At 37.8% G+C, this 42835-nt stretch carries 35 protein-coding genes, 3 tRNA genes and 1 riboswitch; of the genes, 19 read left to right on the forward strand and 19 right to left on the reverse strand.

The window, feature by feature from the left end; all coding sequences use genetic code 11:
* Positions 1-64: 64 nt before the first annotated feature.
* The 4 genes from ACSVH9_RS14720 to ACSVH9_RS14735 all read right to left on the reverse strand — a co-directional run bounded on the left by ACSVH9_RS14720 (position 65) and on the right by ACSVH9_RS14735 (position 10462).
* Positions 65-4066: a DUF7507 domain-containing protein gene (locus tag ACSVH9_RS14720; protein WP_438064369.1), complete on the reverse strand. Its 4002-nt coding sequence runs from the start codon at positions 4064-4066 to the stop codon at positions 65-67.
* Between the two features lie 481 nt (positions 4067-4547).
* Positions 4548-8429 carry a T9SS sorting signal type C domain-containing protein gene (locus tag ACSVH9_RS14725; protein ID WP_438064370.1) on the reverse strand — a complete coding sequence of 1294 codons (3882 nt, stop codon included), beginning with the start codon at positions 8427-8429 and terminating at the stop codon, positions 4548-4550.
* Positions 8430-8882: 453 nt separating this feature from the next.
* Positions 8883-9725, reverse strand: coding sequence for a glycoside hydrolase family 25 protein (locus tag ACSVH9_RS14730; RefSeq protein WP_438064371.1), 843 nt, complete (start codon positions 9723-9725; stop codon positions 8883-8885).
* A gap of 11 nt (positions 9726-9736) precedes the next feature.
* Positions 9737-10462, reverse strand: coding sequence for a CDP-alcohol phosphatidyltransferase family protein (locus tag ACSVH9_RS14735; protein WP_438064372.1), 726 nt, complete (start codon positions 10460-10462; stop codon positions 9737-9739).
* Positions 10463-10692: 230 nt separating this feature from the next.
* Here ACSVH9_RS14735 and ACSVH9_RS14740 point away from each other — a divergent pair, with 230 nt between their 5' ends.
* From ACSVH9_RS14740 to ACSVH9_RS14750, 3 genes are all read left to right on the forward strand, one after another.
* Positions 10693-11718, forward strand: coding sequence for a PorV/PorQ family protein (locus tag ACSVH9_RS14740; protein WP_438064400.1), 1026 nt, complete (start codon positions 10693-10695; stop codon positions 11716-11718).
* 213 nt (positions 11719-11931) lie between these two features.
* A complete protein-coding gene (locus ACSVH9_RS14745) occupies positions 11932-12780 on the forward strand; it encodes a transketolase (RefSeq protein WP_438064373.1) in 849 nt (282 codons plus the stop codon).
* A gap of 120 nt (positions 12781-12900) precedes the next feature.
* Positions 12901-13854, forward strand: a complete 954-nt coding sequence (locus ACSVH9_RS14750) for a transketolase family protein (RefSeq protein ID WP_159682438.1) — start codon at positions 12901-12903, stop codon at positions 13852-13854.
* 239 nt (positions 13855-14093) lie between these two features.
* Here the strand turns inward: ACSVH9_RS14750 and ACSVH9_RS14755 are convergent, their stop codons facing one another.
* Positions 14094-15062 carry an FKBP-type peptidyl-prolyl cis-trans isomerase gene (locus ACSVH9_RS14755; protein ID WP_438064374.1) on the reverse strand — a complete coding sequence of 323 codons (969 nt, stop codon included), beginning with the start codon at positions 15060-15062 and terminating at the stop codon, positions 14094-14096.
* A gap of 78 nt (positions 15063-15140) precedes the next feature.
* Here ACSVH9_RS14755 and ACSVH9_RS14760 point away from each other — a divergent pair, with 78 nt between their 5' ends.
* Positions 15141-15536, forward strand: coding sequence for an RNA-binding S4 domain-containing protein (locus ACSVH9_RS14760; protein ID WP_438064375.1), 396 nt, complete (start codon positions 15141-15143; stop codon positions 15534-15536).
* Between the two features lie 82 nt (positions 15537-15618).
* Entirely contained in the window at positions 15619-16119 is a 501-nt protein-coding gene (locus ACSVH9_RS14765; RefSeq protein ID WP_438064376.1) for a phosphoribosyltransferase domain-containing protein, read from the forward strand.
* On the opposite strand, the gene ACSVH9_RS14770 is transcribed toward ACSVH9_RS14765, so the two are convergent.
* Positions 16111-16629, reverse strand: coding sequence for a shikimate kinase (locus ACSVH9_RS14770; protein ID WP_438064377.1), 519 nt, complete (start codon positions 16627-16629; stop codon positions 16111-16113). The genes ACSVH9_RS14765 and ACSVH9_RS14770 overlap by 9 nt on opposite strands.
* A gap of 126 nt (positions 16630-16755) precedes the next feature.
* On the opposite strand from ACSVH9_RS14770, the gene ACSVH9_RS14775 reads away from it, so the two are divergent.
* From ACSVH9_RS14775 to ACSVH9_RS14785, 3 genes are all read left to right on the forward strand, one after another.
* Positions 16756-16828: transfer RNA gene (locus tag ACSVH9_RS14775), tRNA-Lys, on the forward strand.
* A 38-nt stretch (positions 16829-16866) separates the two neighbouring features.
* Positions 16867-16939 (forward strand) — tRNA-Lys (locus ACSVH9_RS14780).
* Positions 16940-16981: 42 nt separating this feature from the next.
* Positions 16982-17064: transfer RNA gene (locus ACSVH9_RS14785), tRNA-Leu, on the forward strand.
* A gap of 62 nt (positions 17065-17126) precedes the next feature.
* Here ACSVH9_RS14785 and ACSVH9_RS14790 read toward each other — a convergent pair.
* Complete coding sequence (locus ACSVH9_RS14790) at positions 17127-17645, reverse strand: DUF421 domain-containing protein (RefSeq protein ID WP_438064378.1); 519 nt, start codon at positions 17643-17645, stop codon at positions 17127-17129.
* Between the two features lie 228 nt (positions 17646-17873).
* Here ACSVH9_RS14790 and ACSVH9_RS14795 point away from each other — a divergent pair, with 228 nt between their 5' ends.
* From ACSVH9_RS14795 to ACSVH9_RS14810, 4 genes are all read left to right on the forward strand, one after another.
* Positions 17874-18335: a (2Fe-2S)-binding protein gene (locus ACSVH9_RS14795; protein WP_438064379.1), complete on the forward strand. Its 462-nt coding sequence runs from the start codon at positions 17874-17876 to the stop codon at positions 18333-18335.
* Positions 18335-20518 carry a molybdopterin cofactor-binding domain-containing protein gene (locus ACSVH9_RS14800; protein WP_438064380.1) on the forward strand — a complete coding sequence of 728 codons (2184 nt, stop codon included), beginning with the start codon at positions 18335-18337 and terminating at the stop codon, positions 20516-20518. Before ACSVH9_RS14795 ends, ACSVH9_RS14800 begins: the two co-directional genes overlap by 1 nt.
* A 191-nt stretch (positions 20519-20709) precedes the next feature.
* Positions 20710-21471 carry a xanthine dehydrogenase accessory protein XdhC gene (gene xdhC, locus ACSVH9_RS14805; RefSeq protein WP_438064381.1) on the forward strand — a complete coding sequence of 254 codons (762 nt, stop codon included), beginning with the start codon at positions 20710-20712 and terminating at the stop codon, positions 21469-21471.
* Positions 21461-22087: a nucleotidyltransferase family protein gene (locus ACSVH9_RS14810; protein WP_438064382.1), complete on the forward strand. Its 627-nt coding sequence runs from the start codon at positions 21461-21463 to the stop codon at positions 22085-22087. The genes xdhC and ACSVH9_RS14810 overlap by 11 nt, the downstream gene beginning before the upstream one ends.
* A 38-nt stretch (positions 22088-22125) precedes the next feature.
* Here the strand turns inward: ACSVH9_RS14810 and ACSVH9_RS14815 are convergent, their stop codons facing one another.
* The 4 genes from ACSVH9_RS14815 to ACSVH9_RS14830 form a co-directional block, all read right to left on the reverse strand.
* Positions 22126-22662, reverse strand: coding sequence for a DUF4252 domain-containing protein (locus ACSVH9_RS14815; RefSeq protein ID WP_438064383.1), 537 nt, complete (start codon positions 22660-22662; stop codon positions 22126-22128).
* 244 nt (positions 22663-22906) lie between these two features.
* Complete coding sequence (locus tag ACSVH9_RS14820) at positions 22907-23434, reverse strand: DUF4252 domain-containing protein (RefSeq protein WP_159690782.1); 528 nt, start codon at positions 23432-23434, stop codon at positions 22907-22909.
* A gap of 59 nt (positions 23435-23493) precedes the next feature.
* Positions 23494-23961: a hypothetical protein gene (locus tag ACSVH9_RS14825; protein WP_438064384.1), complete on the reverse strand. Its 468-nt coding sequence runs from the start codon at positions 23959-23961 to the stop codon at positions 23494-23496.
* The gene (locus ACSVH9_RS14830; protein ID WP_159682416.1) at positions 23948-24457 is read right to left on the reverse strand and encodes an RNA polymerase sigma factor; all 510 of its coding nucleotides are present in this window, start codon (positions 24455-24457) and stop codon (positions 23948-23950) included. The genes ACSVH9_RS14825 and ACSVH9_RS14830 overlap by 14 nt, the downstream gene beginning before the upstream one ends.
* A gap of 279 nt (positions 24458-24736) precedes the next feature.
* Here ACSVH9_RS14830 and ACSVH9_RS14835 point away from each other — a divergent pair, with 279 nt between their 5' ends.
* Complete coding sequence (locus tag ACSVH9_RS14835; protein ID WP_438064385.1) at positions 24737-26212, forward strand: S41 family peptidase; 1476 nt, start codon at positions 24737-24739, stop codon at positions 26210-26212.
* Positions 26213-26308: 96 nt separating this feature from the next.
* Positions 26309-26935 carry an N-acetylmuramoyl-L-alanine amidase family protein gene (locus ACSVH9_RS14840; RefSeq protein ID WP_438064386.1) on the forward strand — a complete coding sequence of 209 codons (627 nt, stop codon included), beginning with the start codon at positions 26309-26311 and terminating at the stop codon, positions 26933-26935.
* Between the two features lie 73 nt (positions 26936-27008).
* Here ACSVH9_RS14840 and ACSVH9_RS14845 read toward each other — a convergent pair whose 3' ends face one another.
* The 6 genes from ACSVH9_RS14845 to ACSVH9_RS14870 form a co-directional block, all read right to left on the reverse strand.
* Positions 27009-28055 carry a YncE family protein gene (locus ACSVH9_RS14845; protein ID WP_438064387.1) on the reverse strand — a complete coding sequence of 349 codons (1047 nt, stop codon included), beginning with the start codon at positions 28053-28055 and terminating at the stop codon, positions 27009-27011.
* Between the two features lie 4 nt (positions 28056-28059).
* Complete coding sequence (locus tag ACSVH9_RS14850) at positions 28060-29913, reverse strand: TonB-dependent receptor plug domain-containing protein (protein WP_438064388.1); 1854 nt, start codon at positions 29911-29913, stop codon at positions 28060-28062.
* 32 nt (positions 29914-29945) lie between these two features.
* Positions 29946-30207: riboswitch (cobalamin riboswitch) on the reverse strand.
* A gap of 219 nt (positions 30208-30426) precedes the next feature.
* Entirely contained in the window at positions 30427-30969 is a 543-nt protein-coding gene (cobC, locus tag ACSVH9_RS14855; RefSeq protein ID WP_438064389.1) for an alpha-ribazole phosphatase, read from the reverse strand.
* Complete coding sequence (locus ACSVH9_RS14860) at positions 30954-31754, reverse strand: adenosylcobinamide-GDP ribazoletransferase (protein ID WP_438064390.1); 801 nt, start codon at positions 31752-31754, stop codon at positions 30954-30956. Before ACSVH9_RS14860 ends, cobC begins: the two co-directional genes overlap by 16 nt.
* A gap of 298 nt (positions 31755-32052) precedes the next feature.
* Positions 32053-33732, reverse strand: coding sequence for a nicotinate-nucleotide--dimethylbenzimidazole phosphoribosyltransferase (gene cobT, locus ACSVH9_RS14865; protein WP_438064391.1), 1680 nt, complete (start codon positions 33730-33732; stop codon positions 32053-32055).
* A gap of 110 nt (positions 33733-33842) precedes the next feature.
* Positions 33843-34358 (reverse strand): bifunctional adenosylcobinamide kinase/adenosylcobinamide-phosphate guanylyltransferase, encoded by a 516-nt coding sequence (locus ACSVH9_RS14870; RefSeq protein ID WP_438064392.1) that lies wholly within the window; start codon positions 34356-34358, stop codon positions 33843-33845.
* Positions 34359-34477: 119 nt separating this feature from the next.
* Between ACSVH9_RS14870 and ACSVH9_RS14875 the strand changes: the two genes are divergently transcribed.
* Genes ACSVH9_RS14875 through ACSVH9_RS14885 form a run of 3 tightly spaced genes read left to right on the forward strand, consistent with a single transcriptional unit; the run spans position 34478 to position 37438 of the window.
* On the forward strand, positions 34478-35620 hold the full coding sequence (locus ACSVH9_RS14875) for an ABC transporter substrate-binding protein (RefSeq protein WP_438064393.1): 1143 nt from the start codon (positions 34478-34480) through the stop codon (positions 35618-35620).
* Position 35621: 1 nt separating this feature from the next.
* Positions 35622-36653 (forward strand): FecCD family ABC transporter permease, encoded by a 1032-nt coding sequence (locus tag ACSVH9_RS14880; protein ID WP_438064394.1) that lies wholly within the window; start codon positions 35622-35624, stop codon positions 36651-36653.
* Positions 36653-37438 carry an ABC transporter ATP-binding protein gene (locus ACSVH9_RS14885; RefSeq protein WP_438064395.1) on the forward strand — a complete coding sequence of 262 codons (786 nt, stop codon included), beginning with the start codon at positions 36653-36655 and terminating at the stop codon, positions 37436-37438. The genes ACSVH9_RS14880 and ACSVH9_RS14885 overlap by 1 nt, the downstream gene beginning before the upstream one ends.
* Before the next feature lie 534 nt (positions 37439-37972).
* Here ACSVH9_RS14885 and ACSVH9_RS14890 read toward each other — a convergent pair.
* Both ACSVH9_RS14890 and ACSVH9_RS14895 read right to left on the reverse strand, forming a co-directional pair.
* Positions 37973-38437 (reverse strand): tRNA (cytidine(34)-2'-O)-methyltransferase, encoded by a 465-nt coding sequence (locus ACSVH9_RS14890; protein ID WP_438064396.1) that lies wholly within the window; start codon positions 38435-38437, stop codon positions 37973-37975.
* The gene (locus ACSVH9_RS14895) at positions 38415-39056 is read right to left on the reverse strand and encodes a pseudouridine synthase (protein ID WP_438064397.1); all 642 of its coding nucleotides are present in this window, start codon (positions 39054-39056) and stop codon (positions 38415-38417) included. Before ACSVH9_RS14895 ends, ACSVH9_RS14890 begins: the two co-directional genes overlap by 23 nt.
* Positions 39057-39282: 226 nt before the next feature.
* Between ACSVH9_RS14895 and ACSVH9_RS14900 the strand changes: the two genes are divergently transcribed.
* Positions 39283-39936, forward strand: coding sequence for a phage tail protein (locus tag ACSVH9_RS14900; protein ID WP_438064398.1), 654 nt, complete (start codon positions 39283-39285; stop codon positions 39934-39936).
* A 67-nt stretch (positions 39937-40003) separates the two neighbouring features.
* A partial coding sequence (locus ACSVH9_RS14905; protein ID WP_438064399.1) for a beta strand repeat-containing protein occupies positions 40004-42835 on the forward strand: 2832 nt, incomplete at its 3' end.

The following is a 42835-nucleotide window of genomic DNA, read 5'->3' on the forward strand; positions in this document are numbered from 1 at the left end:
TAATTTAAAAACCCTTTCTGAATCAATATATTCTGAAAGGGTTTTTAATTAAACCGCTATTTCTTTAGTAAATAATCTTCTTGTTACTAATGGCGCCGTTGGCCAAAGTAGTTTTCACTATCAAGGTTTGTTCACTCGAAGACAAATTCGAAATTGACCATTCCTGTGCATTGATTTTTGATTTATCGTATACTTTTCTACCCAACAAATCAAATATTTGTACCTGAGTTATCGCTTCTGCTGAAGAAGTAAGGGTGATTTTTTTGTTTTTCACACTTACAATAAGCGAATTATCTGCCACTTCATTATCATCGGTGCCCAAAGTTTTATTGGTGTATTTCAACACAAAACGATCGTTCTCTACTCCATTGATTGCGGTAAATGTATAGTTACCTTTGCTCAACTCGTGAAGGGTGTTGGTCTTTTTGTCCTCTAACCAAATCTCTTGACCCGCTAAAGCACCGTCTCTATTGTCAATGCTAATATCGAATGACCCCGCAATTGTACTTCGGTAACCCAAAGGCACTACATCAGTGTCTACGAATGGTAAAGCGCGTCCTTGAATGGTTAAGTTTTTTCCTTGATTGACACTGTAGAAATCTACAAACTCTTGCCCATCAAAAGTTGGTCCATCATACAAATTATCCCAATCGTTGGTTGCTCCCGTAATGTAACCCACTAGCAATTGTTTGAAAGCGCCACTGCTATTAGTCAAGTTTAGCCAAACACGGTTTTTCTCTATAGTTGCTGCTTTTTTGGTATTGGCTTGTTTAAAAAACTGTGAATTGTTACCGGCTACTCGCATCGCATTGGTAAATTGAAAATTTCCTGCTATTGAATTCTCTACAAAAAAGGATTGGCCTGCCGCAATAAATCCATCGGGAACACTAGTATTTAATCCTGGGCTTTGAGCAGGTCCGGTCAATGGTATTGGCAATGGTCCTCCTGCTGTTCCTCCTGTGATATTATAAGTCGCATAATCATTAGCCGTGTAAACATAATCCGAACCACTTGGAGCAATCGCCGTATTGTGCGTCCAGAAATACAAGGCACCGTAAATAATACTAGCATTGGCAGTTATAAAATCATCCGCACTTATAGCTGAAGGATAAGGATTTCCTATTAAGTTCAATTCGTTGGCACCTACAGCAAAAGGATAGTTGCCGTTGTTTGGAACTCCTTTAAAAGCTACTGGTTGTGAATAAGGAAAAGATACAATTTCGCCATTTGGCCATGGATTACCTTCCTTAGGAGTACGAATGATATAACCTACGCCAGGTACCATTGTACCATTATAAAATTCCCAATTATCTGTTGAACCATCAAATCTAAAATATTTATCAGCTAAGGTATTTGGAGATAATGCTACAATATTTTGACCCGTTACTGGCGATGACCAATAGGTGTAATCAAAATTCTTCATCGGTGAAGAAATACGACGGTATTCTATCGCCCCTGTATTTGTAGCATTGGTGGTTTGCACCAAGCTTGCGTTGTTTTCAAAGATTAACTGTCCGTTGGTTGTGACAGCATTCGTTATCGTTAAGGTAACTCCTGATGCCACTGTGACTACAACTCCTGTATTTATTGTTAATGAACAAGCCGTCAAGTTAGATGAGATAGTAAAAGGGCCATTTATAATTGCATTTCTGGTAGCATCTGGTGTAATACCGCCAACCCATGCTGTTCCATTCCATGTTGCACTTGAAGCGTCTAAGATGGCAACATTGGCAGAGTTTGGAGAAATACAACCACTTGCACTAGTCACTCTAAAAGTATAATTTCCAATTGGTAAACCACTTATGATTGTACTTGTTCCTGAACCTGAAGCACCCGACAATCCCATCACAGTTGGTGTTGACGAAATCATCCAATTTCCTGTAGGAGGCAAATTACTTAACACAACAGTACCACTTGTTACAGCTGCACAAGTAACATTGGAAATAGCTCCAATTGTAGGAGGATCCAGTAAATTAATCACGGTTGGAACATTATTAAACTCGTTAGTTCCTGAAATATCTGTTATCTTAAAAAAAGAAGGATCTTCTCCTTCTACTTCAGCACTATTCTCAATTTTTCCTATCGCTGCATCGGCAGCAGTAATAACATAAGTACCTGTAACCGTCGCCGATGCACCTGGCATCAAAAGTGCAATACTATTGGATGGGATACTAACGGCAGGATTTAAATCAAATACTTTTATTTTATTAATAGGAACATCTCCCGTGTTTTTGACCTCAAAAGTATAGGTTACAGTGTCGCCTATTTTACCACAATCAATAATAGAGGCGGTTTTAATAAGACTCAACTCCGAGCGCTTTAGAGAGCCTTCATTTACCCCGATAAAAGCACAATCTGAACTTCCAGAAAAGGTAATCACTAAACGATCTACCAAAGCTTCATTCGAGGCATTAATCCCAAAATCAGAGAAATCATACCCTAACATACGAATATCTCTAGTTTCATTAGGTGTAAAACTATTAGTAGTACTCCCATCTGCAGCGTTAAACAAATCCAAACGATAGGTACCCACCGCATTTATAGACGGGAAAGATATTGTTATGGGATTTCCAATAGTATTCCCATTTACATCAACAAACTTAAAAACGTCTGCAACTGAATTAGGTTGAGCGACTTGTGTGATAATAATATCTGGCTTACCATCACCTACACCTGAGATGTTAATATTTCCTGTTCCAATTTTAAATTCTGAAGTACCTGCTTTAATATTGGCAATACCGGTTCCCAAAGACAATCCTCTTTTTCCATCTGTCAATCGCTCTGCTAATTCGGCCGGTGTTGAAGTACTTCCAATTAAAGCGGGTGTTAGCACTCTATTCGTCAATGAACCATCAATAGCCGCTCCTTGTAAAAAATAGGTACTTGTAGTATATTGAATATCAAATATTTTTAAAGCTCTAAACTTGGTGTCTTCAAAAGCAACGCCATTACTAGTCAAAACTGCATTATCAACACCAGTGGCCCAAGTTTTGCCATTCCATTCGAAAGCCAATAAATTGTTCTCCGTATCGGGTTGCTTGGTTGGATCTGAAGTGGTTCCTGCTGATGTAAAAAAACCGTTATAATCCGTATAAATACGATTTACTTCTCTGATAATCAAAACCAAACCTGTTGATGATTCAAAAAAAACATCATTCTTATTAGTTGCGGTAGAGGCACTACTTCCCCACGTTTGCGCAGTAGCTATTGTACCTCCTAAATTGATGGATCGAGCTGTATGCGTGAAAGTCCCTAAATTGGCTTTTACTCCAGTTGCGATTGACAAGGCGTTGGTTATTAAAGTACTAGACAAGAATGTTTTTGTACCACTCCCGGACAATGACAAATTGGTATAAGTAGTAGCCAACACACTTTGCGCTAAACCGTTATAGTTCACAGTAGTACTTGCTCCATTTAGAACAATTGTATTTGTAGTATTTGTAGACAAGTTGAATGGATTAGCATTACTTAACAATAATACTCCCGTTTGAGCACCTGAGGCCATTGTAAACGTTGAAGTAACCCCGGAAGATTGATTTGTGGTAGTAATTTGTCCATCTATATCTACTACTCCACTTTCCAATCTAAAGCTAGCATTATTATTTAATGATGCTGCTCTTCTACTAACTAACCCTAGATTTCCTGAAATATTTAAGTTTGAAATTGTTGAGATTAATACTGTTGCAAAATTATTGGTAGGTGTCGCATTAGTTCCTACCTGTACACTTGAAGAATTTAAAGTTCCTGCACCTTGTATTGCAGTAGTCCTATTACTACTGTTGGACGAATCTACAATTAATGAAGTGATAACATTTAAAGTTGAGCCTGAATTTACCCTTAATATACCATTACCAGAAAACTCTATTGACTGACAAGTCACAGTTGGAGATGACACCGTAATCACAAAATTTGAATTTATTATAACAATATCGTTCACCCCTGGTATTCCTGTTCCACTCCAAGTGGCATCAGAGTTCCAATCTCCTGAAGCAACGGAAGTAAATGTAGCTGCATTTGAATAGGAAAAAATAAAAAAAAGAACCAAAAAAAGTAACACTTTCTTCATAAAAATAATTTATTTTTTTTAACCCCTTAAGGCTTTATAATACTGAAAAATAGAAATTAAGCCCCTATTTTTAGTGATGCAAAAATAACCAATCAGGATTAGTAAACAAGTAAAACGCTTCTTATAAATTCTTTAAAAAAAACAAAAAAAGGCAAAACGCATTCAATATCAAAAGATTATGTATTTAAGATGATTTTATGAAAATTAGGTAGTAAAGATTGTTACTTAGTAATGCTTTGAACCATACAAATTCGTATACATCACTAATAAATTTTAATGAAGTAAGTGCAAAGGAGATATAAATCCTAAAAAAACAAACCGCAAAGTTCGCAAAGGTTTTCGCAAGGGACGCGAGGTTAAAAAAGTTAACCGATTAAAACCTCTTAAAATCTTTGAAATCTGGACCTAAAGTTTAACCGCAAAGTTCGCAAAGAGTTACGCAAAGAACACAAAGTTTAAAAAGTTAAGCGATTAACATTTTCTAGAAAACAATCTTCTTGTTACTAATGGCTCCGTTCGCCAAAGTAGTTTTCACAATCAAAGTTTGTTCGCTCGAAGACAAATTCGAAATTGACCATTCTTGAGCGTTAATTTTCGATTTATCGTATATTTTTCTGCCTAACAAATCAAATACTTGCACTTGTGTTATCGTTCCTACAGAAGAAATAATCGTGATTTTTTTGTTTTTCGAACTTACAATAAGCGACTTGTCTGCCACTTGGTTATCATCAGTATCCAAAGTTTTGTTGGCATTAGTATATTTCAACACAAAACGGTCGTTCTCCACTCCATTGATGGCGGTAAAAGTATATTTACCTTTGCTCAACTCGTGTAGCGTATTCGTCTTTTTGTCCTCTAACCAAATGGCTTGATTTGTCAAAGCGCCGTCTCTGTTTTCAATGCTAATATCGAATGCTCCAGCAATTGTACTTCTGTAACCCAAAGGCACTTCGTCTGAGATTTCAAAAGGCAAAGCGCGTCCTTGAATGGTCAGGTTTTGCCCTTGGTTGATACTGTAAAAATCCACAAACTCTTGGCCGTCAAAACTTGGTCCATCAAACAAGTTATCCCAATCATTTGTTGCGCCTTCTATATAACCCACTAACAATTGTTTATAAGCGCCACCACTATTGGTCAAGTTCAGCCAAATTCGGTTTTTCTCGATAGCTTCTGTTTTTTTGATACTATTTTGTTTGAAAAACTGAGTGTTTTGCTCAATAACTCGCATACTGTTTTTAAATTGAAAACGGCTGTTTGCGGGAATCCCTAAGGCGGTTCCAACAAAAAAAGATTGACCTGATGCGATTTTGCCAGAAGGAACTTGTCCTCCAGAAAGTGCAGCTCCTTTTGCTGTTCCCGTACCACCTGTACGGTTATAGGTTGCATAATCATCGGCAGTATAAATATATTCAGAACCACTTTGTTGTATAGGCGTATTGTGCGTCCAAAAATACAAAGCCCCATCAATACTACTAGCGTTATTGGCATCGGTCATAAACAAATCAGCATCAATTGCAGATGGATACGGATTTCCAATCAAGTTGAATTGGTCACTTCCTACTGGAAAATCATATATTCCATTACTCGGAATTCCTAAAAAAACAGCTTCATACACCGAGGGCAGTGTGTTAGAATAGTGTTGAGGCCCTCGGATGATATAGCCCTTCGCAATTGTCATTACAGAAGTAGGCGATTCGTTTTTCCAAGTATCACTTGCTCCATCAAAAGAGAAAAATTTATCAGAAAGTGTTGTTGGAGACACATCAATTAATCGCTGACTTTGAACAGGACTCGACCAATAAGTATAATCTGTTTTCCGAATCGGAGTTGTCTTCCTTTTCAGTTGAATTACTCCTGAATTACTAATTTGATCGTCTATTTGATGCAAACTTGCTCCATCTTCGATAACCAAAAGTCCAGCTCCTTCATATTGGTATCGCAAGGCTAAAGTAGTTCCTGCACTCACTGTTACTTCAACACCATAAGCAATAGCACAATTACACGCGTAAGTTGTATTGGCAATAGTGTAATCCTCTTCAAAAAGCAATTCCTTTCCGGGTGTTGGTGCTCCATTAGTCCAAGCCCCCGCAACTCGTTTCGAATAATCCACACACAGCAGCAATCTAGCAATTCGATGTTTGGTCGTACCAGAAACAGAATTAAAAGTACCACCAATCACTACTTTCTCATCGGAAGTCATAGCCATAGTGAATAGTGTGCCATTCAAATTGGCCGAAAAACTTCCATCAATCGTCCCATTAGCTTGCACACGAAGCATTCGTTTAACTCCTAACCCATTATACGTTCCAGAAAATGTACCTCCAATTAGTATTTTATCATTGGGTTGCACCAAAATAGCTCTAACCGTTCCGTTACTGAATCCTGCCCCGATGACGAAACTCGTATCCAAAGTACCATCAGGATGTAGCCGAAGAATTCTTCGTCTTGCATTTCCATTAAAATTTGCAAAAGAACCGCCCACCACTATTTTACCGTCCGATTGCAATGTCAAAGTATAAACAATTGCATCAAATCCAGTACCGACCGAAAAACTGGAATCAACACTCCCATCAGCATTCAAACGAATAAGTTTTGGGGATGAAATCCCATTGAATAGTGTAAAATGCCCTCCCAAAATTACTTTCCCATCCGACTGTAAAGCCAGCGTTTCGACTATTCCGTCTTCAGCGCCTGAGCCTGTAACAAAACTAGTATCTAAAGTTCCATCAGGTAATAAACGAGCAATTTTTTCAGCAGGAATTCCATTGTAAGTCGAAAAATTCCCTACAATAAGAATCTTAGCATCCGACTGTACGGCTACTCCATACACTTGCCCATTGCAACCTAATCCTATATTGAATGTAGTATCCAAACTTCCATCGGGTAATAAACGAGCTATTCGATTGACCGCAGTTCCGTTATATGCCGTAAAATTTCCAACAATAACAATCTTCCCATCAACTTGTATTGCCGCACTACGAATGTTAGCATTGGCACCCAGACCCGAACCACTGAATGTACTATCCCTTTCGCCTGCCTCATTGAGTTTGGTAATTCTAGGAGCTATTTCACCATTAAATTGTGTAAAATTGCCAACCACAATTACACTTTTATCTGATAATGGGAGTACTTTCGAAACACTGTTATTCAGACCCACTCCCGAGGTTAGATATCCAATATCCAGTGTGCCTAATGCATCAATTTTAGCTAACTTCCCTTGATTCTGGTCATCAAAAACAGAGAAAGAACCGCCAACGTACCAAGAAGTATCCATAAAATTCTCTAAAGCATAAACGGTGGCAGAAGCAGGACCATTACCAATATCAAATGCGGCATTGATTGCCCCATCGGGATGAAAAAGTTGTACTCTATTAACATCTAAACCATTATAGGTTCCAGAAAAAGAACCGCCCAACATAAATGCGCCAGTTGAATTAATCTTAATTGTTTCCACCGCTCCTGAATTAAATCCTGTCCCAGAGGCAAAAGAAGCATCAACAGTCCCATCAGTGTTTACCCTTACAATTCGATTCGCAACATTACCGTTATAGGTTGTAAAAGAGCCTCCCAAAATAATTTTGCCATCCGCTTGAACGCCTATGGCACTGACATTGTCGTCAAAACCAACTCCTGTTATAAAACTTGCATCCAAAGTACCATCGGTATTCAATCGAGCAATTTTACCTACGCTACTACCATTGAACGAAGTAAAACCTCCACCTATAATAATTTTTCCATCGGACTGAAGTGCAATTTTTTCAATCAAACCAGAAGCGCCCGAACCTGTAACAAAGCTAGTATCAACAGCTCCGCTAGGCAAAATTTTCACTATTCTATTGGCGGTGGTTCCATTAAAATTCGTAAAACTTCCCACCAAAAAAATACTGCCATCGGATTGCAATGCCATATTATAAATGATGTTATTGCTAGCGCCTGGTGTTGCAATAAATGAAGTATCTAGACTTCCATCTGAATTCAAACGCACCAAACGTCCTACTGCTGTACCATTAAACTGAGTAAAAGAACCTGCAACTAAAATTTTACCATCAGGTTGAAGCAAAGAAGCATAAACTTTATTATTAAAGCCTGTTCCTAGAGAAAAAGACACATCCTTGGAACCATCAGGCAACAGCCGACATAAATAAGGTGTCGCCACTCCATTGAAATTTAGAAAATCACCTCCAACGATTAATTTACCATCATCTTGTACGGATAATGTTCTGACCGTGTTGTCAAAACCATCGCCCAAAAGGCCATCATCATAGGTATTAAAAGTAGGGTCAACTTTTCCTTGTTGGCTAAAAACGGAAGTACAACCAAAACTAAAAACTAAAAGTAAGAGCAGGGCATTCTTTATTTTCAAAAGCTTTTCAATTAAAATTAGACAATACACACTGTTAACGATAATTAACAGTATTTGTAGTAATAAAAATAAAAAGTGAGAACTAAATAGTCAATACCCAGATTTAGTGATATTTACATTGTTTTGAAAAAAAAAAAAAAAAAAAAAAAAAAAAAAAAAATTTAACCGCAAGGAGCGCAAAGAATTACGCAAGGGACGCAAAGTTTTAAATTATTAACTCTTTTAAAATCCGTGGTGAAAATTTAACGACAAAGAACACAAAGGTTAAAAACATATAAGTCAATAAAGTTTTTAATTCAAAGTCGAAGTGGTTTGAACCATATAAGGTAAGTAAGGACATCTAAGTTTTAGACAGCAAAGCACCTAAAAACAAACACAAAGTACAAAGAAGGCACAAAGAACACAAAATTTAAAACAATTAACCGATGAAACAGTTAAACGATTACCCCTACTTTACTCGACCGTAATAAACTGCAATTGTTGCAAATCGCCATTGTAAATATTGACATCTACGTTGCCTTCAATTCCAGGAACGGCTGCACGTTCTGTAAACTGCCAAAACAACCAATCGTCTTGAATTTCTTCTCGATAAAAATTATAATTGGCTATCCAAAAGAGGTAATCACTGAATTCTTCTTTCAAAAAATCATCGTAGTATTTTTCACCAGTATAAATAATGGGTTTTACTTTGTAATGACTTTCTATGGCTTGTAACCACCTTCTAAGCCCCTTTTTGAGGTTGGTCATCGACTGATTTTTGGGTAATTTTTCAATGTCCAATACAGGAGGTAAATCTCCCTTTTGCAATCGTACCGTTTTAATAAACAACTCCGCTTGTTCTAAAGAATTCTCATTTGGGCGGTAATAATGGTATGCACCACGAATCATTTTGTTCTTTTTTGCCCCTTCCCAATTGCGTTTGAAACGTCTGTCAACCGCATCATTACCAGCAGTGGCTCGGATAAACACAAAATGCAGGGGGTATTGATTCTCAATAGTATCGACATACGACCAACTTATTTTTCCTTGGTATTCCGATACATCAATCCCTACGGTTTTTCCCTCTTGTTTTTCGAGTACTCGCAAATTTCTGGCTTCCGAAAAAACATCGGTTTTACTTAGCTTATCTGATTTAAAACCCAAATAATACGCAAAAGCCGTACGATAATGATAGATGACACTTGTTAAAAAGAATAATCCAAAGGCTGCCCAGACATATTTCTTGAGGGTAGCTATAGCTTGGTTGTTTTTCTTATACGGTCGACGTCTGGGATAGTTTTTGGTCACTTTCCTCATATTGTAATCCCCTATTGCTTGATAAATTTATTGTTAAGAATAGAAAGAAAAATATAAAAAAGGATGACCAATGGAATGCCTAAAAATTGCAGTGTCACCAATAGTAAAAGTGAAACCGCCAGAAAGAAAAAGGTCAATTTATTATCTTTAACGGTCAACTTTTTTACTTTCAAAGAAAACAGAGGAATTTCAGCATTCAAAATGTAAGCGCTCCCGATACTAATCGCCAAAAGCACACCATAATTCGACAATAATTCGAATAGCATAAACGAATCAAAATGACGAACAACCAAAGGCAAACTCAGAATAAACAAAGCGTTGGCTGGAGTAGGCAAACCAATAAAAGAGTCGGTTTGACGGGTATCAATATTAAAATTAGCCAATCGGTAACAAGAACCTAAAGTGACCAAAAATCCCAAAAAAGCCAACGCATATTGGCCAGAAAACGGGTCACTGATTTGCAAACCAAAAGCTTCCAACATCATATAAAACATTGTCAATCCCGGAACCACACCGCTTGTCACCATATCTGCTAAAGAATCCAATTGTAAGCCCAAAGGACTAGCAACCTGAAAAATACGTGCAAAGAAACCATCAAAAAAATCAAGAAAAATTCCTAAGCAAACAAAATAAAAGGCCATTTCGAATTGTTGTTGCACCACAAAAGTGATGGCGATACAACCACAAAATAAGTTCAATAAGGTAATAATATTAGGAATATGTTTTTTGAAAGCCATCGGAATCGGTATTAAAAAATTGTACTCGCAAAAGTAAGATAATAAGTGAAAGAGAAGTACGTTTTTTATCAGAGTTTCTGCTGCATTTTTTAAAGAAAAGAGAATTCTCTTGAAAGTGAGGAGTAAGCTCCCTAAAAAATTCTATTTTTGAAAAAAATATTCACCCCAACTAGCTCTCCTTGCTTTTGAAAAAGATTCTTTCGTTTTTTTTTGTACTTGGTACTTGCTCAATATCCGCTCAAACGGTTCGAAAATACTCCAATGAATTTCTAAACATTGGTGTAGATGCCGCAGCTTTAGGGATGTCCAATACTGCAGTTTCTTTCACGGCTGATGTCAATGCGGGCTATTGGAATCCCGCTGGTTTGACGCATCTCAAAGACCATCAAGTTGCAGCTATGCACGCTAATTATTTTGCCAATATTGCGCAATACGACTATTTGGCCTATGCTTCTCCCATAGACGATAGAAGCAGCTGGGGCATCTCATTGATTCGATTTGGGGTCGATGATATATTGAATACTACCGAACTCATCGACAATCAAGGAAATATTGACTACAACCGTATTGAATTATTCTCAACTGCCGATTATGGTTTTACCTTTTCATACGCTAGAAAACTCCCAGTACCTGGTTTTCAATATGGAGTTAACGCCAAAGTAGTGCGCCGAATCATTGGAGATTTTGCTAATTCTTGGGGTTTTGGTTTTGATGTAGGGTTGCAATTCGAACGCAATAATTGGCAGTTTGGTTTACTCGTACGAGACCTTACGACCACATACAATATTTGGAATATTGACGAAGAAAAATACCAAGCCATAGCCGATGCCATTCCTGGTCAAAACCAAGAACTTCCCGAAAGCACCGAAATTACAGCACCAAAAGCACAACTTGGTATTTCTAAAAAATTCGTTTTTCACTACGACTATAGTCTTTTAGCTGCTGCCAACCTGAATATGCGCTTTACCAAAACTAATGACATCATTGCCACAGACTTCGTGAGTATTGACCCTGCTTTGGGATTCGAACTAGGCTATACGGATTTGGTTTTTCTGAGAGCAGGTGTTGGGAATTTTCAAAAAGTAACCCAATTAGACGCAAGCGAAAAAACCAATTTTCAACCTAACATCGGATTGGGATTTCAATATAAAGGCATTCAAATAGATTATGCTTTGACCAATTTAGGCAACCAAGGAGTCGCTTTGTATTCGAATATTTTTTCGGTGAAAGTGGATTTGGGGCAGTTTAGAAGGTAATGTCTTTTCCCCGAGAAAGACTCTACCAAAACTAAAACAACAGCATTACTTATTTCTGTTTGTCAAAATTCCACACCCTTTTCCCAAAGATTTTTCATACTTTATAATAACTTCAGTTGTTTTTAACCTCTAAGATTGAAATTGCTTTCGAAATCATTTGTCTTAAGGGAAAATAAAAATTACTTTTGCAGCAGTTTAACTTTTACACACAAAATGAAGCCTAACACACAACAATTAAACGATTTAACTATCCAAGTTAGAAGAGATATTCTTCGTATGGTACACGCTGTTAATTCTGGACACCCAGGTGGTTCACTCGGATGCACAGAGTTTTTGGTTACCCTTTACCAACACCTAATGGACCGCAAAGAAGGATTTGATATGGATGCCATTGGTGAAGATGTATTCTTTTTATCCAACGGTCACATTTCACCTGTATTTTATAGCGTATTAGCTAGAAGTGGTTATTTTCCAGTATCAGAGCTTGCCACCTTTAGACTATTGAACTCTCGTTTACAAGGACATCCAACTACACATGAAGGACTTCCTGGTGTTCGCATGGCCTCTGGATCGTTAGGACAAGGTTTATCTGTTGCCCTTGGAGCTGCACAAGCGAAAAAATTAAATGGAGATTCACATATCGTTTATACTTTACACGGAGACGGCGAATTGCAAGAAGGACAAAACTGGGAAGCCATTATGTACGCTTCTGCTAAAAACGTAGACAACCTTATTGCAACTGTTGACGTAAACGGAAAACAAATTGATGGTACTACTGATGAAGTATTGAACATGGGAAGCTTGAAAGCTAAATTCGAAGCTTTTGACTGGGAGGTTCTTGAAATCAAAGAAGGAAATAACATCGAAGCAATAATTGCTGGTATGACAGAAGCTAAAGCTAAAACTGGAAAAGGAAAACCAGTTTGTGTTTTGTTGTATACTGAAATGGGTAATGGTGTGGATTTTATGATGCATACGCATGCTTGGCACGGAAAAGCTCCAAATGACGCTCAATTAGAAAATGGTTTAGCACAAAACATTTCAACTTTAGCAGATTATTAAGCCCCCTATCCCCCAAAGGGGGAACTAAAGCTTAGTAGAAAAAATTTAAAAAACAGATAATTATAAATCCTATTTACCCCAATAGGAACTCCCCTCCTTCGGAGGGGTTGGGGGAGGCTTATGAAAAAATATACAAATACAGGTAGTAAAGATACTCGTTCAGGTTTTGGAGCGGGAATGACTGAATTGGGTCAGAAGAACGAGAATGTAGTAGCACTTTGTGCGGATTTAATTGGGTCATTGAAATTTGATGATTTCAAAAAAAATCACCCAGAGCGTTTTTTCCAAATTGGAATTGCAGAAGCTAACATGATTGGAATTGCAGCTGGTTTAACTATTGGAGGTAAAATTCCATTTACAGGAACTTTTGCCAACTTTTCTACTGGACGTGTTTACGATCAAATTCGTCAATCGGTAGCTTATTCTGATAAAAATGTAAAAATTTGTGCTTCTCACGCAGGTTTAACACTTGGAGAAGATGGAGCTACACACCAAATCCTTGAAGATATTGGATTAATGAAAATGTTACCAGGCATGACGGTAATCAATACTTGCGATTACAATCAAACTAAAGCAGCTACGATTGCTTTAGCAGATCACCACGGTCCAGCTTATTTGCGTTTTGGGCGTCCAGTTGTGCCTAACTTTATGCCAGCAGACGAACCATTCGTAATTGGAAAAGCTATTTTATTGAACGAAGGAACAGATGTTACAATTGTTGCAACAGGACACTTAGTTTGGGAAGCTTTAATTGCTGCTGAAGCTTTGGAAGCCAAAGGAATATCAGCAGAAGTAATCAACATCCATACCATCAAACCTTTGGACGAAGAAGCTATTTTGAAATCGGTTGCCAAAACTAAATGTGTGGTAACTGCTGAAGAGCACAACATTCTTGGTGGTCTCGGCGAAAGCGTTTCTAGAGTTTTAGCTTTAAACACTCCTGCACCACAAGAATTCGTAGCGGTAAACGATAGTTTTGGAGAATCTGGAACTCCAGAACAATTAATGGAAAAATACCAATTGAATCACCAAGCTATTGAAGCTGCTGTTGAGCGCGTATTGGCTAGAAAATAATATTTAGCACAATTTATATCTATCCCGTCAGGTATCCCTTGGCGGGATTTTTTTATGTATGATGTTTTGCAAAATTCATTACCTCTAAATTATATAAAACCTAATACAGAACTGAGATTAAACAAAGCACAATTATCTTTATTGCTAACAAAAAAAGTAAACCAAACCATAAGTTGAGTCCAAAAAAAACCGCTCCAAATTTAGGAACGGTTTTAAATATTCTAAGAAATAAGTTATTTTTAATCGTGACACTTTGGATCCAAATGTCTTTTCTTTCCATTACCACCTGTACAAAACGGAATATCAACAAACTCGTAATATTTAGTTACTCCATTAACATCTTTATAAGAACGCTCTAATTTGGTGGTATAATTATCCCCATCATCATCTACATCAATAAAATCAGGGACCTCATCACCATCCGTATCATCAGGATTAGTAGTTGGTTTGGTTGGATATGAAGTAGTATTGGTAAAACTATACATATACCCATCACCATCTAAATCTTCTAAATATGAAGGAATACCATCACCATCTTGGTCATTACGTTGCACCTCATACAATTTAATATTAAAAACAAGTGGAGCATATGCTGGGATTGAACCACTACTACCACTAAAGTAAGCTAAACCAGAAGGTATAAAAACCACACCTGCTCCAAAATCTTTATATGCCACTGTACCATCTGGATTAGAACTATAAGTTCCTGTCTTCAATTTAGGCATAAATTCGGCAAATCCTGTAATTGCACCTTGCAACAATATAAAACTATTTCTTTCAAATTCGGTTACTGTAAGCGTAGTAACCGACTCTTTAGTCACTTGTTGCAAATAATCCCCTTTGTATCCTACAAAATAACCATCTACATTGGTTGGCGACACGCCAACTCCTTCATTTAAAATTAAATGATACAGCTTATACTTTAGTCCGTGCAAATTAACTTCTCTAACTTTAAGAGGATAAGTCGTTTGCTCCCAAATCGACTTTTGAGTTCCTCCTGTAGGTATTTTAGAAATCTTAATATCGAAGTCTGTAGTAACTTCCTCAATATAATAAGTTTTCAAGTATTCTTCAATGTCTTTAAGATCTGTAGGGTATTGTTCACTATACTCTCTTGGTGGCGTTACCTCCTCGTCTTTATTTTTAGAACATGAAAATAATGCCAAGGATAGCATTGATAAAATAAAATAAAACTTAATTTTGTTCATTATTACTGCTTTTTGAGTGCGCAAGATACAATTTAGATTGATTTTGATAAACTATTTAACTTTGATTTTTGAAAATTTATGCGAATAGATAAATATTTATGGTGCGTTCGTTATTACAAAACCAGAAATATGGTTACCGAAGCTTGCAAAAAAAACCAAGTAACCGTAAATGGTCAAGTAGCCAAAGCTTCGAAAGAAGTTTTTCCTACAGACAGAATTACTTTTCGCAAAGATCAAATCACTCAAATCATAACAGTATTAGATATTCCCGAGAATCGTGTAGGAGCAAAATTAGTTGATATGTATCGCCGCAATGATACACCTCCCGAGGTATACCAGCATCTTGAATTATTAAAACTATCAAAAGAACATTACCGAAAAAATGGTACTGGACGCCCCACTAAAAAAGACCGTCGTGACATTGATGAATTTGGCAATGTCATAATAGATGATGAAGACGAGGATTTACTTTAACAACAAGTTAAACTTCAAAAAAAAATCACCCCTAAAATCAAACCCAAACCATTCCATTTTGTACCTTTTAAAATAAAAAAATATGAGCCAAAATATCATTTTAACCCATCAAGAAATAGAACACAAAATCAAGCGAATTGCCTACCAAATCTACGAAACCTTTGTAGACGAAGAAGAAATTGTTCTCGCAGGTATTACCAAAAACGGTTTTGTTTTTGCTCAAAAAATTGCGACTGCTTTGGCCTTGATTGCTCCTATTAAAGTTTCGCTTTGCGAAGTTGAGCTCAACAAACACCAACCTGATTTGGCTATTCGCACTTCATTGGCTAAGGAAAACTATACTGATAAAGGCTTGGTTTTAGTCGATGACGTTCTGAATTCAGGAACTACACTTATTTATGCCGTTCGTCATTTTTTAGAAGTTCCCTTAAAAAAATTCAAAACAGCGGTACTCATTGACAGAAATCACAAAAAGTACCCTGTAAAAGCTGATTTTAAAGGAATTTCATTATCTACTTCCTTGTTCGAGCATGTTCAAGTAGTATTTGAAGACTCAGAAAACAGCTATGCTTATTTAAGCTAATAAAGCTGCGATGCTTTCTACTGTTTCTTCCACCGTTTTATCATCAACACTAATTTTATGTTGCGCTTGATTGTAATAGTAACTTCTGTCATATAAATGTTTGGCAATAAACTCTTGCAATTCGGCATCATTTAAGTTGGCAATTAAGGGCCGTTTACTTTTGTTTCTAGACAATCTTTCGAACAACGTAGCCACTGAAGCTTTTAAATAAATTGAGACTACATCAGGTCGTTGCAAAAATTCGTGATTATTAGCATAACAAGGAGTTCCCCCACCAAGACCCAATATAATTGTCTTTTCTTCATCCAAAAGAGTTTGGAACGCATCGTGTTCCAATTTACGAAAATGCACTTCTCCTCGCTTCTCAAAGAGCTCTTTGATTGACATTTTTGTCGTTTCTTCTATATAATGATCCAAATCTAAAAAGGGAAGATTCGTTTTTTCAGACAAATTATTGGCTATGGTTGACTTCCCGCAACCCATATACCCTAATAATACAATTTTTTTCATGGCAATAAAACCTTACTAATTAAGGCATTGTGACTTTTTGATTAAAAAAGACAAATTTATAATAAAATTGCTTTGAAACTTGAAAAAAAAGTACGTATATTTGCACCCGCATTCAAGAAACGAAATGACTCGATAGCTCAGTCGGTAGAGCACATCACTTTTAATGATGGGGTCCTGGGTTCGAGCCCCAGTCGGGTCACAAATACTGTGAACTACGCATTAGTTTCTTGAATGATTGACTCGATAGCTCAGTCGGTAGAGCACATCACTTTTAATGATGGGGTCCTGGGTTCGAGCCCCAGTCGGGTCACAAAGGTTGTTCGCCATGGCGAATGACCTTTTTTTATTTGAAGGCCATGTGGAGAAACGGTAGACTCGCCATCTTGAGGGGGTGGTGCTCGCAAGGGCGTGAGGGTTCAAATCCCTCCATGGTCACAAAAAAAGGTATAAATGAATTTCATTTATACCTTTTTCAATTTATATCTTTTTTCAATTTATTACTCCCCCACCTCACCGAGTGATTTGTGGATTTTTCGTTTATGATGGGTTTGTCGCAAAGAAGTGTTACCTGAAATCATGCTAATATCGCCATCAATTTCAAGCATCGCTAACTTAATATCTCTAAAATGCTCTATCCCGTGTTCCCGCATGACCTCCTCTAACTCCTCGGAAGTGATTCCTAACTTTGCTACGGTCTCAAATTCAATTTTACCGTTGTGCACTAAAATTTCAGGTTTGTCTTGTATCCAATTTTTGATTAACTCAGATTTGAATACCAATTTTTTAAAAATCAGATTCATCACAAACAACGACAAAGCCGCAAGTATACCGCCTATAAGAGAAACATTGCTCCCCACCATTGCATTTTGAACCGAATTACTAATCAATAAAATCAAAATTACATCGGCTGTATTCAACTGTGACAATTGTTTTTTTCCAAAAACGCGAAGCGCAATTATCATGAACAAATAAACAGCTACACTTCGAAAGATAACATCAAGATAAGGATTACTCATACTATTAAAAGATTACTCTTTAATTATACCAAAAAAATTAAAGCACCTTGGAGAAAACCAAAGTTACATCTTTTAAGCATTTGGATTCCAAAAAACTATTACATCGTAGATCATATTGGATACTATATTTCAAACAACCACTTGATAAAACAAAAATCCTTAAATCAACACTATACCAACTCCATAAAAAAAGTGTAACTTGTACCATCTAACTTTATTTTTCGTGTTATGGTCACACTCGATATCAATGGTAAAAAATACAATCTCGATGTTGCTCCCGAAATGCCTTTATTATGGGCGATTCGCGACATTATCGGGTTAACGGGCACTAAATTTGGGTGCGGTATCGGCGCTTGTGGCGCTTGTAAAATTCTGATTAATAACGAAGCGACATACTCGTGTTTGACTCCTGTTAGCGATGCCAAAGGCAAAAAAATCATCACAATCGAAGGTAGTAGTCCCAATTTACAACTCTTACAAGAAGCTTGGGCTGAGTACAATGTCCCACAATGTGGCTATTGCCAGCCTGGTCAATTGATTACAGCAACTTCCTTACTTAATTCGAATCCATCGCCTTCTGAGGCAGAAATTGATGACGCTATGTCTGGCAATTTGTGTAGATGTGGCACGTATCAACGCATTAAAAATGCCATTCACCATACCGTTGAACTCAAAAAACAAGGAAAATAATGGAGGCAATTCAAAACTACAGTCGACGTGATTTTGTCAAAACCATCGGATTGGCATCTGGAGGATTACTACTTGCTGCAAATAGCTCCTTATTTGCTTCCGAATCCTCTACTGCCATAGAAACTTTCAACCCTAATTTATTTGTGTACCTCCAAACCGATGGCACGCTTACGCTTATTGCCTCACGTTCTGAAATGGGGAATGGCGTTCGTACATCGTTACCCTCAATTATAGCTGACGAAATGGAAGCCGATTGGTCCAAAGTTGTAGTACAACAAGCTTTGGGCGATGCAAAATATGGCGATCAAAACACAGACGGTTCGCGAAGTATTTTATACCTCTATGAAACCATGCGAAAAATGGGCGCCACAGCCAAGGCTTTACTCATTACTGCTGCTGCGCAAAAATGGAGCGTTCCTGAAGCAGAATGTATCGCCCAACATCATTTTATTGTTCACAGTAGTGGTAAAAAATTAGGATTTGGCGAACTCGCTGCTACTGCCAAAACTTTAGAATTACCTAAAAACGTTACTTTAAAAAACCCAAAAGACTTTAACTATATTGGTAAAACCTTAAAAAGTGTCGATGTTGCCAACTATGCCAACGGAAGTGCTGTATTTGGTATTGACAAAAGAATCCAAAATATGAAATTCGTGGCCATTGCCCGTTGTCCAGTCACTTTTGGCACTGTAAAATCATTCGATAAAAAAGCAGCGCTCAAAATTCGTGGAGTGATTGATGTCATCGAAATCTCAAGAATTGCTAAACCATTTGGCCCTTTGGGTGGTGTAGCCGTAATTGCTTCTAATACGTGGGCTGCCTTTGAAGGCAAGAAAGCCTTAACTATAGAATGGAATTATGGTTCCAATGCAACTTATAGCTCTGCCGATTATCAAAAAACAATCACAGATGGCATATTGCAACCCGCAAAAACAGCCAAATCGATTGGCGATGTAGAACAAGCTTTTGCCAAAGCACATCAAATTGTCGAGAGCACCATACAATTGCCTTTATTGGCGCACGCCCCTATGGAAGTTCCCAATGCTGTTGCTTGGGTAAAAGGCGATTCTTGCGAAGTTTGGGCGCCTACTCAAGACCCGCAAACCGCTCGTAAAGAAGTGGCCGATTATTTAAAAATACCTTTAGACAAGGTTTCAGTAAACATTACCTTCCTTGGCGGAGGCTTTGGCCGTAAATCAAAACCCGATTATATTGTAGAAGCTGTAATGGTTTCGAAAGTTATCAACGCACCCGTGCAAGTAGTTTGGACTCGAGAAGACGAAATCAAACACGGCTATTATCATACCGAAAGTGCCCAATACCTCAAAGCTGCTTTGGATGCTCAAGGCAATGTAACCGCTTGGCTGCACCGTTTCGCTCTACCTTCTATTATGTCTACTTTTGTGCCCGGAACCGAATACCCCGCCGAATGGGAAGCTGGAAGCGCCACAGACATACCGTTAGACGTTCCCAATTTTAAAGTCGAAACAGGCAAAGCGCCCGCTCACGTCCGCATCGGATGGATGCGCTCTGTTATCAATATTCCTCACGGTTTTTCTGTGAATGTTTTTGCCAACGAATTAGCGTATGCTGCTAAAAAAGACCCTTTGGAATTCCGTTTGAACCTCATCGGACCTGACCGCATTGAAAACACACAAGACGCCATAAAATACAATACAGCAAGAATGAAACACGTCTTGCGACAAGCTGCAAAAAATGCCAACTACGGAAAAGCTTTACCGCAAGGTCATGCCTTTGGTATCGCGGTCCAATACAGTTTTTATTCCTATGTCGCCTCCGTGGTCGAAGTGTCTTTCATCAACAATAAAGTAAAAGTTCACAATATATACACTGTTATCGATTGTGGCACCGTCATCAATCGCGATACGGTAAAAGCACAGTTAGAAGGTGCCGCTATTTTCGGAATGTCTTTGACCTATTACGGCAAAATCACCGCCAAAGACGGCGCCATCGAACAAAACAGCTTTAGTGATTATCCTTTAATTCGCATGAACGAAGCGCCAAAAATACACGTAGAAATCGTAGAAAGTACCGAAAACCCAACTGGTGTCGGTGAACCTGGCGTACCCGTAATCGCACCAGCTATCGTCAATGCCTTGTTTCAACTCACCGGAAAAAAATACTATAATTTACCTTTAATTGATTATGAAATCGTAGGATAATTTGTGGGGCGTTCCCCCGAGGCACACGACTTTACTAAACCACAAGTCACTGCTCCTCGGGGTCGGGCTATCCGTTCCCAAACTTTTTACACCCTTCGCAATGGCTACGGGTATAAAAAGGTTTTCCACTTCACACGAGCTAAGCGAACTGGCGAAGCAATCCCTAACGCAAAAACATTTCCCATTCCTATATGAACGATTGGATTACACTATTGCATACTTTCAAAACCTCCAAAACACCGGTTGCCTTGGTCACTGTAACTCAAGTGTTGGGCTCAGCTCCTTGTAAAATAGGCTCAAAAATGATTGTAACCCATCAAAAAGAGATTTTTGGAACCATTGGCGGAGGAAAACTTGAATTTCATATCATCACTCAAGCCCAAAAAGCCATTCAAGAAAATCAAATCCAATCTACTACTTATACGCTAGGACCCGAATTCGAGCAATGCTGCGGCGGCAAAGTAACCCTTTTAATCGAACCTATGAATCAAAATCCAGAACTGTATCTCTTTGGCGCAGGCCATATTGGCGTTGCCTTGTGCGAAGTATTAGCTAATACCCCGTTTCAAATCACACTATTGGATACCAGAGAACAATGGGAAAGCACATTGTCTCTTCCTTCTTCTGTAAACTACAGCGCTGTCCCTTTTGACTTGTATAAAAGCACTGTACATTGGGGACCAAATTGTTATGCCATCATTGTTACCCATGACCATAAATTGGATTTTGAAATCACTGCCTTATGTTTAGCTGAAAGCACAAAATTCATTGGCCTTATTGGCAGCAAAACCAAACGCAATAAATTCCATCATATGCTTAGAGACGAATTGGGTTTTGAATCAGGTATGAATCCCGTGCATTGCCCCGTAGGTTTGGACTTAGGTGGTCACACTCCAAAAGAAATTGCCATTAGCATTGCTGCCCAATTACTACATGTGTATTATGAAAAATAATGTTGCTTTTGTACTATTGGCAGGAGGAAAATCAGAACGAATGGGACACCCCAAAGGCTTACTACTTCATAATGACATCTATTGGCTCGAAACCCAATTAAAAAGTATAGCTTCCTCTGGCGGTACCGAAGTTTATATCGCTTTGGGTTTTCATACGGCCACTTATTGTGAGAAACTACCTTGGTTAACCTCTGCTTTACAAGTACCTATTACTTACTTAAATATCAACATTCGAGCCATTGTAAATCCAAACCCTGAACGAGGTTCTTTTTCTAGCTTACAAACTGTTCTGGCAGAAATCTCAGAACATACAACAGTACTACTCTGCCCCATTGATGTTCCTATACCCAAAGACGAAACCTTACAACTACTTTTAGAAAAAAAGCAAGCCATTGTTATCCCTAATTACAAAGGCAAAAACGGACATCCTATCGTTATGGCCGCTTCGTTTTGGAGACCATTACTTCAATTGGACCCGAATAAAAGTCGGTTGGATTATTTGATAAAAGCTTGTCCTTCGTCAATGATTGGCATTGTACCTGTTGAAAATCCAGAGGTAATTCTGAATCTGAATACACCTGAGGATTGGGAAACGTACCAACAAAAAAACGGCTAGCAATTCGCCAGCCGTTCTTGATGATATTAATCTCAATTTTATTTCTTCATTAATGCCTGTAACGGTTTCAACTGATCCAAATCAATTTTAGATTGCTGCATAATTGACATCATGTTCATGATATGCGTAGGATTCATGTCTTTACCTAAAACACGAACTACTGCAAAACCTGTTTCTTTTTGGTTGGCAAACAAAACAAACTCTTCGATATGCTCATCCGTTCCAACAAAACTCACGGAAGCACCTTCTTTACCAGAACCAAACTTCATAAGTTGTTGGTATTTCGGATTTTTCAATATCCCGTTCAATTTAGCGCGTTCTGTTTCGAATTCAGCCGTATTATTTGGGTTGCGCTTGAAGGCCAAAATATTCATTTTTTCAAACGATTGTAGGGCTTGCTGTTGCTCTAAAGAAAGCTTAGCTGGATCCACATTCAAAATAGAAGAGGAAATATCAAGTGCTATAAAATTTTTGTTTTCTGTATTTTCTACAAAATACTTTTGCAAACTCGGTTCAGAGTTACAACTGCTCAACCACAGGCATAGGAAAATAGCCAAACCAACAACTGCTTTCATTTTTTTTTCGATTTAAATATTAATTGCGTTCCATTAGGACAACCTCAACTCGTTTATTAGTTATCAAAATTATTCTGAATAGTCCCTACTCTGGATAATTTCAATTTCTTTTTATAGCTTAAGCTTCTAAAAACATACCTACAAGGTTTTGAAAACCTTGCAGGAATTTCAGTCCATTTTTATTAAAAGCTACTATTAGATAGCGTAAATTGATTACTGATCACTAACAGCTAAGTACTAATTACTACTTTTTTCCTTTTGTAGCTTTTTTTAAATCGTCTCCACCAGGAAAACGCATTTTATCTGTCAATACAGAGATTTCATTCAAATCAAAATCTCCTGTCAAAGACATCAATACACTATCTTCGCCTTTTCCTCCATCTATAAACATCAATAGCTCTCTAATTTGTGTGTCTTTGGCTCCTGATTTTACTAAAATTTTAATGCTACGTCCATTATCGTTTACACGCATTAGTTCTTCTAGATTAGCCGTTTTCATATAACGCTCAGCAGTGGCTTTCATTTCGGCTTCAACACGAGAGCTTTTGGTAGTAAATACCTTTAGGTTATCTAACTTTTTAATCAAACGATGGTATTGCTGCATTTCTTTGTCGGAAGCATCTACTTTGACTTTACTCATCATTTCGAACATTTTTTTATTGACGATAACCGAAGTAACATCGTCTTGACCATCGAATTTATCGAAGGCTCCCTGAGCAAATAGTGGTGACGCCATAAGTACAAAAAGTACAGATAAAAAAATTGTTCTCATTATTGATACGGATTGCTTATTGTTTCTGATTAAAACTGTTGTTTTCATGATTTTTTGATTTACTGATTAAAAATTTTTTCTTTTGAATTATCGTATTCCTGAATGACCTGTACACTTTCTATACCGGTGTTTACATGTCCCGACAACAAGGCAAGTGCTTTTTGAGTTTCGCGAAACGCCTCCTCGGGAGAATCATAGGTTCCCAATTCGTTCGTAGTGACACTTGTATTGGTTGCAGTGGTATTGTAAACATACATTCCTACTCCGAGCAAAACAGCAACCGATGCAGCTGCAGACCACCAAATTCTTTTAAGCCCTTTAGACTCATTTTCAGAAATTAATGCCCCTTTTTGGCTACTAGTTTCTTGCTTTGCTAAGGAAAAATAACCAAACATCGGTTTGTATTGCTCCAAATGCTGCGCAACATTCGATGAAGAAAAATAATTCGTCAACTCTTTATCCTCGGCAATACTGGTTTCTCCTTGAAAGTATTTTTCTAAAAGCTCTTCTATTTTATACAGTTCCATAACGGTGTGTTTTTAACATATGCTCTCTAATGGTTTTTCTAGCTCTAGAGAGTGCCACGCGAATGGCGGTTTCATTCATTTCTAATAATTTGGCGATTTCTTCAAACTCATATTGTTCTACTTCTCTAAGCTGAATAATCATTCTTTGTTGTTCTGGCAACTGATCAATTATTTTAGCCACCCAATTCAAACTATCATTGTCTTCTACTTTTTGTTGTAAGCTAGGTTCTCTATCCGTGTAATTGTTGTGTACAATTCTCAAATTACTGGAACGTTTCGCTTTTAACTGATCCAAACAATGATTCTTAGTCATGGTCATGGCCAAGGCTTCAACGCTGGCATAACCGGATAAACTTTCATTTTTATTCCACAACTTTACCAAAACATCTTGTGTAGCATCTTCAGCCTCCTCGGTACTCACGAGTAATCGTTTGGCCAATCGAAAGACCTTGTCTTTGAAAGGAGTAATCAATTGTACAAACTCATTTTGGTTCATTCTAATGGTTGTTTCTAGTGGTTCATATAAGCAAGACGAACGACAATTATTTTTGTTACAAACAATAAAAAAATAATTTTAAAGTTAGTATTTTTACTGCAACTAATCATTCACTTAGCCACTACGTAATTTGCGTTGTTATTAATTATGATAAATAAAAAATAACGCTACTAATAATAAAACACTCGATACAAGGATAGCATTCAAACGATTCAATTTCTTTACCATCGAAAAGCAAAGCAATTACCTGTAGCCTTAAAAAACAATAAATTTCAATCTATGAAAACAATTCTAAAATCTGTATTCTTTTTATTCTTAAGTCTCTTTATTTTTCAAAGTTGTGAGGACAATGACGATAAACCAGTCGCTAACTTAGAAATACAAAACTTTATTTGGAAAGCAATGAACCTATGCTATTATTGGCAAAGTGAGGTTCTAAATTTAGCCGACAATAAATTTAGCAGTCAAGCTGACTTAGATAGCTTTTTGAAAGCGAATGGAACTCCAGAAAATTTATTTGACAATTTATTAGCCCCAAAAAGTATTGATCGTTTTAGCTGGATAGTAGATGACTATGTTGCGCTAGAGCAATCCTTTCAAGGCACCACTAAAAGCGACGGGGTAGATTTTGGCTTAAGCTACAAACCCGGAAGTAGTACTGAAATTTTTGGTTATGTTCGTTACATCGTTCCTGGTTCTGATGCTTCCAAAAAAGCTATCAAAAGAGGAGATATGTTTACAGCTGTAAACGGAACCCAATTGACCGCTAACAACTACCAAGCTTTATTATTAAATGCAGAAAGCTACACCTTAAATCTAGCCGACTACAATGGAACAACCATTGTGAGTAACGGAAAAACTGTAGCCTTAACCAAAACTACTTTGAATGAAAATCCAATATTTATCAATAAAGTAATCGAAACAGAAGGAAAAAAAATAGGGTACTTGATGTATAACAGTTTTATTGCTGACTATGACAGCAAACTCAACGAAGCTTTTGGCAGTTTGAAAGCAGAAGGCGTTACTGATTTGATATTGGACTTACGTTACAATGGTGGAGGCTCTGTGCAAACTGCAACACGATTGGCAAGTATGATTACTGGACAATTTAATGGAAAAGTTTTTGCAAACTTAAAGTGGAATCAAAAACTAAGTTTAAACAATGAAGACTATCTATTCCCAAATAAAATTGGATCTACTGACATTAACAGTTTAAACCTAAATAGGGTATATGTTATAACCACAAAAAGTACTGCATCTGCAAGTGAACTTATTATAAACGGATTGAAACCCTATATTAATGTGGTTCAAATTGGGGATGTAACTTATGGTAAGAGTGTTGCCTCTATCACACTATACGACTCTGAATTTTATACTAAACAAAATGTAAACCCTAGACATCGATATGCTATGCAACTTATAGTTGCGCAAACCGTCAATTCATTGGGCTTTGGTGACTATAAAGATGGTTTAGTCCCAACTGTTGAAGAGAAAGAAACCATCACTACTTTTGGTGTATTGGGTGATTTTGTAACAACTATAAAGGATAATGAAGAAATATTAGTAAGCTATGAACCATTATTAAGAAAAGCAATAGAGAAAATAACTGGTAAAGTATTAAAAACTTCTGCAAAAGGAATCCCTACAACAAAAGCCAAAACATTCGAGTTTTTCAAAGATGCTAAATCTATTAGAGGCTTTGGAAACGAAATGTACCTTGAGACTATACCTGAGGGATTATTAAAATCTTTATAAGAATTATACTAAAATCAAAAACGCAACGTTACCCCTATAGCTTTGAAAAGCAATGCTTTTTAAAACTTTATTAGTAACTTTTTAAACATTTATAGTATGAAATTGTATTCTAAAATTGGTATCCTATTCTTAGCTTGTGCTTCTTTAGCATTTATTTCGCCTGCATTGAAACCTTCCAAAACCATACACGTGGTGATAGATGCTGGACACGGCGGACATGATTTTGGCGCAACAAACGAAGCAGCCATCGAGAAAGAAATCGTTTCCCAAATTGCTAATAAAATCAAAGTTCAGAATACCAATAAAGCTATTGTTTTACATTTTACTAGAAATGAGGATGAATTCGTGGAGTTGCCTTCTCGTGCAGCCCTTATCAATAGCATACAACCTGATTTATTCATTTCGTTGCATGTTAATGCTAACGCTACCGATCAAAAATCTGGTCTGGAATTTTTCATCAACGAACAAAATCCTGCAACGGCAGAACAATCTAAAGAAATTGCGACACAACTTAATGCAAAATTGACACAGCAAACCGCTTTAAAAGGTAATACTATGATTAAAAATGCCCCTTTTATGGTACTAAAAAAAGCAACCGTTCCAGGTGTTTTGATTGAATTAGGATATTTAACTAATGAAAATGACAAACGCACCCTGACCGATAAAGTAGAACAAACTAAGATTGCTAATGCCATTTTAGATTTTGTGTCAGAACTAAAATAAAAACAACAACTATTCCAAACAAAAAAAGGCGTTTTCATTTCGAAAACGCCTTTATAGTTTTAAGCTACTTCTTTTAGTTATTAAAATAGAATCCGTTAGGTCCCACTCCTACTGTTACTTCTTTTTGCAAAGCACCAGTTAAAGAATATACATAAGCCTTACTATTCGAAGCGAAGTCTCCTCCATCGGCAATGTAAATTTTATCATTCTCTACCGCAAAACCATACATCACTCCATATTGAGAAGTCGATGAGTAGTTAAAAATAGGTTTGTCTGAAGGTTGTGTTGCCGTGATATCCATACTATACACTCCAGTATCTTTAGTGAAATAGATTTTAGAACCATAAATATCCAAATTTCCTGCATCTGTCAAAGTCGTTGGAAACACCACTTCGGTAACCGATTTATCCGATAATTTCACTTTTACAATTTTGCTTGCACTTCCGTAAGGAGCCGCTAACACATACAAAATACCGTTTTTCACTTCCATTGTATTGGCGCTTGACCCAACGGTTATTGGTGTTTCTAAAGCCTTAGTTACTGTATTTACTACCAACACTTTATCACTATTATTAGGCTCTGTGATGTACAACTTGTCACCCTCTAAAACAATACGATTGGCTGTTGCATTCAAGTTAATTTTAGATTCCACTTTGTTAGTTGCTAAATCAATAACAGCTACGAAATCATCTGTATTACCTGATGTTCCTCCATATTCATTAGCATTGGTTACATATGCTTTTCCATTTCTAACTACTCCGTATCTTGGATTCACAAAACCTGTTTCAATTTTTGTAATAAGCTTAAAAGAATAACGATTCACCACATTAATCACGTTAGACCCTCCAGCAATCACATACGCCTTATCGCCATCAAAAAATATATTTTGCACATATACTCCAAAAAAATCATCAGGGTTTTCTGCTTTATATACATTTTGTTTAAAAGTAGTCAAATCCTCTCCTAAAAAGGATACCGAACCTCCAGAAGAATTTCCCTCATTTAGAATGAATACTCCATTATCATAATTCCCTTTGGAAACATTCTCATTGTCGTCGTTAGTACAAGACGCCAAAAAGGCGAAAGTAAAGGCTACTAATAAAACTCTAGTTAACTTCATTATATTAAAATTTAAAGATTAGATACAAATTAAAATTGCGTCCGGGCATCATTCTGTTTTCCAGACTTTCATATTTTTCATTCCAAAGATTAAGCACTTGAGCGCCTATCTTTATTGGATTACGCTTAAAAAATTCATAGTCCACCCCTAAGTTAGAAACCCAATACGAAGGAATGATAGCACTAGGGTCGTTATCAGATTGGGTATAAACAAAACCATTATACAGAAATTGATAATTGGTGCTCCATTTTTTATAACTGTATGCCAAAGCAGCGGTAGCTTTGTGATAAGGCACAAAAAACAATTGCTTTTGGGTTTCCTCATTTTTAGAAATAGTATACGCATACGTCCCATTGATTTGCCATATACTTTTTCCAAATTGTTTTTTCCAAGCCAATATCGTTTCTATTCCATAAGTGGCTACGCGGTCTGTATTTTGAGGAGACCAAATCCCATTATTTCCGGGAACCCAACGCAACAAATCTTTAATTTTATTGTAATAGACCGTTTGCGTTAAGCTGATATTTTTATACATAAAGACATTGGCCAGTTCGCCTTGGTACGCACTTTCGGGTTTTAAATTGGGGTTCCCGCCTTCTTCCCAATACAAATCATTGTAGGTAGGAATTCGGAAATTATGAGAAACGTTGACTTTCAATTGGTACCAAGGTGCGATACGCAAAGCACTTCCAGCCGAAAAAAGAACAGGCGATTTATAATTATTGGTAAACTCCTTACGAATCCCCAATTCATTTTGCCATTTTGAATCCATCTCATATTTGAACAACACTGATGCAGCACCAATCTGTCTTTCGTGGTATCCAAAACCAGAGCCTTCACCTCGGGTTGCATTGTATTCTAAAATTGTGTTTACCAAAAATGAGGGCGTCGCCTGAAAACTGACATCCGCTTTGGTAATCCAAGTCTTGGTATCCCCAAAACTGTATTGTTGTAGGGACTTATTCGGATAATACTGATATCCTTCCGTGAGGTAAGCCATCTTACCATTCATCGTCCATTGGTCAAAAACACCATTGTATTCCAACAAATTTCTACTAAAATCATTCTTGTATTTCGTTCTAGACTCCGAGGGCGAAAGCAAAGAAATATTCCTATCGGTATTCGAAGACTGACTGTATGCCTTCAGTAGTTGTTTGTCCGAAATTTTAAAACCAATTGCTGCATTAAACCCAATCACTTCATACTCCCCGTTTTCATTGAAACGCTGATTGCCTTTCCAATCAAAACGACCAGGATAATCGTAATCGTTATCAGAATAGTTTCTTGAAAAACCAATTTGAGCCGACCATTTTGTATTTGAAAATTGACTGTTATAATGCATACCCTGCGTATTGAAACTTCCATAATCCAATCGCAATTGGTTTGAAAAAGAACGCTCAAATCGCAAGTCATTGTTCAAATGCACCGTGCCACCAATAGCGCCACTGCCATAAATCACACTTCCTCCGCCTCCTTTGATAGCAATCGAATTATAATCCGTTCCTGAAATTGTATTAAAATCGGTACTCCCATTCATCTGAGAATTGATGTTGATTCCGTTCCAAATCACTGCAGTTTGGGACGCAGTTGTTCCCCTAAAAGCCACCGTCGAAAGCATACCACGACCGTATTCTTTAAAGTATAAAACCGAATTATAATTGAGTAAATTGGTCAACAACGCACTATTTTTAGACAAAATAGAATCATTCAAACTAAGAATCGTTTGAGAACTAGAAAATTTGCGCAGCTTCGCATCAGCAATGACGACCTCTTTCAAGCGAGTAATCGAATCATTCTGCGCAATAGTCAGTTGACTTGCCAGCAAGCAAAAACAAAGAAAAGATTTAAAATGTGCCATAATTTCCTGAACCTTTTTTCCCGAAAGTTCGTTATTGGTTAAGAAAAAAGGCAGGTCTCCTGGCTTGCGTCTTGTTGTTGACCTTCCCATTCCAAGGTAGAATTTAGAGGTTAGCGATTAGAAGTTATACTTCTGTTTCTAATTTCTAATTTCCCACTTTAAAAACAGTGGCTTTGTAGATAACAACAAGCTTGATAGCTTACAGTTGCGGGTACAGCTTAGGTTTTTAACCTAATTCCCTTTTAATGCGTTTTCTAAAAAAAGTAAAACGCAACCTTAATTCGGATGCAAATATAGCCTTAAAAAAATGGAATACTAAAACTAAAATTCAAAAAACAAGTAAAAAAAATCATAAATCACTGCAATACAATAACATAAAATACAATACTCACTATTTGGGCGTGCCCCTCCTGATACTTCGACAGGCTCAGTAGTCGGGTCGGGCTGTACGTTCCCGCTTCCCGATAGAAAAAATCGGGAGAGCTCCACTGCCATCCCTCACGCAAACCCTGCTTAACGAGTATACTCTACTTTCACCACCACTCCATAATCTAAGGGTGTAGCAAAAGCCTCCTGTAAAGGGATCTTATTTATTCTACACAAAACACTTCGAATCACTCCAGAATGCGTGACTAAAATCAGCGGTTTTTTATTGGGTTTCTCTAATTCCTCCTCCAAAAATTCCCAAACCCTTTGGTCCAAATCAATAAACGATTCGCCATTGGGCACAGCAACATTCACAAAATCATTCATCCAAGGGTCCAAAACACTTCTCGGAATGGCATTCCAAGCCTGCAATTCCCAATCCCCAAAATGCATTTCTTTCAGTCGAGGTTCTTGGGCAACTATAGGAATTCCTTTTATTTGCTGAATATGCTGCGCCAAAATCGAACAGCGTTGCAGCGGACTGGTATACAAAATACCTTGCTCTGGCAATTGCTCCAAAATCTCTTGAAATACCGCTTCATAAGGGGCTCGAATACCCACATCGCTTTGGCCATAACAAATGCCTTTTTCACAAACCGTTTCTGTGTGGCGCACTAAATAAATTTCCATATCGCTAGTAAACTTAAGTGAAAAATAACTTCACACACTTGTTGTGTTGCTCCCAAACAATCGCCAGTGTAACCGTCAATCCATTTCTGGAAATAACGCGCTAAAAAATAACGCGCCAAAAAAACAGGCAACACCACCAACCCAATAATTCCGTGATTCGTCATCAAAACCAGCAAAGGCAATAGCCCAAAAAATATCGCACCTACCACTTCTTTCCAAGAATAGTGTTGTGCAATGGGTTTGCTTTTACTCGTAGCATCCTCCCGAGAATATTCGTGAGTAAACACAATCGAAATCGCCGCCAATCGACTCAAAGAATGCCCGGTTATGAAAACCAAGAAAAGAGTGAAGAGTGAAGCGTAATTAGTGAATAGTGCTTCACTTTTAGCCAAAGTAACCAAACTCGTATACTTCAGCAAAAAAAGCAATACCAAACCAATGGCACCATAAGCGCCAATAGCGCTGTCTTTCATAATGGTCAAAATCTTAGTTTTGGTCCATCCGCCACCAAATCCGTCGCAGACATCGGCAAAACCATCTTCGTGAAAAGCGCCTGTAACCAACACACTCGCAATCATCGAAAGCACCATCCCAATCTCCGCATTCCACAACCAAGACGCCGCGGCATACACTCCAAAAGCGATTGCCCCCACAATCCAACCAATTAATGGAAAATAACGAGACGCTTTGTTCAAATATTCCGGATTATGGTCGATATTCTTAGGACACGGAATTCGGGTGTAGAACATCAATGCGGTAAAAAAGATGTGGAATTGTTTTTTCATTTATTTCTATTTAGTCTATTCTTTACAGATAACCTCAATTCAATTATGAATAGTTTGTGATACACTATTTTTTGAGCTCCTGCAAGGTCTTTTATTTGACCTTGTAGGTGTTTTTATTATTCCAATCATACCTACAAGGTTTTGAAAACCTTGCAGGAACTATAATTTGATTCACAATTTATTTCGAACTCCTGCAAGGTCTTTTTTTGACCTTGTAGGTGTTTGCATCAATTCGATAATACCTACAAGGTTTTGGAAACCTTGCAGGAATAGTAACAAATCATTTTGTTCTAATCATTTACTCCTTTTTGTTATTCACCCCAGCCGATTCAAAACTAGCCATCTCATTCAAAAAAGCTACTGCTGATTGCACCAAAGGGAAAGCCAAAGCACAACCCGTTCCTTCCCCCAAGCGCAATTGAAGGTGCAACAATGCTTTTGCTCCTAGATATTCCAAGAGTTGTTGGTGTCCTTTTTCAGCCGAGGCGTGACAAAAAACAGCATTACTCATAATCGCTGGGTTCTTCTTAAAAGCAATCAAAAAGGCTACTGTCGCAATGAATCCGTCGACTAAAATCAACATCTTTTTTTTATGTGCTTCGAGCATTCCTCCAACTATTTGCAGGATTTCGAAACCTCCAAAATAGGCCAAAACCGAGTCTAAATCGGTAGCGCCTTTATAATTGGTAATTGCAGTTGCTAAAATTTGATGTTTGTTTTGTAGCTTTTCAGCTGTAACTCCCGTTCCTTTTCCAATGCAATCCGCTAGGGGAATTTGGGTCAAAAAATGCATTACTACCGAAGCGGTCGCTGTATTCCCAATCCCCATTTCTCCAAACCCGATGCAATTTGTGCCCGATTGCGCAATTTGAGTCACAACAGCAGCGCCTTTCGAAAAACAAGTCGCTACTTCTAAAGGGCTCATCGCAGCGGTGTGTAAAAACGACTGCGTGCCTTTGCCAATTTTATTGTGAATCAAATTGGTGTTCGTTGGAAAATCATAATTCACTCCCGCGTCTACAATCGACAATTCGATTTGGTTTTGTTTACAAAACACATTAATTGCTGCTCCACCCTCCAGAAAATTAGTCACCATTTGCCGGGTTACTTCTTGTGGATAGGCACTTACGCCGTGATTGGCAATACCGTGGTCGGCAGCAAAAACCACCAAATGCGGTTGTTTAATTTGAGGCGAAGTGGTTTGAAACACCATCCCTATTTGGTGAGCGAGTGCTTCTAAATCACCCAAAGCTCCCGTGGGTTTCGTTTTGTTATCGATTTTGTGTTGCAATTGGCTCGATAAAAGCACGTTGGGTTCTGTTACCATTTCGTCAAAGGAGGAAATTGTAGTTTCTTTTGATTGTACCGAATCAATCGAAGTAATAGAGGGAAATGGCTCTTTTTTCTTCCATCCTAATTGTTGTAACATCGGCTGATGCTCATAATTAGAGGCGGGTTTGCCAACGCAAAAATAGCCTAATGGCTCTATGTTTTCGGGTAATCCTAAAATGGATTTGAATTCGTGATAGTTTAGAATCGACACCCATCCCATAGAATAGCCTTGTTCGGTTAAGGATAACCAAATGTTTTGTGCCGCACAAACCGCGCTAAACTTAATCGCTTCGTTGCTCCCCACGGTTCCGATGGTAAAGCTATTAAGCACCGAACGGTCGTAAGCAATGACCAATCCCACAGGAGCTTCTTCGATGGCTTCAAGTTTTAGGGCTTGGTATTGTTGCTTTTGTTGCTCATTATCGGTGGCATTGGCTGCTTTTTTATCATAAGTTTCAAACAAAAGTTTGATGGCTTTTTTGACTTCGGAGGAACGTATAATATAATATCGTGTGGCATCGGTAAGTCCAACAGAAGGTGCGTAATGTCCAGCTTGTAACGCTTTTTGCAAGACGTCTTCTGGCACTTCATCGGTGGTGAAGTGGCGGGTATCGCGACGGGATTGTATGATTTCTTGTAGTGTCATAGTCTTTTTTTGCGTTAGGGATGGTAGTGGCATCCTTTACTGCCGGGGTTCGGCAGTAAAGATATAACGGACAGCCCGGCCCTTGTGGAAACGCCCAAAGCTGTATTATTTTAAACTTCGCCTTTGATTACCATTGGGATTCCCGCTACCATAAAAACTACGGTATCGGCTTTTTGGGCGATGTATTGATTGGTCCAACCTTGCAACTCGGTGAATTTTCGACCGATGTGTGTATCTGCGTGCAAACCCATCCCGATTTCGTTCGAAACGATGATGATGGTGGTGTTGGGTTGCTGTGCGAGGGCATCGATTTCTTTCTTGGCTTGTGCCAAACACAAATCGATGTCGTTGTTGTTATCTACAAAAAAATTGGTCAACCACAAGGTCACACAATCGATGACGGCCACACGGTTTTGGAAATTTATCTCGCTCAGAAACTTTTCTTTTTCTATGTTTTCCCAACGTTCGTCACGGTCTTTTTGGTGTCTGTCGATGCGGCTTTTAAAATCGGCATCCCACTGACGCGCTGTAGCAACATACATTGGGTTATCCGACTTTTCTTTGGCTATTTTTTCAGCAAAACCGCTCTTTCCAGAACGTTCTCCTCCAGTAATCAAGTACATCATTTGGGCTAATTTATGGCTTCATTAAAGAGCAAAGATAGTCTTTGTTGAATTTTTTAGTGTTAAAAATAAACAAGAAATTTTAGTTTTTGCGTTACATTTGCTCCTATCAAAATTTGATTATGAAGACTAAAATTGTTCTTATTGCCTTGATTAGCTTGTTGCTCTCGTTGAGTGCTTGCGAGAAAAAAGGTAACACTACCCCTCTTTCGGAAACCACTGCCATCAATAGTATTCGTTATGCTTCTGGACTTTCGATACAGAAAAACCAAGGATTTTCAGTGGTAACGGTTCGCAATGCTTGGCCTGACGCGAAGCAGAACTTCACCTATATTTTGAAAGAAAAAAACGGTATCGTTCCGGATAGTTTACAAAAATACCCAACCATTGCTGTGCCTTTGCAAAGCATAGTGGTGACCTCGACCACCAATATTCCGTTTTTGGAAATGTTGGGTGTGGAGCAAAAATTACTTGGTTTTCCGCATACCGATTATATTTCGTCACCAAAAACGCGACAATTAATCGATGCTGGAAAGGTTAAAAATATTGGTCAGAATGAGAAATTAGACACCGAACAATTGATTGATTTGAGTCCTAATTTGATTGTAGCTTTTGGCATTGATAATTCGAATTCCAAGATTGATAATTTACAAAAAAGCGGTTTAAAAGTGCTCATTCAAGCCGATTGGATGGAACAAACGCCACTAGGCAAAGCCGAATGGATTAAATTGTACGGCGCTTTGTTTGGCAAAGAAAAAGAAGCCGAAGTTTTATTTAATGACATCGTAAAAAGTTACAACGAAACCCTAAGCTTAGTCGCTCAAAAAAAAGCAAATCCTACGGTATTGTATGGCTCAATGTACCAAGAACAATGGTTTGTGGCCAAAGGCGACAGCTGGGTGGCACAGTTTTTAAAAGATGCTAAATCTAATTATTTATGGAGCACTACCAAAGGAACAGGAAGCTTATCGTTGCCTTTTGAGAAGATTTTGGAAAAAGCGCAAAAGGCTGATTATTGGGTTGCTACGGGCTCCTTCAAAAACTTAGCAGAATTGCAAAATAGCAATCCGCATTACCAACAATTTGACGCTGTGAAAAACAAAAACGTCTATACTTTTGAAAACAAACACGGAGCCACTGGCGGTACTGTTTATTATGAATTGGCAGCAAGTCGGCCCGATTTGGTATTGAAAGATTATATCAAAATTTTCCATCCCGAATTACTTCCGAATTATACGTTTACCTTTGCTGAAAAATTACAATAAATTGAGGTCTTCCTATAAACATAGTATTCTTTTCATCATCTTAAGTATAGGATTGTTTGCGCTGTTTGTGGGCAACATTTGTTATGGCTCTATTGCTATTCCTGCAAAGGAAGTTTTGAAAAGTTTATTAGGGCAAACCGCTTCCAAAGACACTTGGGAATACATTATCTTGAATTATCGATTACCCAAAGCGATTACAGCTGTATTGGTTGGTATGGGCTTATCGATGAGCGGACTGTTGATGCAAACGTTGTTTAGAAATCCAATGGCTGGTCCTTATGTATTGGGATTGAGCTCTGGTGCGAGTTTGGGTGTGGCTTTTGTGATTTTGGGTGCTGGTTTTATGCCTTCCTTTTTAATTCCTTTGTTACTTTCGAATTACGGTATTGTTTTGGCTTCGACTATTGGAAGTAGTAGCGTTTTATTGCTCGTACTAATTGTATCCCAACGCTTACGTGATACTATGGCGATACTCATAATTGGTCTAATGTTTGGCAGCTTAACCTCGGCCATTGTTGGGACACTCACCTATTTTAGTTCGGCAGAGCAATTGCAAAAATTCACCTTTTGGTCCTTGGGAAATTTAGGGAATTTATCTTGGGAATCGGTGTGGATTTTGAGTCTTTGCGTGGGAATTGGGCTGGTTCTGAGTGCCTTTAGCATCAAACCTCTTAATGCTTTGCTTTTGGGTGAAAACTACGCCAAGAGTATGGGACTGAACTACAACAGAGCGCGATTAATTATCATTTTTGCAACTAGTATACTAGCCGGAAGCATTACCGCTTTTGCAGGTCCGATTGCTTTTGTTGGATTAGCCGTTCCGCATATCGCCAAATTGACTTTCCAAACTAGTAATCATCGTGTGTTGTTTTGGAGCACACTTCTTTTTGGAGCTGGCATTATGTTGGTTTGCGATATATTTACCCATGTACCCGGTACTGAAGTGAGTCTACCTATCAATGCGGTGACTTCTATCTTAGGGGCTCCTGTGGTGATTTGGTTATTGGTTAGAAAACAAAAAATGATGGGCTAATGGAACACACTATCATCCTTCAAACCGAGTCGATAAGCATTGGTTATCAGAACAAAAAAGCAAGCACTCTTGTTGCTAAAGATGTTTCCATTGCGCTTAAAAAAGGAAAACTAACGGCTTTGATTGGTGCGAATGGGATTGGAAAATCGACACTTTTAAAAACCATTACTGGAATTCAAAAGCCTCTTGCGGGTGATGTTTTGTTGCATGGTAAAAATATAGCAACCTACAGTGCATCAGCTTTGTCACAAGAAATGAGTTTGGTATTGACCGAGAAATTACCTCCCAGTAATTTAACCGTATATGAATTAGTAGCGTTAGGACGTCAGCCTTATACAAATTGGATTGGCACCTTGACCGAGGAAGATAAAACTCAGGTTGAAAAAGCCTTGACGCTTACTCAAATCAGTCATTTGGCCGATAAAAAACATTATCAAATTAGTGATGGGCAATTGCAAAAAGTACTCATTGCACGCGCCTTAGCTCAGGATACGCCTTTGATTATTTTGGATGAGCCTACTACGCACTTGGATTTGTTACACAAAGTTTCGTTATTGAAATTACTCAAAAAACTTACCCACGAAACGGGAAAATGTATTCTTTTCTCTACTCACGATATCGATATGGCGATTCAATTGAGTGACGAAATGATTATTATGACGCCAGAAACCGTTGTGCAAGATGAACCTTGTAATTTGATTACAAAAGGAAATTTCAATACGCTTTTTAAAGATGAGCATATTGTTTTTGATAATGAAAAAGGAAAGTTTGTGATTACGGGTTAAGCCCCCTAACCCAAAAAAGGATAATTAAAATCTGTGTCTAAAATTTAACCGCTAAGAACGCAAAGATTTACGCAAGGGGCGCAAAAAAAAATACAAACATAGATATCAGAACAGTTTTATGAATTGACTGTTTATTTTTAACCATATAAGGCAAATAAGGACATATAAGTCTGGTTTTAAAACCTGTAGCTAAAAAATTCAAACACAAAGATTCACAAAGAAGACACAAAGCACACTAACAATTAAATTTGCTATAAATCCGTTTTATCCGTGTAATCCGTGGTAAAAAATTAACCGATAAGTTCGCAAAGGGATTACGCAAGGGGCGCAAAAAAAAAATACAAACATATAAGTCAGAACAGTTTTTTGAATTAACTGTCTATTTTGAACCATATAAGGCAAATAAAGACATAGAAGGTTAGTTTTGAATCCTTGGTGCAAAAAGTTTAAACGTAAAGTTCAGTAAGGTTTACTCAAGGAGCACAAATAGTAACAGCTCATAAAAACTGAACACTAACAACTGTAAACTGCCAACTATTTTTTGCCCAATGAAAGTTGTCTTCTAGCTTCACCAACAACAAAGGCAACAGAATTGGCAATATTAAAACTGCGAATCAGAGGCGACATAGGGATTTTTAATTGATTTTCTTTGGCGAACAAATCCAATACTTCTTGACTCAAACCCACACTTTCTTTACCAAAAACCAACCAATCTTCGTCTTGAAATTCGATATTCAAATAGGAATGCTCCGCGTGCGAACTCATTAAAAAAACTCTTGAAGTATCAGGTACTACTTTCATCCATTCGGCTACATTTTGGTATTCGGTCACATCCAGATGCACCCAATAATCCAGTCCAGAACGTTTGAGGTTTTTGTCATTAATCACAAAACCAAACGGGTGAATTAAATGCAGACGGCTTTCTGTGCCAACACATAAGCGGCCAATGTTACCAGTATTATTAGGGATTTCGGGTTCAACGAGTACAATGTTTAACATATTTGGGTTTTGGGTTTTGGGTTTTGGGTTTTGGGTTTTGGGATTCAGGAATAGCAATTTCAAAATTCTTTACTTCACGTACTTCTCCGGCTTGTAAATTATTCAAATGTACATTTCCAATTCGAACGCGAACCAATCGCAAGGTGGGAAAACCAACAGCGGCAGTCATTTTGCGTACTTGACGAAATTTGCCTTCATTTACTATAATCGAAGCCCATGAAGTGGGACCGTGGCGTTCATCTCTAATTTTCTTGCCGCGTGGACCAAAATTAGGGACTTCATTCAAGATAAAAGCTTCGCAAGGCTTGGTTACGTATTTGGTTCCGTTGAAACCAATTTCAACTCCTTTTTTTATTTGCTCGATGGCTTCGGGAGTGATTACACCATCAACTTGCACGAAGTATTCCTTTTCAACTTTCTTGCTTCTAATTTGCTCACTAACTTTCCCATCGGTGGTCAAGAGTAATAACCCTTCTGAGTCTTCATCTAAACGGCCTATCGCCATTGTTCCTTCAGGGAAATCATAGAGTTCCCCCAACAAACGTTTTTTTCGTTTAAGTTCATAGATAAACTGACTGAGGTAGCCGTAGGGTTTGTGAAGAAGGAAATGGTGATGCATACTTTAGTATTGAACAACAAAGATACTTGGTTATCTTATTTTAAAAAAACTAGCCAATAAAAAGTCCTTTTTCATGCTTCTTTATTCCCGCCTTATACCATTAAAAATCAATATCATAACAAAAACTATTTTTTTTAACATATTTTAACTACCTTTATATCAGACAATTAAAAAATACCTCAATTTCTACATTTTTAAATAATTATAAACCTAAAATTATACTATTATGGACGAAGAATTAATGGGAACTATCAAACTTTTTGCAGGTAATTTTGCTCCAAGAGGCTACTATACTTGCGAGGGACAAACATTGTCAATTAGTCAAAATACCGCATTATTTAGCCTTTTGGGAACCACCTATGGTGGAGATGGCGTAAGTACTTTTAAATTGCCTGATTTACGCGGTGCTTTCCCTACCCAATGCACTAACATTGGCGGTGCACATCCTGGAGGTAGTTATTCCCTTGGACAAACAGGTGGCACACAGTCATTTACAATTACATCAGCAAACATGCCTCCTCATACCCATAGTATTGTAAAAGGTCAAGGATCCAATTTAACAGGTACTCTTTCTGTAAATACTGTATTACAAGCTAGTACAAGTCCTGGAGCTGATCCATCACCTTCAGCTACTAATAACGTATTAGGTAAAGCTGTTGATACCAATGGCGCTAGTGACCCTAATTTGTACACTAATGCCGCACCTAGTCAAAATTTAGCAGGAATTAGTTCAACAGTGAATAATAATTTGAATTTTGATCCCAGTGGTTTACAACTCACCCCTTGGGGGTCTGGTCCATTACCAGTACCTACCGTTCCGCCTTTTGTTGCTATGCAATATATCATTTGTTATGAAGGAATTTACCCTTCTAGACCATAACAAAAAATTAAAATGGACTACTTACCATAGTCCATTTTTTTTTCATATAATTTAAAACCATATAATTATGAGAAAAAAAATACTATTACTTGGCTTTTTGCTGAGTTTTTTTGCTTCATTACAGTCCCAAACTACTTTATCTGCTGGTGATATTGCTATTATAGGAGTAAACTATGATACTTCTCCTAACTATGAACTTACCATAGTGACCCTTGTTCCTATTGCAGCAAATACCCAAATTTACATTAGTGATTATTGGTACAATGAAAGCACACCAAATAAATTGACCAATGTTCAAGCTTCTACAGGTAATGCTTTGACATCAGAAGGAGCAATTTTATGGACAACCAACGTTGCTATTCCTGCAGGAACTGTATATAAGATTAGTATTGCACAAGGAGGAAATACGGTCAGTGGCTTACCCGGCACCGTTTCTGTTACTGGCTGGTCAACACCTACCGGTACTCCTTCAAGTCAAGGAGGTGACAACTGGTTTATCTATCAGGGCAGTAGTGTAACCGATGTAAGTACTTTTATTTTTCTTTGGGGAAATGGTTCTCCTAGAACTATAAACACTTTTACAGTAACTCCGGGTGAATTTGTTCCAAGTGGAAGCGGTAATCTAAGCAGTAATGGTGTCACTTATCTACCACCAAGTTTAACCTTAGGAACCAATGCCATAGCATTAACAGTTGACCCAGCAATCAATAGCGGGGTTGGTTTTCACGCAGACAACAATGTTTATATAGGAACAGAATCTGATACAAAAGCAAGCATACTTGCTGCAATTTGTAACAAGAATAACTGGACTAGAAGCGAAACTACAACTTACGATATAAGCCCAAGCGGTACAAACTTTTCTGGTACTAATCCAATTTTCACTATAACTGGTCTCAATACTGCACCAACGGATATTGCGCTGTCTACTAATGCTATCAATGAAAATGTAGCGGCCAATTCAACTGTTGGAACTTTGTCTTCTACAGATGCTAATTCCGGAAATACCTTTACTTACACTTTAGTGGCTGGAACTGGAGATACCGATAATGCCGCGTTTAGCATTTCAGGTTCTGATTTGAAAATTACTGCTAGCCCTGATTTTGAAACCAAATCTTCGTATGCTGTTCGAATTAGAACCACTGACCAAGGAGGATTGACTTTCGAAAAAGCTTTTACTATTACCATCAATGATATCAATGAAGCACCAACGGATATTTCGCTGTCTGCTGCTGCTATCAATGAAAATGTAGCGGCTAATTCAACTGTAGGTAGCTTGTCTTCTACCGATGCTGATTCAGGAAATACTTTTACATACTCTTTAGTGGCAGGTACTGGAAGTACTGATAATGCTTCATTTAATATCAGCGGTTCGAATTTAAGAATTACTACTAGCCCTGATTTTGAAACGAAATCATCTTACTCCATTCGTATTCGTACAACGGACCAAGGAGGCTTGTTTTTCGAAAAAGCCTTTACCATTACCATCAATAATGTGAATGAAGCACCAACAGATATTGCGCTTACCACATCAGCAATCAATGAAAATGTTGCGGCTAACTCAACTGTAGGTAGCTTCTCTTCAACTGATGTAGATTCAGGAAATACTTTTACTTATACTTTAGTGGCTGGAGCAGGAAGTACTGACAATGCTTCATTCAATATTAGCGGTTCAAATTTAAGAATTACTGCTAGCCCTGATTTTGAAACAAAATCTTCGTATGCTGTTCGAATAAGAACTACCGACCAAGGAGGCTTGTTTTTCGAAAAAACCTTCACTATCACTATTAATGATGTGAATGAAACGCCAACAGATATTGCGCTGTCTGCTGCTGCTATCGATGAAAATGTAGCGGCCAATTCAACTGTTGGAACTTTGTCTTCAACCGATGCTGATTCCGGAAATACCTTTACTTATACTTTAGTGGCTGGAACCGGAAGCACGGATAATGCTTCATTTAATATTAGCGGTTCGAATTTAAGAATTACTGCTAGTCCTGATTTTGAAACCAAATCATCTTATTCCATTCGTATTCGTACAACGGACCAAGGAAGTTTAACTTTCGAAAAAGCATTCACTATCACTATTAATGATTTGAGTGATATAAATCAAGCGCCAACGGATATAACGTTGTCTGCTGCTGCAATTGATGAAAATGTAGCGGCCAATTCCACTGTCGGAGCACTTTCTACAACCGATGTAGATACTAGTTCGTTTACGTATGCTCTTGTCGCTGGAACTGGAGACACTGATAATGCTGCCTTTAGCATTTCAGGTAGTGATTTGAAAATTACTGCTAGTCCTGATTTTGAAACTAAATCTTCTTACTCGGTTCGTGTAAGCACTTTCGATGGTACTTCTACTTTCGAAAAAGCCTTTACTATTTCTATTAATGATGTAAATGAAGCGCCAACAGATATTGCGCTGTCTGCTGCTGCTATCGATGAAAATGTAGCGGCCAATTCAACTGTTGGAACTTTGTCTTCAACTGATGCTGATTCCGGAAATACTTTTACTTACTCTTTAGTGGCAGGTACTGGAAGTACTGACAATGCCTCATTTAATATCAGCGGTTCAAATTTAAGAATTACTACTAGCCCTGATTTTGAAACGAAATCATCTTACTCCATTCGTATTCGTACAACTGACCAAGGAAGTTTAACCTTCGAAAAAGCATTCACTATCACTATTAATGATTTAAACGAAGCACCAACGGATATTACGCTGTCTGCTGCTGCCATTGATGAGAATGTAGCAGCTAACTCGACTGTCGGAACTTTGTCTTCAACCGATTTAGATACTAGTTCGTTTACGTATTCTTTAGTAAGTGGAACTGGTGATACCGATAATACTTCGTTTAGTATTTCAGGTAGTGATTTGAAAATTACTGCTAGTCCTGAT

The organism is Flavobacterium sp. RSSB_23 (genome assembly GCF_051547145.1).
Classification (GTDB): domain Bacteria; phylum Bacteroidota; class Bacteroidia; order Flavobacteriales; family Flavobacteriaceae; genus Flavobacterium.

Coding starts and splice junctions, on each gene's coding strand:
- ACSVH9_RS14745 (WP_438064373.1), top strand. CDS start 11,932: ATGAAGCCTAACACACAACAATTAAACGATTTAACTATCCAAGTTAGA.
- ACSVH9_RS14850 (WP_438064388.1), bottom strand. CDS start 29,913: ATGGCACATTTTAAATCTTTTCTTTGTTTTTGCTTGCTGGCAAGTCAA.
- ACSVH9_RS14730 (WP_438064371.1), bottom strand. CDS start 9,725: ATGAGGAAAGTGACCAAAAACTATCCCAGACGTCGACCGTATAAGAAA.
- ACSVH9_RS14860 (WP_438064390.1), bottom strand. CDS start 31,754: ATGAAAAAACAATTCCACATCTTTTTTACCGCATTGATGTTCTACACC.
- ACSVH9_RS14835 (WP_438064385.1), top strand. CDS start 24,737: ATGAAAACAATTCTAAAATCTGTATTCTTTTTATTCTTAAGTCTCTTT.
- ACSVH9_RS14830 (WP_159682416.1), bottom strand. CDS start 24,457: ATGAACCAAAATGAGTTTGTACAATTGATTACTCCTTTCAAAGACAAG.
- cobC (WP_438064389.1), bottom strand. CDS start 30,969: ATGGAAATTTATTTAGTGCGCCACACAGAAACGGTTTGTGAAAAAGGC.
- ACSVH9_RS14825 (WP_438064384.1), bottom strand. CDS start 23,961: ATGGAACTGTATAAAATAGAAGAGCTTTTAGAAAAATACTTTCAAGGA.
- ACSVH9_RS14895 (WP_438064397.1), bottom strand. CDS start 39,056: ATGCATCACCATTTCCTTCTTCACAAACCCTACGGCTACCTCAGTCAG.
- ACSVH9_RS14760 (WP_438064375.1), top strand. CDS start 15,141: ATGCGAATAGATAAATATTTATGGTGCGTTCGTTATTACAAAACCAGA.
- ACSVH9_RS14750 (WP_159682438.1), top strand. CDS start 12,901: ATGAAAAAATATACAAATACAGGTAGTAAAGATACTCGTTCAGGTTTT.
- ACSVH9_RS14820 (WP_159690782.1), bottom strand. CDS start 23,434: ATGAGAACAATTTTTTTATCTGTACTTTTTGTACTTATGGCGTCACCA.
- ACSVH9_RS14875 (WP_438064393.1), top strand. CDS start 34,478: ATGAAGACTAAAATTGTTCTTATTGCCTTGATTAGCTTGTTGCTCTCG.
- ACSVH9_RS14810 (WP_438064382.1), top strand. CDS start 21,461: ATGAAAAATAATGTTGCTTTTGTACTATTGGCAGGAGGAAAATCAGAA.
- ACSVH9_RS14900 (WP_438064398.1), top strand. CDS start 39,283: ATGGACGAAGAATTAATGGGAACTATCAAACTTTTTGCAGGTAATTTT.
- ACSVH9_RS14870 (WP_438064392.1), bottom strand. CDS start 34,358: ATGATGTACTTGATTACTGGAGGAGAACGTTCTGGAAAGAGCGGTTTT.
- ACSVH9_RS14800 (WP_438064380.1), top strand. CDS start 18,335: ATGGAGGCAATTCAAAACTACAGTCGACGTGATTTTGTCAAAACCATC.
- ACSVH9_RS14765 (WP_438064376.1), top strand. CDS start 15,619: ATGAGCCAAAATATCATTTTAACCCATCAAGAAATAGAACACAAAATC.
- ACSVH9_RS14795 (WP_438064379.1), top strand. CDS start 17,874: ATGGTCACACTCGATATCAATGGTAAAAAATACAATCTCGATGTTGCT.
- ACSVH9_RS14720 (WP_438064369.1), bottom strand. CDS start 4,066: ATGAAGAAAGTGTTACTTTTTTTGGTTCTTTTTTTTATTTTTTCCTAT.
- xdhC (WP_438064381.1), top strand. CDS start 20,710: ATGAACGATTGGATTACACTATTGCATACTTTCAAAACCTCCAAAACA.
- cobT (WP_438064391.1), bottom strand. CDS start 33,732: ATGACACTACAAGAAATCATACAATCCCGTCGCGATACCCGCCACTTC.
- ACSVH9_RS14845 (WP_438064387.1), bottom strand. CDS start 28,055: ATGAAGTTAACTAGAGTTTTATTAGTAGCCTTTACTTTCGCCTTTTTG.
- ACSVH9_RS14790 (WP_438064378.1), bottom strand. CDS start 17,645: ATGAGTAATCCTTATCTTGATGTTATCTTTCGAAGTGTAGCTGTTTAT.
- ACSVH9_RS14890 (WP_438064396.1), bottom strand. CDS start 38,437: ATGTTAAACATTGTACTCGTTGAACCCGAAATCCCTAATAATACTGGT.
- ACSVH9_RS14840 (WP_438064386.1), top strand. CDS start 26,309: ATGAAATTGTATTCTAAAATTGGTATCCTATTCTTAGCTTGTGCTTCT.
- ACSVH9_RS14770 (WP_438064377.1), bottom strand. CDS start 16,629: ATGAAAAAAATTGTATTATTAGGGTATATGGGTTGCGGGAAGTCAACC.
- ACSVH9_RS14815 (WP_438064383.1), bottom strand. CDS start 22,662: ATGAAAGCAGTTGTTGGTTTGGCTATTTTCCTATGCCTGTGGTTGAGC.
- ACSVH9_RS14735 (WP_438064372.1), bottom strand. CDS start 10,462: ATGGCTTTCAAAAAACATATTCCTAATATTATTACCTTATTGAACTTA.
- ACSVH9_RS14755 (WP_438064374.1), bottom strand. CDS start 15,062: ATGAACAAAATTAAGTTTTATTTTATTTTATCAATGCTATCCTTGGCA.
- ACSVH9_RS14885 (WP_438064395.1), top strand. CDS start 36,653: ATGGAACACACTATCATCCTTCAAACCGAGTCGATAAGCATTGGTTAT.